Annotated in this window: 37 protein-coding genes, 4 tRNA genes and 6 rRNA genes (1 of these 47 running past the window's edge); 33 read left to right on the forward strand and 14 right to left on the reverse strand. The window is 41.4% G+C overall.

What is annotated here, in order from left to right:
* Positions 1-1,431 carry a chromosomal replication initiation protein DnaA gene (locus CA265_00005; GenBank protein ARS38167.1) on the forward strand — a complete coding sequence of 477 codons (1,431 nt, stop codon included), beginning with the start codon at positions 1-3 and terminating at the stop codon, positions 1,429-1,431.
* Between the two features lie 133 nt (positions 1,432-1,564).
* Here the strand turns inward: CA265_00005 and CA265_00010 are convergent, their stop codons facing one another.
* The 5 genes from CA265_00010 to CA265_00030 form a co-directional block, all read right to left on the reverse strand.
* The gene (locus tag CA265_00010) at positions 1,565-2,113 is read right to left on the reverse strand and encodes a DNA mismatch repair protein MutT (protein ARS38168.1); all 549 of its coding nucleotides are present in this window, start codon (positions 2,111-2,113) and stop codon (positions 1,565-1,567) included.
* Positions 2,114-2,152: 39 nt separating this feature from the next.
* Entirely contained in the window at positions 2,153-2,542 is a 390-nt protein-coding gene (locus CA265_00015) for a hypothetical protein (protein ARS38169.1), read from the reverse strand.
* Between the two features lie 85 nt (positions 2,543-2,627).
* Complete coding sequence (locus CA265_00020; protein ID ARS38170.1) at positions 2,628-3,401, reverse strand: methanol dehydrogenase; 774 nt, start codon at positions 3,399-3,401, stop codon at positions 2,628-2,630.
* Between the two features lie 3 nt (positions 3,402-3,404).
* Positions 3,405-3,848, reverse strand: a complete 444-nt coding sequence (locus CA265_00025; protein ID ARS38171.1) for a hypothetical protein — start codon at positions 3,846-3,848, stop codon at positions 3,405-3,407.
* Positions 3,849-3,930: 82 nt separating this feature from the next.
* Complete coding sequence (locus CA265_00030; protein ARS38172.1) at positions 3,931-4,512, reverse strand: LemA family protein; 582 nt, start codon at positions 4,510-4,512, stop codon at positions 3,931-3,933.
* A gap of 483 nt (positions 4,513-4,995) precedes the next feature.
* Here CA265_00030 and CA265_00035 point away from each other — a divergent pair, with 483 nt between their 5' ends.
* From CA265_00035 to CA265_00045, 3 genes are read left to right on the forward strand one after another with little or no spacing between them, the layout of a single operon-like run.
* Positions 4,996-6,537: an FAD-binding protein gene (locus CA265_00035; protein ARS38173.1), complete on the forward strand. Its 1,542-nt coding sequence runs from the start codon at positions 4,996-4,998 to the stop codon at positions 6,535-6,537.
* Positions 6,538-6,570: 33 nt separating this feature from the next.
* Complete coding sequence (locus CA265_00040) at positions 6,571-7,038, forward strand: hypothetical protein (GenBank protein ARS38174.1); 468 nt, start codon at positions 6,571-6,573, stop codon at positions 7,036-7,038.
* Positions 7,039-7,081: 43 nt separating this feature from the next.
* Entirely contained in the window at positions 7,082-7,441 is a 360-nt protein-coding gene (locus CA265_00045; protein ARS38175.1) for a CoA-binding protein, read from the forward strand.
* On the opposite strand, the gene CA265_00050 is transcribed toward CA265_00045, so the two are convergent.
* Complete coding sequence (locus CA265_00050) at positions 7,438-8,547, reverse strand: hypothetical protein (GenBank protein ID ARS38176.1); 1,110 nt, start codon at positions 8,545-8,547, stop codon at positions 7,438-7,440. The two genes, CA265_00045 and CA265_00050, sit on opposite strands and share 4 nt — an antisense overlap.
* Positions 8,547-9,512 (reverse strand): hypothetical protein, encoded by a 966-nt coding sequence (locus tag CA265_00055; protein ARS38177.1) that lies wholly within the window; start codon positions 9,510-9,512, stop codon positions 8,547-8,549. The genes CA265_00050 and CA265_00055 overlap by 1 nt, the downstream gene beginning before the upstream one ends.
* A 976-nt stretch (positions 9,513-10,488) precedes the next feature.
* Here CA265_00055 and CA265_00060 point away from each other — a divergent pair.
* The 11 genes from CA265_00060 to rrf (CA265_00110) all read left to right on the forward strand — a co-directional run bounded on the left by CA265_00060 (position 10,489) and on the right by rrf (CA265_00110) (position 23,835).
* Positions 10,489-12,009, forward strand: a 16S ribosomal RNA gene (locus tag CA265_00060).
* A gap of 255 nt (positions 12,010-12,264) precedes the next feature.
* Positions 12,265-12,339: transfer RNA gene (locus CA265_00065), tRNA-Ile, on the forward strand.
* 17 nt (positions 12,340-12,356) lie between these two features.
* Positions 12,357-12,433, forward strand: a tRNA-Ala gene (locus CA265_00070).
* A gap of 421 nt (positions 12,434-12,854) precedes the next feature.
* Positions 12,855-15,734 (forward strand): 23S ribosomal RNA (locus CA265_00075).
* 131 nt (positions 15,735-15,865) lie between these two features.
* Positions 15,866-15,977: ribosomal RNA gene (gene rrf / locus CA265_00080) — 5S ribosomal RNA — on the forward strand.
* The 16S, 23S and 5S rRNA genes sit together here with 2 tRNA genes alongside, the layout of an rRNA operon.
* 660 nt (positions 15,978-16,637) lie before the next feature.
* Positions 16,638-17,504 (forward strand): hypothetical protein, encoded by an 867-nt coding sequence (locus CA265_00085; GenBank protein ARS38178.1) that lies wholly within the window; start codon positions 16,638-16,640, stop codon positions 17,502-17,504.
* 906 nt (positions 17,505-18,410) lie between these two features.
* Positions 18,411-19,931 (forward strand): 16S ribosomal RNA (locus CA265_00090).
* A gap of 255 nt (positions 19,932-20,186) precedes the next feature.
* Positions 20,187-20,261 (forward strand) — tRNA-Ile (locus CA265_00095).
* Between the two features lie 17 nt (positions 20,262-20,278).
* Positions 20,279-20,355: transfer RNA gene (locus CA265_00100), tRNA-Ala, on the forward strand.
* 357 nt (positions 20,356-20,712) lie between these two features.
* Positions 20,713-23,592: ribosomal RNA gene (locus tag CA265_00105) — 23S ribosomal RNA — on the forward strand.
* 131 nt (positions 23,593-23,723) lie between these two features.
* Positions 23,724-23,835: ribosomal RNA gene (rrf, locus tag CA265_00110) — 5S ribosomal RNA — on the forward strand.
* Between the two features lie 187 nt (positions 23,836-24,022).
* Here the strand turns inward: rrf (CA265_00110) and CA265_00115 are convergent.
* Entirely contained in the window at positions 24,023-24,244 is a 222-nt protein-coding gene (locus tag CA265_00115) for a hypothetical protein (protein ID ARS38179.1), read from the reverse strand.
* Between the two features lie 134 nt (positions 24,245-24,378).
* Here CA265_00115 and CA265_00120 point away from each other — a divergent pair, with 134 nt between their 5' ends.
* Positions 24,379-26,148: a peptidase S8 gene (locus tag CA265_00120; GenBank protein ID ARS38180.1), complete on the forward strand. Its 1,770-nt coding sequence runs from the start codon at positions 24,379-24,381 to the stop codon at positions 26,146-26,148.
* A 24-nt stretch (positions 26,149-26,172) separates the two neighbouring features.
* Here CA265_00120 and CA265_00125 read toward each other — a convergent pair whose 3' ends face one another.
* The 4 genes from CA265_00125 to CA265_00140 form a co-directional block, all read right to left on the reverse strand.
* The gene (locus CA265_00125; protein ID ARS38181.1) at positions 26,173-26,955 is read right to left on the reverse strand and encodes a polysaccharide deacetylase; all 783 of its coding nucleotides are present in this window, start codon (positions 26,953-26,955) and stop codon (positions 26,173-26,175) included.
* Entirely contained in the window at positions 26,956-27,888 is a 933-nt protein-coding gene (locus CA265_00130) for a glycosyltransferase (GenBank protein ID ARS38182.1), read from the reverse strand. It abuts the gene before it with no gap.
* Positions 27,885-29,069 (reverse strand): hypothetical protein, encoded by a 1,185-nt coding sequence (locus tag CA265_00135; protein ID ARS38183.1) that lies wholly within the window; start codon positions 29,067-29,069, stop codon positions 27,885-27,887. Before CA265_00135 ends, CA265_00130 begins: the two co-directional genes overlap by 4 nt.
* 118 nt (positions 29,070-29,187) lie before the next feature.
* A complete protein-coding gene (locus CA265_00140; protein ARS38184.1) occupies positions 29,188-30,489 on the reverse strand; it encodes a hypothetical protein in 1,302 nt (433 codons plus the stop codon).
* A gap of 176 nt (positions 30,490-30,665) precedes the next feature.
* On the opposite strand from CA265_00140, the gene CA265_00145 reads away from it, so the two are divergent.
* From CA265_00145 to CA265_00185, 9 genes are all read left to right on the forward strand, one after another.
* Positions 30,666-33,734, forward strand: a complete 3,069-nt coding sequence (locus CA265_00145) for a SusC/RagA family TonB-linked outer membrane protein (GenBank protein ARS38185.1) — start codon at positions 30,666-30,668, stop codon at positions 33,732-33,734.
* A gap of 10 nt (positions 33,735-33,744) precedes the next feature.
* Entirely contained in the window at positions 33,745-35,481 is a 1,737-nt protein-coding gene (locus CA265_00150; GenBank protein ARS38186.1) for a RagB/SusD family nutrient uptake outer membrane protein, read from the forward strand.
* 41 nt (positions 35,482-35,522) lie between these two features.
* Complete coding sequence (locus CA265_00155) at positions 35,523-37,931, forward strand: hypothetical protein (protein ARS38187.1); 2,409 nt, start codon at positions 35,523-35,525, stop codon at positions 37,929-37,931.
* Positions 37,932-38,641: 710 nt separating this feature from the next.
* On the forward strand, positions 38,642-39,238 hold the full coding sequence (locus tag CA265_00160; protein ARS38188.1) for a hypothetical protein: 597 nt from the start codon (positions 38,642-38,644) through the stop codon (positions 39,236-39,238).
* 157 nt (positions 39,239-39,395) lie between these two features.
* The gene (locus CA265_00165; GenBank protein ARS38189.1) at positions 39,396-40,388 is read left to right on the forward strand and encodes a hypothetical protein; all 993 of its coding nucleotides are present in this window, start codon (positions 39,396-39,398) and stop codon (positions 40,386-40,388) included.
* Positions 40,389-40,569: 181 nt separating this feature from the next.
* Entirely contained in the window at positions 40,570-43,953 is a 3,384-nt protein-coding gene (locus CA265_00170) for a SusC/RagA family TonB-linked outer membrane protein (protein ARS38190.1), read from the forward strand.
* Between the two features lie 11 nt (positions 43,954-43,964).
* The gene (locus CA265_00175) at positions 43,965-45,341 is read left to right on the forward strand and encodes a hypothetical protein (protein ARS38191.1); all 1,377 of its coding nucleotides are present in this window, start codon (positions 43,965-43,967) and stop codon (positions 45,339-45,341) included.
* A gap of 39 nt (positions 45,342-45,380) precedes the next feature.
* A complete protein-coding gene (locus CA265_00180) occupies positions 45,381-46,502 on the forward strand; it encodes a hypothetical protein (GenBank protein ID ARS38192.1) in 1,122 nt (373 codons plus the stop codon).
* A 4-nt stretch (positions 46,503-46,506) separates the two neighbouring features.
* On the forward strand, positions 46,507-47,994 hold the full coding sequence (locus tag CA265_00185; GenBank protein ID ARS38193.1) for a hypothetical protein: 1,488 nt from the start codon (positions 46,507-46,509) through the stop codon (positions 47,992-47,994).
* A gap of 92 nt (positions 47,995-48,086) precedes the next feature.
* Here CA265_00185 and CA265_00190 read toward each other — a convergent pair whose 3' ends face one another.
* Positions 48,087-48,680, reverse strand: a complete 594-nt coding sequence (locus CA265_00190; protein ID ARS38194.1) for a hypothetical protein — start codon at positions 48,678-48,680, stop codon at positions 48,087-48,089.
* Between the two features lie 141 nt (positions 48,681-48,821).
* Complete coding sequence (locus CA265_00195) at positions 48,822-49,157, reverse strand: hypothetical protein (protein ID ARS38195.1); 336 nt, start codon at positions 49,155-49,157, stop codon at positions 48,822-48,824.
* 123 nt (positions 49,158-49,280) lie between these two features.
* On the opposite strand from CA265_00195, the gene CA265_00200 reads away from it, so the two are divergent.
* From CA265_00200 to CA265_00235, 8 genes are all read left to right on the forward strand, one after another.
* A complete protein-coding gene (locus CA265_00200; GenBank protein ID ARS38196.1) occupies positions 49,281-49,886 on the forward strand; it encodes an N-acetyltransferase in 606 nt (201 codons plus the stop codon).
* Between the two features lie 19 nt (positions 49,887-49,905).
* Positions 49,906-51,006, forward strand: a complete 1,101-nt coding sequence (locus tag CA265_00205; GenBank protein ID ARS38197.1) for an acetylornithine deacetylase — start codon at positions 49,906-49,908, stop codon at positions 51,004-51,006.
* 640 nt (positions 51,007-51,646) lie between these two features.
* Positions 51,647-51,724, forward strand: a complete 78-nt coding sequence (locus CA265_00210; protein ID ARS42828.1) for a potassium-transporting ATPase subunit F — start codon at positions 51,647-51,649, stop codon at positions 51,722-51,724.
* A gap of 39 nt (positions 51,725-51,763) precedes the next feature.
* A complete protein-coding gene (locus CA265_00215) occupies positions 51,764-53,476 on the forward strand; it encodes a potassium-transporting ATPase subunit KdpA (protein ARS38198.1) in 1,713 nt (570 codons plus the stop codon).
* 88 nt (positions 53,477-53,564) lie between these two features.
* Positions 53,565-55,592: a potassium-transporting ATPase subunit B gene (locus tag CA265_00220; protein ID ARS38199.1), complete on the forward strand. Its 2,028-nt coding sequence runs from the start codon at positions 53,565-53,567 to the stop codon at positions 55,590-55,592.
* An 84-nt stretch (positions 55,593-55,676) separates the two neighbouring features.
* On the forward strand, positions 55,677-56,237 hold the full coding sequence (locus tag CA265_00225) for a potassium-transporting ATPase subunit C (protein ARS38200.1): 561 nt from the start codon (positions 55,677-55,679) through the stop codon (positions 56,235-56,237).
* 160 nt (positions 56,238-56,397) lie between these two features.
* Entirely contained in the window at positions 56,398-57,468 is a 1,071-nt protein-coding gene (locus tag CA265_00230) for a hypothetical protein (protein ID ARS38201.1), read from the forward strand.
* Positions 57,469-57,618: 150 nt separating this feature from the next.
* Positions 57,619-57,671 carry the beginning of a hypothetical protein gene (locus CA265_00235; protein ID ARS38202.1) on the forward strand. The gene runs 196 nt beyond the window's last position, so only the first 53 of its 249 coding nucleotides appear in the window; its start codon is at positions 57,619-57,621; the stop codon falls past the right edge of the window.

Below are 57,671 nucleotides of genomic sequence, written 5' to 3' on the forward strand. Positions count from 1 at the left end.
ATGGAAAAAACTTGTACAGAAGTATGGAAGAACTGTCTTCAAATTATTAAGGATAACATTCCGAGTCAAAGTTTCAAAACTTGGTTCGAGCCAATAACAGCCCTTAAATTGGAAGGTAAGGTTTTAACTATACAGGTGCCAAGTTTGTTCTTTTACGAATGGCTTGAAGAACATTATGTAGGCTTGCTCCGCAAGACTGTAAAGAAACAACTTGGAGAGGATGGCAGGTTGGAATATAACATCGTTGTAGATAAATCATCAAACAGCGGTAATCCTTATACTACCAATATGCCCTCAAATGGAAATGGAGCGGAGGCAAAGGTACAATCGATGCCGATTCCGGTTTCCATTAATAAGGATATTAAAAACCCATTTATTATCCCTGGATTAAAAAAATTAAATGTTGATCCACAATTAAACTCTAACTATACTTTCGAAAATTATATTGAGGGAGATTGCAACCGCTTGGCGCGTTCTGCAGGTTACGCTGTAGCTGCTAAACCAGGTGGTACATCTTTTAACCCTCTGATGATTTACGGTGGCGTAGGTTTGGGTAAAACACACCTGGCGCAGGCAATCGGTAACGAGATTAAACGCAGCATGCCAGATAAACTGGTGATCTATGTAAGCTGTGAGAAATTCTGCCAGCAGTTTGTAGATTCATTAAAAAACAACACCATTAACGATTTCGTTAATTTTTATCAGGCAATGGATGTAATCATTATGGATGATGTACATAACTTTGCCGGTAAAGAAAAAACACAGGATATTTTCTTCCACATTTTTAATCACCTGCACCAATCGGGCAAACAGGTCATCTTAACATCTGATAAAGCACCGAAAGATTTAGCTGGTTTGGAAGAGCGTTTGTTAAGCCGTTTTAAATGGGGGTTATCAGCAGATCTACAGATTCCTGATCTGGAAACCCGTATTGCTATTTTAAGAAAGAAAATGTATGCTGATGGTATTGAGTTACCAGGCGAGGTGGTAGAATATGTGGCACACAACATTGATAACAATGTACGTGAATTAGAAGGTGCTATGGTATCTCTTTTGGCACAGGCTACTTTGAATAAAAAAGAAATCGATTTAGCCCTTGCTAAGCAGATGTTGAAGAACTTCATTAAAAATACTTCTAAAGAAATTTCAATGGAATATATCCAGAAATTGGTTTGCGAGTATTTCGAGGTTCCTGTAGATATGGTTAAATCGCAAACACGTAAACGCGAAATTGTTCAGGCACGTCAGATTTCGATGTACCTTTCTAAAAGTCATACTAAATCATCGTTAAAAACGATTGGCGCTTTCTTCGGCGGTCGCGATCACAGTACCGTAATTTATGCTTGCCAAACCGTAGAAGATTTAATCGATACCGATAAAAAGTTTAAAGCTTACGTACACGATATCCAAAAGAAATTAAAAATGAGCTAAACCAGGTTCAGGAACAGAAAGGTAGAAGGGTTTAAATAAAATCTTTCGTTCCTGATCAAAAGTTAATGCATTAAACAATAAAGGCCAGATATTTTATCTGGCCTTTATTGTTTCTGTTTTTCTGTAAAATAAATTAAAGTTTCTCTAATTCTGCTAAGCCATATAATAAAGCCGCAACATGAAGTGCCTGGGCTATTTTATTATCCTTAATCAGTTGTTTTAGCTCATCAATGGTATACTCTTCAACATTTAATATTTCATGTTCATCTAAATGCTGTTCATGCGTTTTAATACCACCTGTCAGGAAATAGGTAAAGGTCCTGTTATCAGATGTTGCAGGATTGGGATAAAGCTCAGCTATAAGTTTGCAGGTTTTAAAACTGTAACCGGTTTCCTCTAAAAGTTCACGTTTAACAGCAAACTCAGGTGCTTCATCGCCATCAATTACACCGCCCGGAACTTCAAGTGAAACAATATCGGCTGCATGGCGGTACTGGCGTACCATGATTATTTTTCCTTCTTCAGTTAATGCAATCGCATTTACCCAGTTTGGATACTCTAAAACATAATAATCGTCTTTTATAATACCTCCGGGAAGTTTAACTTCGTCTACCCTCAAGGTAGCCCACTTCTCTCGTACTAAATATTTAGAGGCTATTTTCTGCCACTTTTCTATAATCATTGATGTATGTTGTTTTGTTTAGCGCCATGCAATAGGCGTTTAGCGCAAGTATTGTTGTATCGTTTTCTGACGGTGCAGGTTGACCAAATGTACAATCTTATGCCGATCTGACAGGTAATTATAAACTAAATTCAGCTTTGGGGCAATCATTTGGTTCCGATCCTGACTTATGCCCATTTCATAATATAGAAATTCGCTCAGTGAGTCGAGTTTTTCCGGAGGAAGGTTGCCCCCAGTCAACCAGTTTTCAAAAACAGCCAGCTCTTCACTTTCCAGAATTTCTTTTGGCAATTGAAAACCGCTTTCCATGGTTTCGTCAAAAAGCTGATTGGCTTCGGCCAACTTACCCTCTAATTTTAATCCCATAATACGGGCTAAAACCTGCGCAAGTTTCTGTATTTCTGCTGTGATTAAATCTCTTCTGTACATTATTGTTGTAATGTTTTAATCTGTTGGAAAGTGGTAACGTTCAAACGGAGTAGATTCTAACTTAATGACCAATGAACCAATGAATTTACCAGCTTCCGCTGCTACCACCACCACCAAAGCTTCCTCCGCCAAAACCACCGAATCCGCCACCGCCTCCGCCTGAAGAGCCGCCTCCCCAGCCACCGCTGCTTCGTCCACCGCCACCGCTTCCAAAAAGCATAGCCCAGAACAAAGCATTGGATGCACCCCGGCCACCAATTACTTCGCTGCCACCGCCACCACCTTTACGCATAATAATGATGATCACGATGACGATAATGATAATAATGATGATACTGCCTGAGCCACCTTTCTTTGAAGAAGCTTTTGGACTATCATTTTTATATTCGCCCCTGGTGTATTTTATAATCGAAGTAGTCGCTTCATCCAGGCCGGCATAATAATTTCCTGCTCTAAAATTGGGTTTAATGTCGTTGTCAATGATACGTTTGGCATAAATATCGGGTAATGCACCTTCTAAACCATAACCTGTTTGGATAGAGATTTTTCGATCGCCAACGGCCACAACGATCATAATGCCGTTGTTTTTGCCACTTTGGCCAACTCCCCATTTTCTGCCAAGTTCTACAGCGTATTCGTTAATATCATAATCACCGACTGATTTTAGTATCGCTACGGCAATCTGTGTGGAAGACGAATCATTAAAAGCTACTAATTTAGTTTCCAGTTGCTGCTTCTGATCGGATGATAATACATTAGCGTAATCATTAACCAGTGTGTTCGGTTTTTCTGGAAAATCCTGTGCAAAGGCAAAAGTGAATAATAAACTCAGTAACGAGAAAAGGAATATTTTCTTCATCGTTTATTTGTGTTCTAGGTTATCCATAAAAACAATATCATTTGGCAATTCATTAATATCGCCTTTTTGAGGTGGGAAGAACAAGGCTAGCTTTTCTCCGGCCAACGCTACACCTGCAATAATGCCATCGGCTAAATTGCCTTTTGCAAAGTGTGCAGTCATCGCTATTTTAGCTGTTTCCCAAAAATTTTCAGGTACTACCTGGTTGATGCCTACATCGCCAATAATGGCAAATTTATGATCGGCATGTGCCAGATAAATCAGCACCCCATTTCTTTTAGCTGTTTTGTCCATATCCAGCTTGGTGAAATACTCGATAGCTTTCTCGTATGGATCGCCTGCGCAATGTTTGTCAATAGCTATCCTAATTTCTCCGGAAGTTGCTCTTTCTGAATCGGAAATCGCGTTTGCTATTTTTTCTTGTTCAATATCTGAAAATAACGACATATGCTTATTATGTATGAAGTAAAAAGGGTAATAAATGCTTTTTAATAAACATTCACTACCCTTATATATTGTGTGGAGAATATTAAAATTCTACTTTAGGGGCGTCTTTTGCAGTAGCATCGGCCTCAAAATATCCTTTAGCTTTAAAGCCGAACATGCCAGCAGTTAAATTGGTTGGGAACGATCTGATTTTACCATTATACTCCTGTACCGCATCATTAAAATCTTTACGGGCAACGGTAATCCTGTTTTCGGTACTTTCTAACTGTGCCGATAAATCACTGAATTGCTGTGTAGCCCTTAGTTCAGGATAGTTTTCGGTAATCGATAATAGTTTGCCTAAAGCCTGGCTCAATTGTCCTTGAGCTGCCTGGTATTTCTGAATGTTTTCTGGTGTCAGTTCATCCGCTTTAACCGTCATCTGTGTTGCTTTTGCACGTGCTTCGGTTACAGCAGTTAAAGTACCCTGCTCAAATTTAGCCGCGCCTTTTACCGTAGCTACCAGGTTCGGAATTAAATCTGCTCTTCTTTGATACTGGGTTTGCACAGTTCCCCATTTCGATTTAACGTTTTCATCAAGTTTAACCATGCTATTATATCCGCATGAACTTAAAGTGCTCACTGCAATAACTGCAGCTAAAATTCCAAATATTAATCTTTTCATTTTTATGGTTTTTGTCTTTTTAATAGAATTGATTTATGGTCAATTTACGAATTAGATATCAAATTGCATGCCTTTGTTACACTTTCAATAATTATCTGCCAGGTTGGCAAGCTTAGGGTAATGTTTAAACTGATGTTTTTGTTTTGAAGCGCAAGGACATTCGCTTTTTTTAATGTTTGCTCCCGCTCTTTGCTTTACTTCGTGTCCGCTCCGATCGGGGGCTAAAAACTTTGGGCTGTGGCACGGAAAGCCTGCATAGTAGCAACAAAGCCGCCATCTAAACCCGAACGAATGGATCGCGACGTAAAGTCGGGAGGAGGTAGAGCGGGAAGAAAGTGGCTTATGGAATACTGCGGTGGCTTTCCAAAAAAACATAAAAGCATTACTTTAGTCTGCTGATAATTTTTAGTCATATTTTGAAATCATCAAATATGCTATCAGTTGCCTATCTTTGTACCGTTCGGGATAAAAACCTGACATGATATGCAAAAAGACATCGAAATTACGTTGCTCCCGCACGAGGTAGAGCAAACAGAGTTGATTAAGCAGAAGCTGGCTGAAGCCTTAAAATTGCCTGGATCAAGAATTAAAGGTTATGAAATCCTGAAACGATCGATAGATGCCCGCTCCCGAAAAGTGATATTCCGACTTCAGGTAAAAGTTTTTGTCGATGAGGAAGCCATTCCCGAAGTATACACCATTAACTATAAAAATGTAAGCGATGCCAAACCCGTAATTATAATCGGCGCTGGTCCGGCCGGGTTATTTGCAGCTTTACAGTGTATCGAAAATGGATTAAAACCCATTATGATCGAACGTGGCAAAGATGTAAAGCAACGCCGCAGAGATTTAGCTGCCATAAATAAGCAGGGATTAGTGAATACCGAATCTAATTATTGTTATGGCGAGGGTGGCGCAGGAACCTATTCGGATGGTAAACTGTATACCCGATCGAATAAACGGGGTGATATTAATAAAGTACTTCAGGTTTTTGTAAACCATGGCGCAGAAGCTGATATTGCTACCGATGCCCGTCCACATATTGGCACGAATAAACTTCCACATATTATCACTGCTATCAAAGATACCATCCTGAATGCCGGGGGCGAGGTGATGTTCGATAGCCGGATGACTGATATTTTAATTGAATTCGGAAAAGTAAAAGGAATTGAGATCAATTTTGAAGAAAAGTTGTTCGCTGATGATATTATCCTGGCAACAGGTCATTCTGCGAGAGATGTGTACGAATTGTTGAACAGTAAAAATATCCTGATTGAGGCCAAACCATTTGCTTTAGGTGTGCGGATTGAGCATCCTCAGGAAATTATTGATTCTGCCCAGTACCATTGTGATATCCGGTCCGAATTCTTACCGCCTGCTTATTATAGTTTAGTTGAGCAGGTTGGTAGCCGTGGGGTGTTTTCTTTTTGCATGTGTCCGGGGGGGATTATTGCACCTTGTTCCACCGGCGAAAATGAAATTGTGGTAAATGGCTGGTCGCCATCTAAAAGGAATAATCCTTATGCCAATTCAGGCACCGTAGTACAGGTTACCTTAAATGATGTTCAGGGCTACGATCCGCTTAGGATGTTGCACTTCCAATCTGAAATTGAAAAAATGGCTTTTGAGGCTGGTGGTGGCAACTTAGTAGCGCCTGCACAAAGAATGGTGGATTTTGTGAACAATAAACTATCGATCGATTTACCGAAGAATTCTTATCTGCCGGGAACCAAAAGTTCGATGCTCGATAATATTTTACCCGATTTCGTATCAGATAGTTTACGCGCTGCATTGCCTTTGTTTGGGAAAAAGATTAGAGGTTATTATACAAATGAAGCTATTTTGGTGGGGGTAGAGAGCAGAACGTCTTCTCCGGTCAGAATTCCGAGAGATAAAGAAACTTACCAGCATCCTCAGGTAAAGGGTTTGTATCCTTGCGCAGAAGGCGCAGGTTACGCGGGTGGGATTGTATCGGCAGCCATAGATGGAATTAACTGTGCAAATGCAATATTAAACGCATCTTAACAAACTTTATATGGCCCCAATTGTTGTTTAGGTATGTTTAATATTACAAACGAAATTAAAAAGGCATTTAATGGCGATGCCTGGCATGGGAACCATGTAATGCAAACGCTGAATAACGTTAACCCCGAAAGTGCCTTTAGTCACTTTGTGCCGGGTGCACATTCTATTGCTGAAATTGCTTTGCACTTAACGGCCTGGACAGAAGAAGTGACTTCAAGACTGAGTGGGAAACCAGCAACAGAACCCGCAATGGGCGATTGGCCAATGCCCGAAAGCAGGACACCTAAGGCTTGGGAGCGTATTATCTTTAATTTTAAAATTGCAAACGAAGAACTCATCCGCCTTTGTGAAACCATAAAAAATAATCAATGGGACGATGAAGTGAAGAGTGAGCGAAATCCGACTTTGGGAACAGGTGTAACCAATGCCGAGCTTTTAAGTGGTTTGGCACAACACCACGCTTACCATTCCGGTCAAATTGCTTTACTTTCTAAATTTTAATATTTATCCGTGTAATCTCTCCATCTGTGTAATCAATTTCAAAATGAAAAAGACACTTATAATCGGCGCATCGCCAAACCCTTCAAGATATGCCTATAAAGCAGCCAATATGCTCAAGCGCTTCAATCACGAAATTGTTAATGTGGGCATAAAAAAAGGAGAGGTTGCAGGCGTAGAAATTGAAGAACCGGGTCTGATCCACACCGATATCGATACCATAACCCTGTATATTGGCCCATCCTTACAGGCTCAATACCACGATTATATCCTGGAAACCAAACCAAAGCGGGTCATTTTCAATCCGGGAACTGAAAATTACGAGCTCGAAAAACTATTGGATCAACACAACATCGAACCAGTTGAGGCCTGTACTTTGGTATTGTTAAGCACAGGACAATATTAAAATCTATAAACTACGCCCCAGTTTACATAATCTGCCTGGGCAAAATGCATATAGGTTTTAGCCTGCAAGCCAATATGAGGTGTAATGTTAAAAGTGGGTCCGAAGGTCCAGTACCAGGTCGCTTTATCCATTAATCTGTTATAATGGATATATTTTCCAATCTGCGCGGCAACAGTAACACGCCATAGGTTGATATCGGCACCAATACTGATCCCTGTACGCCATTTATCATAAGAAGTACCGTAGTTCTGGAAGGTTTCTCCATAATTATTCGGATCAAATACAGAATAATAATATACAGCATCAGCACCTGCTTTAAGCGACATTACATCGTTCAGGTAAAAATTGTAGCCGGCATATAATCCACTTTTGTATAAACTTTTTGTTCTGTTACCAAATACACCCCTTGCGCCTAAACCTGCACTAAGCTCAATAGAATTACGCTGTAAAGTGGTGTAGGTACTTTTTCGTTCAGCAGTTAATGTTTTCGGATTGTTGAGTTTAAGTCCGACGTAAATATTTCCGGTATTCAATCCCCCGTTCGGAACAGTGGCGCCTCCGTTGGATACATGCAAAAAACCGAGACCTACTAATAAATCGGCGTATTTGCTCATCGGCAGCTCCATTCCTAAATCTGCTTTAATGGTTTCGTTAATCGGACTTCCCAGAAATCTGTTTTTGGTATTATTAAAGTAATACTTGTTTGTATAACCCAAACCAACGCCTGGAGTAAAATTAAATTTAGCTTTTCCAATTTTGAATATTTGAAAATCCATCTGAGCCACCAGGCCATATACCTGCCCAAAAGCATTGGCCGAAGTATCTTTTGTGCCTTTCAGTTTGCTCAGGTTTCTAAAAACAAATCCGATGCCATAAGATTTGGCGCCACCAAATCCGATCCACTTATCACTGTTCTGGCTGATGTCCTTAAAATAAGCCGCATCAAATCCTGTAATCTGATCCTGAAACAAGTGTCCCTGATCATTATTTACATGCGTACCAAATATGGGTTTAAGAATAATCGAATGATTTTCCGGGGCAATTTGAGCCTGGACAGATGCTAAGCCTATAATAACGAGAATAAAAAAGAGTAGTTGTTTTTTCATTAGCTTTTACTAAAACGGTAAGCAAGACTATAAAAGGCGTAGCGGTAACCAGTGGCACTGTTTTTAACTTCGTTCGAAGTAAAAGTAGCGGTATAATTTGCGGTCCAGCGCGCAATGGCGAAAGTTAACCCCACCTGCGTGGTAAAAACAATTGGTTTGGGTTTAAAGGTAATTGGCCCTTTATCATTCAAAAATAATCCCCCTTGCAAACTCGAATCGAAAGCAACCGCATGTAAGTGCGGGCTAACGGAAAGGAAAAGTTCGTATTTGCGTTCTGCTTTGTTCATATGGTTATTACTCACCAGGCTATTAAAAGCCGACGAACCATCCATATCGTTAAATCTGCCCAGGCGGAACATTGCGCCAAGATTTGCTTTTGTAATCACGTTACCAACCGCTGCGGAAGTTGTTCCCGTAATATCGAATATTTTATTGTTTGTGCTCAATAAAAGCCTATTGTACTCTACCCCCAGGTTTAATGTTGGTTCGCTGTTTAAGCCATACTCCCATCCTTCAATCTGATTTTGGCCAACCAGTTTATGAAATGCTTTCTGAAACTCTTCACCCAAAGCATCTTTTCCGGTAAGTCCAATCTGTGCAGAAACCTTTAGCATTTGTTTGTTGGTATAAAAACGGCTATAATTTGCTTCGCCATAAAGATATGCTGTAAAAGGGCGGTCGTGTAGGGCAGGGTTTGGTACAAAGCTGTAATACGGATTGTATATTTTTTGACCAAGTTCGAAACCGATAATCTCTTTGCTTCGCCCTGCTTTTAAATGCGCTCCATCCAGGGCATGCCTGTATTTAATAAAAGCACCATTTGTATAATAACGATCACTGGTGATGTCGATATAAGCATCGTTCTCAGAGATAATAACGAGCTCATTTTTATAATTTTGCGCATAACCGATTTCTACTATGCTGATAAACAGCAGAGAAAGGTATAGTTTGAGCATCAACTTCATTTATTTAGATGGTTTAATAAAGCCATAAAAGTATTAATTATTGTTCAAAAATTCGATACGATAGTTGTTCGACTTAATTGCTGCTCATATATTAGGTAAGGTGTTTATTTATAATTCTTTTTTAGTAAAGCAGGTTTAGTGCTACTATCCAGGTTGGTTCCTGCTTTTCATTCCAAGTCCTCGCTGCGCTGTGGGCTTTTCATTTCAATCAGGTTTATTTTGCAGGGGCTGACTGGCTGCAGGGAAAACTTCAGGATTGTTTGGGGGCGGTGCGCCAATAAACACTTGTTTCCTTAAAAAGTTTTAACCATCGGCATATTTTTTCTGTCTGTAAGCCATAGGGTTACGTTAATCCCCGCCCCATTCCATAAAAATGTTTTGTGTGTACGATAAAAAATCCTACTTTTGCATCCCGCTTCGGAGGAAGGGTTTTGATTGAAAGGATGGCATTAGGGCGAGTGGGTCGAGATTTATTTTAAAATAAATATTGTGGGAGAGGAAAAGATTGCTACCTTTGCAGCCCGGTTCGGAAGGACGGAAAGCTGGTTAACACCGGTATATTGAAATAAGGGGAGGGGAAAAAAAGAAGACAGAAAAAATAAAATTTATTTTATTTGGAAGTTTAAGAAAGATCCTTACCTTTGCACTCCCAACGATAAGGAAGGGTAAAAAAATCGGAACGGCGGATGTCGGGAAGATAACAAAACAAGATTGAAACGGGTTGAAACACAGGTTGGACGAATAAGACCGGCCGGAACTGAAACCGAAGATATATAACTGATCGGCCGCGAGGTTTACAGATCAACAAGTTCTTAAAAGAGATGTCAATGTAGCGTAGCGAGGTAATGGAGTACCGATCAAAGTACATGATTACGTAGCTTTATTTTAAAGGTGGTGTCTAACAGACAACATAAAAAAAGAAGACTATTTTTAACAATAGTTAAAACTGGTCAGCATCTTACAACACATTTTACAATGGAGAGTTTGATCCTGGCTCAGGATGAACGCTAGCGGCAGGCCTAATACATGCAAGTCGAACGAGATTATCCAGCTTGCTGGATATGAAAGTGGCGCACGGGTGCGTAACGCGTATGCAACCTACCTTTATCTGGGGGATAGCCCGGAGAAATCCGGATTAATACCGCATAAAATCACAGGATGGCATTATCCAATGATCAAACATTTATGGGATGAAGATGGGCATGCGTGTCATTAGCTAGTTGGCGGGGTAACGGCCCACCAAGGCGACGATGACTAGGGGATCTGAGAGGATGGCCCCCCACACTGGTACTGAGACACGGACCAGACTCCTACGGGAGGCAGCAGTAAGGAATATTGGTCAATGGAGGCAACTCTGAACCAGCCATGCCGCGTGCAGGAAGACTGCCCTATGGGTTGTAAACTGCTTTTATCCGGGAATAAACCTATTTACGTGTAAATAGCTGAATGTACCGGAAGAATAAGGATCGGCTAACTCCGTGCCAGCAGCCGCGGTAATACGGAGGATCCAAGCGTTATCCGGATTTATTGGGTTTAAAGGGTGCGTAGGCGGCCTGTTAAGTCAGGGGTGAAAGACGGTAGCTCAACTATCGCAGTGCCCTTGATACTGATGGGCTTGAATGGACTAGAGGTAGGCGGAATGAGACAAGTAGCGGTGAAATGCATAGATATGTCTCAGAACACCGATTGCGAAGGCAGCTTACTATGGTCTTATTGACGCTGAGGCACGAAAGCGTGGGGATCAAACAGGATTAGATACCCTGGTAGTCCACGCCCTAAACGATGAACACTCGCTGTTGGCGATACACAGTCAGCGGCTAAGCGAAAGCGTTAAGTGTTCCACCTGGGGAGTACGCTCGCAAGAGTGAAACTCAAAGGAATTGACGGGGGCCCGCACAAGCGGAGGAGCATGTGGTTTAATTCGATGATACGCGAGGAACCTTACCCGGGCTTGAAAGTTAGTGAATGATCTAGAGATAGATCAGTGAGCAATCACACGAAACTAGGTGCTGCATGGCTGTCGTCAGCTCGTGCCGTGAGGTGTTGGGTTAAGTCCCGCAACGAGCGCAACCCCTATGTTTAGTTGCCAGCATGTAATGATGGGGACTCTAAACAGACTGCCTGTGCAAACAGAGAGGAAGGAGGGGACGACGTCAAGTCATCATGGCCCTTACGTCCGGGGCTACACACGTGCTACAATGGATGGTACAGAGGGCAGCTAGCCGGCAACGGTATGCGAATCTCACAAAGCCATTCACAGTTCGGATTGGGGTCTGCAACTCGACCCCATGAAGTTGGATTCGCTAGTAATCGCGTATCAGCAATGACGCGGTGAATACGTTCCCGGGCCTTGTACACACCGCCCGTCAAGCCATGGAAGTTGGGGGTACCTAAAGTATGTAACCGCAAGGAGCGTCCTAGGGTAAAACCGATAACTGGGGCTAAGTCGTAACAAGGTAGCCGTACCGGAAGGTGCGGCTGGAATACCTCCTTTCTGGAGTAGCACCGCCTACTCGCCACGCAACATGATATTTCTAAATAAGGTAGAAGGTAATAAGGTAGAAGGCTTAAGGCCACCATGCCATACCATATACTTTAAAAAACACAAGAGAAAAAAAGAAACACCCAGAAGACAACGGTGTGCCATAGCTTAAGTGCAAAGCATAACGGAACCTAAAGATGGGGAAAGCCAAAGGAAAGCAGTAGCGGTAAGATACTATATACTGCATACGATAGCCGACCTTAAATCAACAGTCCCGTAGCTCAGCCTGGTTAGAGCACTACACTGATAATGTAGGGGTCTCCAGTTCAAATCTGGACGGGACTACACATTTACATCCTTTTGGGGGATTAGCTCAGCTGGCTAGAGCGCCTGCCTTGCACGCAGGAGGTCAACGGTTCGACTCCGTTATTCTCCACCATTAAGGTTGAGGGTTAAAAGGTAGAGGGTATAGGGTAAGGCCTATAGCTGAAACAAACCACAACATAGTACAAAGATTACCGGGATCGGTAATATACATTGACATAAAGATTAAGAAGAAACGCCATGGGGCACAGATGTAATAAAAGAAAACATCTGAAACGGTTCGAGACCGCAGTTTTTACTAATAAGGCTGAAACGAGGCTTAGTTAGGGGACAATGAAACCCCCTACCTTTATACCCTCCACCTTCAACCTTAATAAAGTTCTTTGACATATTGGAAGAAGTTAAAAAAGAAGAGCAAACAACAATAGGCGACTGTTGTGTTTGTGCTCACCGGAAGAAGGAGCAATCCAGACAACGGTATGAGACATCATAACAAGAGCAAAAAAGCATACCATACGGCGCAAAAGGCGTATGAGTAGAAGAAAGTAATAAAGAGTACACGGGGGATGCCTTGGCTCTCAGAGGCGATGAAGGACGTGATAAGCTGCGATAAGCTTCGGGTATTTGCAAATAGGAATTGATCCGAAGATTTCCGAATGGGGCAACCCGGCTAGTTGAAGACTAGTCACATATAATGAGCAAACCTGCCGAACTGAAACATCTAAGTAAGCAGAGGAAGAGAAAATAACAATGATTTCCTAAGTAGTGGCGAGCGAAAGGGAAAGAGCCCAAACCTACTTTGTTACGGCAAAGTGGGGGTTGTAGGACTGCGTTGTGGCATTAGCAAACAGAAGTGGAATGGGATGGGAAGCCCAGCGATACACGGTGATAGCCCGGTACACGTATAGAATGCTAGCCTAGCAGTATCCTGAGTACCGCGAGGTCGGAGACGCCTTGTGGGAATCTGCCGGCACCATCCGGTAAGGCTAAATACTCCTGAGAGACCGATAGTGAACCAGTACCGTGAGGGAAAGGTGAAAAGAACCCCGAACAGGGGAGTGAAATAGAACCTGAAACCGTGTACTTACAAGCGGTCGGAGCGTACAAGTTGCGTGACGGCGTGCCTTTTGCATAATGAGCCTACGAGTTACTCCTCTCTGGCAAGGTTAAGTGCTTCAGGCACGGATCCGAAGCGAAAGCGAGTCTGAATAGGGCGTATAGTCAGAGGGGGTAGACGCGAAACCTTGTGATCTACCCATGGACAGGTTGAAGGTGCGGTAACACGTACTGGAGGACCGAACCGATAAACGTTGAAAAGTTTCCGGATGATCTGTGGGTAGGGGTGAAAGGCTAATCAAACTGGGAAATAGCTCGTACTCCCCGAAATGTTTTTAGGAACAGCGTGGATATTAAGTTTCATAGAGGTAGAGCTACTGATTGGGTGCGGGGGAGTCAAATCCTACCAAATCCAGACAAACTCCGAATGCTATGAAATATGATCTGCAGTGAGGCGCGGGGTGCTAAGGTCACGCGCCGAGAGGGAAAGAACCCAGACCATCAGCTAAGGTCCCCAAGTTACAGTTAAGTTGAACTAACGAGGTCCGATTGCACAGACAGCTAGGATGTTGGCTTGGAAGCAGCCATTCATTTAAAGAGTGCGTAACAGCTCACTAGTCGAGCGATCGGGCATGGATAATAAACGGGCATTAAACTGTACACCGAAGCTATGGGATTGAAATATATCGGTAGGGGAGCATTCTAGCGGCAGCGAAGGTACCTGGTAATGGGTGCTGGAGCTTCTAGAAAAGCAAATGTAGGCATAAGTAACGATAAGGCGGGAGAGAAACCCGCCCACCGAAAGGATAAGGTTTCCTGATCAACGCTAATCGGATCAGGGTCAGTCGGGACCTAAGGAGAACCCGAAGGGGAAATTCGATGGACAACTGGTTAATATTCCAGTACTTTTTATAACTGCGATGTGGGGACGGAGTAGTGACACTGCCGCGATCTGACGGAATAGATCGTTAAAGACAGTAGGTATTAGAACGGTAGGCAAATCCGCCGATCTAGCTGAAAGTCGATAGTACCGCAAGCCTTCGGGTGAGTGGATAGTGCAGGTAATCAGACTTCCAAGAAAAACCGCTAAGCTTCAGGTTATAAAAACCCGTACCGCAAACCGACACAGGTATCCGGGAAGAGGATTCTAAGGTGCTCGAGTGAATCATGGCTAAGGAACTCGGCAAAATGGCCCTGTAACTTCGGGAGAAGGGGCGCTGGCAGCAATGTCAGCCGCAGTGAAAAGGCCCAGGCGACTGTTTAACAAAAACACATGGCTTTGCAAAATCGAAAGATGAGGTATAAGGCCTGACACCTGCCCGGTGCTGGAAGGTTAAGAGGGGATGTCATCCGCAAGGAGAAGCATTGAATCGAAGCCCCAGTAAACGGCGGCCGTAACTATAACGGTCCTAAGGTAGCGAAATTCCTTGTCGGGTAAGTTCCGACCTGCACGAATGGTGTAACGATCTGGGCGCTGTCTCAGCCATGAGCTCGGTGAAATTGTGGTCCCGGTGAAGACGCCGGGTACCCGCAACGGGACGGAAAGACCCCATGCACCTTCACTACAATTTAACATTGACATTGGATACAGGATGTGTAGGATAGGTGGGAGGCTTTGAAGCGGCGTCGCTAGGCGTCGTGGAGCCAACGTTGAAATACCACCCTTTCTGTATTCGGTGTCTAATCCCGTACTTACGGGAGACATTGTTTGATGGGTAGTTTGACTGGGGTGGTCGCCTCCAAAAAGGTAACGGAGGCTTTCAAAGGTAAGCTCAGTACGCTTGGTAACCGTACGCGGAGTGCAATAGCATAAGCTTGCTTGACTGTGAGACAGACAAGTCGATCAGGGTCGAAAGACGGATATAGTGATCCGGTGGTTCTGCATGGAAGGGCCATCGCTCAAAGGATAAAAGGTACGCTGGGGATAACAGGCTGATCTCCCCCAAGAGCTCATATCGACGGGGAGGTTTGGCACCTCGATGTCGGCTCGTCACATCCTGGGGCTGGAGAAGGTCCCAAGGGTTCGGCTGTTCGCCGATTAAAGTGGCACGCGAGCTGGGTTCAGAACGTCGCGAGACAGTTCGGTCCCTATCTGTTGTGGGCGTAGGAATTTTGAGTGGGGCTGACCTTAGTACGAGAGGACCGGGTTGGACTAGCCTCTAGTGAATCTGTTGTTCCGCCAGGGGCATTGCAGAGTAGCTACGCTGGGAATAGATAAGCGCTGAAAGCATCTAAGTGCGAAACTAGCCACGAGATGAGAATTCCATATAGGACCGTAGCAGACTACTACGTTGATAGGCTACAGATGTAAAGCTGGCGACAGCACAGTCGAGTAGTACTAATCATCCGAAGCTTTCAAAGCAAACAGACTGTTGTTTGTTCTTCATAATAACTTCTTTCAATCATGTTTAAGGTTTAAGGCGAAAGGCAGATAGGCATAAGGGTAAACCTTATACCCTACAACCCTCCACCTTCTACCTCAATAAAATATTTAGGTGCCTATATCGGTGGTGTCCACCTCTTCCCATTCCGAACAGAGAAGTTAAGCCCACCAGAGCCGATGGTACTGCGGTAACACGTGGGAGAGTAGGTCGGTGCCAAATCTTAAAAGAAACCCTTTAACAGCAATGTTGAAGGGTTTTCTTGGTTTATAAGCTTTTGTAAACCTTTTACTCTCAATTACCATTAAGCAGTTAAGAAAGTTAAGGTCCTGAACGTGCTATTTCTTAATGTCCTAAATGCCTTAATGGTAAAAGAAATTATTACAGGGTTTATTCCACCATTAAGGAGTTAAGGTAGTTTAAGTTTGTTCCCGCAGATTACGCTGATCTCCGCTGAATGTATGCCATCTTCTTTGTTATAGCTCCAGCCCAGCTTGAATAGCCCTGATGGCAGCGAAAATCCCTTTTGGGCGAAGATGGATTGTTGATAAACACAATTTCCAAAAGGATTGCAGCGTACAGCAGGACAGTACCTCACCCACATGGTGTAGAAATTGCGCTCCAAATCATCAAATATTTAATCAGGCTTAATGGGTGCCTAAAGTTAAACTGTGCTTTTAAAAAGGATAGGTTTCTTATCACTATCCCTATAATTACGTATTAACTCTTCAGTATGAAGTACTTCGGTATTGTTTGTATTGATAGATTTAGCAAATAGACCCCTTCTGTAGAATATTGTTTTAGCCTTATCCCTTAAAGATTTAAATATGATTGTCCGAATCTGGAAAGGATTTGATATTTTGCGGCATAATTGATTTAGATATGGCTTCAGGTTTTTTTGCGATTTTGGATGATATAGGTGCTTTAATGGACGATGTAGCGGTGACAGCTAAGGTAGCGGCCAAGAAAACTGCAGGAATCCTGGGAGATGATTTAGCGGTTAATGCAGAAAAATCTACTGGTTTTCTTTCTTCAAGAGAGTTACCTGTACTTTGGGCAATCACCAAGGGGTCATTTGTGAATAAACTTATTATTGTTCCCATTGCGTTATTGCTCAATTTCTTTTTTCCGGTAGCAATTAAAGTGGTCTTGGTATTAGGTGGCTTGTACCTTGCCTATGAAGGGGTAGAAAAAATTGTTGAATATTTTATTCATCGATCAAAACCCTCGCACGTAGAAGCAAAAGAAGTTATCCAGGAGGGCGAGGTAGCAGAAAAAGCAAAGATCAAATCAGCTATTATTACCGATTTTATTTTATCAATAGAAATTGTAATTATTGCTTTAGGAAGTGTGCTCGAAGAAAAGCTGCTTATACAAATTTTGACGGTGTCAGCTGTAGCCTTGTTGGCTACCGTTGGTGTTTATGGTATCGTGGCCATTATTGTAAGGATGGATGATGTTGGATATCGTTTAATGAAGGCCTCGGGCGAAAAAGGTATATTCTCATCCATAGGAAATCTATTGGTTCGTTCCTTACCGGTTATAATAAAAATATTAAGTGTTGTAGGTACGGTCGCATTGATCCTGGTTTCAGGTGGGATTTTTGCGCACAATGTTAGTTTTCTACATCATGTTCTTCATACTTGGCCTTCAATTCTTAGAGAATTTGCTTTTGGATTAGCAGCAGGGCTAGTCGCTGTGCTTGTTTTAACTACGGGTAAAAAACTTTTGGCTATTGTCAGAGCATAAAGGAATTGGTTGTTATTCCATTTTGCAAATATTAATTGGCGAATTGTTTTTTTTAGTAAAGCAGGTTTAGTGCTACTATCCAGGTTGGTTCCTGCTTTTCATTCCAAGTCCTCGCTGCGCTGTGGGCTTTTCATTTCAATCAGGTTTATTTTGCAGGGGCTGACTGGCTGCAAGGAAAACTTCAGGATTGTTTGGGGGCGGTGCGCCGATAAACACTTGTTTCCTTAAAAAGTTTTAACCATCGGCATATTTTTTCTGTCTGTAAGCCATGTGGTTACGCTAATCCCCGCCCCATTCCATAAAAATGTTTTGCGTGTACGATAAAAAATCCTACTTTTGCATCCCGCTTCGGAGGAAGGGTTTTAGATAAGGATGGCATTAGGGCGAGTGAGGCAATATTTATTTTAAAATAAATATTGCGGGAGAAGAAAAGATTGCTACCTTTGCAGCCCGGTTCGGAAGGACGGAAAGCTAAATAACATTAGCGTATTGAAATAAGGGGAGAGGAAAAAAGAAGACAGAAAAAATAAAATTTATTTTATTTGGAAGTTTAAAAAAGATCCTTACCTTTGCACTCCCAACCAAAAGGAAGGGCAAAAAAATCGGAACGGCGGATGTCGGGAAGATAACAAAAAAAGATTGAAACGGATTGAAACACAGGTTGGACGAATAAGACCGGCCGGAACTGAAACCGAAGATATATAACTGATCGGCCGCGAGGTTTACCAGATCAACAAGTTCTTAAAAGAGATGTCAATGTAGCGTAGCGAGGTAATGGAGTACCGATCAAAGTACATGATTACGTAGCTTTATTTTAAAGGTGGTGTCTAACAGACAACATAACAAAAAGAAGACTATTTTTAACAATAGTTAAAACTGGTCAGCATCTTACAACACATTTTACAATGGAGAGTTTGATCCTGGCTCAGGATGAACGCTAGCGGCAGGCCTAATACATGCAAGTCGAACGAGATTATCCAGCTTGCTGGATATGAAAGTGGCGCACGGGTGCGTAACGCGTATGCAACCTACCTTTATCTGGGGGATAGCCCGGAGAAATCCGGATTAATACCGCATAAAATCACAGGATGGCATTATCCAATGATCAAACATTTATGGGATGAAGATGGGCATGCGTGTCATTAGCTAGTTGGCGGGGTAACGGCCCACCAAGGCGACGATGACTAGGGGATCTGAGAGGATGGCCCCCCACACTGGTACTGAGACACGGACCAGACTCCTACGGGAGGCAGCAGTAAGGAATATTGGTCAATGGAGGCAACTCTGAACCAGCCATGCCGCGTGCAGGAAGACTGCCCTATGGGTTGTAAACTGCTTTTATCCGGGAATAAACCTATTTACGTGTAAATAGCTGAATGTACCGGAAGAATAAGGATCGGCTAACTCCGTGCCAGCAGCCGCGGTAATACGGAGGATCCAAGCGTTATCCGGATTTATTGGGTTTAAAGGGTGCGTAGGCGGCCTGTTAAGTCAGGGGTGAAAGACGGTAGCTCAACTATCGCAGTGCCCTTGATACTGATGGGCTTGAATGGACTAGAGGTAGGCGGAATGAGACAAGTAGCGGTGAAATGCATAGATATGTCTCAGAACACCGATTGCGAAGGCAGCTTACTATGGTCTTATTGACGCTGAGGCACGAAAGCGTGGGGATCAAACAGGATTAGATACCCTGGTAGTCCACGCCCTAAACGATGAACACTCGCTGTTGGCGATACACAGTCAGCGGCTAAGCGAAAGCGTTAAGTGTTCCACCTGGGGAGTACGCTCGCAAGAGTGAAACTCAAAGGAATTGACGGGGGCCCGCACAAGCGGAGGAGCATGTGGTTTAATTCGATGATACGCGAGGAACCTTACCCGGGCTTGAAAGTTAGTGAATGATCTAGAGATAGATCAGTGAGCAATCACACGAAACTAGGTGCTGCATGGCTGTCGTCAGCTCGTGCCGTGAGGTGTTGGGTTAAGTCCCGCAACGAGCGCAACCCCTATGTTTAGTTGCCAGCATGTAATGATGGGGACTCTAAACAGACTGCCTGTGCAAACAGAGAGGAAGGAGGGGACGACGTCAAGTCATCATGGCCCTTACGTCCGGGGCTACACACGTGCTACAATGGATGGTACAGAGGGCAGCTAGCCGGCAACGGTATGCGAATCTCACAAAGCCATTCACAGTTCGGATTGGGGTCTGCAACTCGACCCCATGAAGTTGGATTCGCTAGTAATCGCGTATCAGCAATGACGCGGTGAATACGTTCCCGGGCCTTGTACACACCGCCCGTCAAGCCATGGAAGTTGGGGGTACCTAAAGTATGTAACCGCAAGGAGCGTCCTAGGGTAAAACCGATAACTGGGGCTAAGTCGTAACAAGGTAGCCGTACCGGAAGGTGCGGCTGGAATACCTCCTTTCTGGAGTAGCACCGCCTACTCGCCACGCAACATGATATTTCTAAATAAGGTAGAAGGTAATAAGGTAGAAGGCTTAAGGCCACCATGCCATACCATATACTTTAAAAAACACAAGAGAAAAAAAGAAACACCCAGAAGACAACGGTGTGCCATAGCTTAAGTGCAAAGCATAACGGAACCTAAAGATGGGGAAAGCCAAAGGAAAGCAGTAGCGGTAAGATACTATATACTGCATACGATAGCCGACCTTAAATCAACAGTCCCGTAGCTCAGCCTGGTTAGAGCACTACACTGATAATGTAGGGGTCTCCAGTTCAAATCTGGACGGGACTACACGTTTACATCCTTTTGGGGGATTAGCTCAGCTGGCTAGAGCGCCTGCCTTGCACGCAGGAGGTCAACGGTTCGACTCCGTTATTCTCCACCACATAATACAAAGGTTACCGGGATCGGTAATATACATTGACATAAAGATTAAGAAGAAACGCCATGGGGCACAGATGTAATAAAGAAAACATCTGAAACGGTTCGAGACCGCAGTTTTTACTAATAAGGCTGAAACGAGGCTTAGTTAGGGGACAATGAAACCCCCTACCTTTATACCCTCCACCTTCAACCTTAGTAAAGTTCTTTGACATATTGGAAGAAGTTAAAAAAGAAGAGCAAACAACAATAGGCGACTGTTGTGTTTGTGCTCACCGGAAGAAGGAGCAATCCAGACAACGGTATGAGACATCATAACAAGAGCAAAAAAGCATACCATACGGCGCAAAAGGCGTATGAGTAGAAGAAAGTAATAAAGAGTACACGGGGGATGCCTTGGCTCTCAGAGGCGATGAAGGACGTGATAAGCTGCGATAAGCTTCGGGTATTTGCAAATAGGAATTGATCCGAAGATTTCCGAATGGGGCAACCCGGCTAGTTGAAGACTAGTCACATATAATGAGCAAACCTGCCGAACTGAAACATCTAAGTAAGCAGAGGAAGAGAAAATAACAATGATTTCCTAAGTAGTGGCGAGCGAAAGGGAAAGAGCCCAAACCTACTTTGTTACGGCAAAGTGGGGGTTGTAGGACTGCGTTGTGGCATTAGCAAACAGAAGTGGAATGGGATGGGAAGCCCAGCGATACACGGTGATAGCCCGGTACACGTATAGAATGCTAGCCTAGCAGTATCCTGAGTACCGCGAGGTCGGAGACGCCTTGTGGGAATCTGCCGGCACCATCCGGTAAGGCTAAATACTCCTGAGAGACCGATAGTGAACCAGTACCGTGAGGGAAAGGTGAAAAGAACCCCGAACAGGGGAGTGAAATAGAACCTGAAACCGTGTACTTACAAGCGGTCGGAGCGTACAAGTTGCGTGACGGCGTGCCTTTTGCATAATGAGCCTACGAGTTACTCCTCTCTGGCAAGGTTAAGTGCTTCAGGCACGGATCCGAAGCGAAAGCGAGTCTGAATAGGGCGTATAGTCAGAGGGGGTAGACGCGAAACCTTGTGATCTACCCATGGACAGGTTGAAGGTGCGGTAACACGTACTGGAGGACCGAACCGATAAACGTTGAAAAGTTTCCGGATGATCTGTGGGTAGGGGTGAAAGGCTAATCAAACTGGGAAATAGCTCGTACTCCCCGAAATGTTTTTAGGAACAGCGTGGATATTAAGTTTCATAGAGGTAGAGCTACTGATTGGGTGCGGGGGAGTCAAATCCTACCAAATCCAGACAAACTCCGAATGCTATGAAATATGATCTGCAGTGAGGCGCGGGGTGCTAAGGTCACGCGCCGAGAGGGAAAGAACCCAGACCATCAGCTAAGGTCCCCAAGTTACAGTTAAGTTGAACTAACGAGGTCCGATTGCACAGACAGCTAGGATGTTGGCTTGGAAGCAGCCATTCATTTAAAGAGTGCGTAACAGCTCACTAGTCGAGCGATCGGGCATGGATAATAAACGGGCATTAAACTGTACACCGAAGCTATGGGATTGAAATATATCGGTAGGGGAGCATTCTAGCGGCAGCGAAGGTACCTGGTAATGGGTGCTGGAGCTTCTAGAAAAGCAAATGTAGGCATAAGTAACGATAAGGCGGGAGAGAAACCCGCCCACCGAAAGGATAAGGTTTCCTGATCAACGCTAATCGGATCAGGGTCAGTCGGGACCTAAGGAGAACCCGAAGGGGAAATTCGATGGACAACTGGTTAATATTCCAGTACTTTTTATAACTGCGATGTGGGGACGGAGTAGTGACACTGCCGCGATCTGACGGAATAGATCGTTAAAGACAGTAGGTATTAGAACGGTAGGCAAATCCGCCGATCTAGCTGAAAGTCGATAGTACCGCAAGCCTTCGGGTGAGTGGATAGTGCAGGTAATCAGACTTCCAAGAAAAACCGCTAAGCTTCAGGTTATAAAAACCCGTACCGCAAACCGACACAGGTATCCGGGAAGAGGATTCTAAGGTGCTCGAGTGAATCATGGCTAAGGAACTCGGCAAAATGGCCCTGTAACTTCGGGAGAAGGGGCGCTGGCAGCAATGTCAGCCGCAGTGAAAAGGCCCAGGCGACTGTTTAACAAAAACACATGGCTTTGCAAAATCGAAAGATGAGGTATAAGGCCTGACACCTGCCCGGTGCTGGAAGGTTAAGAGGGGATGTCATCCGCAAGGAGAAGCATTGAATCGAAGCCCCAGTAAACGGCGGCCGTAACTATAACGGTCCTAAGGTAGCGAAATTCCTTGTCGGGTAAGTTCCGACCTGCACGAATGGTGTAACGATCTGGGCGCTGTCTCAGCCATGAGCTCGGTGAAATTGTGGTCCCGGTGAAGACGCCGGGTACCCGCAACGGGACGGAAAGACCCCATGCACCTTCACTACAATTTAACATTGACATTGGATACAGGATGTGTAGGATAGGTGGGAGGCTTTGAAGCGGCGTCGCTAGGCGTCGTGGAGCCAACGTTGAAATACCACCCTTTCTGTATTCGGTGTCTAATCCCGTACTTACGGGAGACATTGTTTGATGGGTAGTTTGACTGGGGTGGTCGCCTCCAAAAAGGTAACGGAGGCTTTCAAAGGTAAGCTCAGTACGCTTGGTAACCGTACGCGGAGTGCAATAGCATAAGCTTGCTTGACTGTGAGACAGACAAGTCGATCAGGGTCGAAAGACGGATATAGTGATCCGGTGGTTCTGCATGGAAGGGCCATCGCTCAAAGGATAAAAGGTACGCTGGGGATAACAGGCTGATCTCCCCCAAGAGCTCATATCGACGGGGAGGTTTGGCACCTCGATGTCGGCTCGTCACATCCTGGGGCTGGAGAAGGTCCCAAGGGTTCGGCTGTTCGCCGATTAAAGTGGCACGCGAGCTGGGTTCAGAACGTCGCGAGACAGTTCGGTCCCTATCTGTTGTGGGCGTAGGAATTTTGAGTGGGGCTGACCTTAGTACGAGAGGACCGGGTTGGACTAGCCTCTAGTGAATCTGTTGTTCCGCCAGGGGCATTGCAGAGTAGCTACGCTGGGAATAGATAAGCGCTGAAAGCATCTAAGTGCGAAACTAGCCACGAGATGAGAATTCCATATAGGACCGTAGCAGACTACTACGTTGATAGGCTACAGATGTAAAGCTGGCGACAGCACAGTCGAGTAGTACTAATCATCCGAAGCTTTCAAAGCAAACAGACTGTTGTTTGTTCTTCATAATAACTTCTTTCAATCATGTTTAAGGTTTAAGGCGAAAGGCAGATAGGCATAAGGGTAAACCTTATACCCTACAACCCTCCACCTTCTACCTCAATAAAATATTTAGGTGCCTATATCGGTGGTGTCCACCTCTTCCCATTCCGAACAGAGAAGTTAAGCCCACCAGAGCCGATGGTACTGCGGTAACACGTGGGAGAGTAGGTCGGTGCCAAATCTTAAAAGAAACCCTTTAACAGCAATGTTGAAGGGTTTTCTTGGTTTATAAGCTTTTGTAAACCTTTTACTCTCAATTACCATTAAGCAGTTAAGAAAGTTAAGGTCCTGAACGTGCTATTTCTTAATGTCCTAAATGCCTTAATGGTAAAAGAAATTATTACAGGGTTTATTCCACCATTAAGGAGTTAAGGTAGTTTAAGTTTGTTCCCGCAGATTACGCTGATCTCCGCTGAATGTATGCCATCTTCTTTGTTATAGCTCCATCCCAGGTTGAATAGCCCTGATGGCAGCGAAAATCCCTTTTGGGCAGCGGTAGATTGTTTATCATAAGGGATTTCCAAAAGGATTGCAGCGCACAGCAGGACAGGACCCGGCCTACATGGTGCAGGAATTGCGCTCCAGATCATCAGAAAATTAATGATCTGATTATGCTGAACGATAGCTATTCAAAAATGATTATTCTACGCATGTTAAAAAATGTAAAATCTTTCAGCCTCAAGGTAATAAAACCGTATTATTGTAGTATTACGTACATATTATGATGATGAATGTGAACCTGAAGAAATTAACCTTTCTTGCTTTTATTTTATGTATAAACTTTGGCGTTTTTGCTCAAAGTAAAAATGTACAACTCCCTGCCAATTGGTTTAATTTAGATTTATTAGAAAACGGATATTTTGGTATCAGTACGGAGAAAGCTTATCGCGAGCTTTTAAAAGATAAAAAACCTAAGCAAAATATTATTGTAGCAGTAATTGATGGTGGGGTAGATACCAATCACCCTGACTTACAATCTGTTTTATGGACGAATAAAAAAGAAATCCCGGGAAATGGAATAGACGATGATGGTAATGGCTATATCGATGATATCCATGGCTGGAATTTTATTGGTTCTAAGAAAGGCAATCTAGAGTTTGACAATTTAGAATTGGTGCGCCTGTTAAGGATTTATACTCCAAAATATCAATCAACAACCAATTTAACTCCTTTAGACAGTGCCCAAAAAGAAGAATTTAAACTGTATAAGAAAATGGTTGGCGATTTCGGTAAGAAATACGAAGATGCCAGCAATACTTTTTCTGTTCTGATTGCCATCAACAAGGTTTTAGATTCTGTGGCGAAAATCAATAAAAAAGAAATCCCGACCATGGAGGATATTGATCAATATAAACCTGATGATGAAACGGAAGAGCAGGTAAAAACAATCATCAGAAAGGGTGCTAAGGAAGATGGTAGTTTTGAGAAATTTTATAAGAGCATAAAGGAAGGTTACAAGCAATACGATGCAATGCTGAAGTATAACTTAAACCCCAAATATGATAGGCGTGCAGAACTGGTGGGCGATGATTACAGTAATTCTTACCAAAAAGATTATGGAAACAATGATGTAAAAGGCCCTGATCCTTTTCACGGTACACACGTATCCGGAATTATTGGAGCAGATCGTACAAATTCCACAGGTATTTTGGGCGTAGCCAATCATGTAAGTATCATGGCCATCAGGGTGGTACCCACAGGAGATGAACGTGATAAGGATGTGGCCAACGGCATCAGGTACGCGGTTGATAATGGTGCTAAAGTAATCAACATGAGTTTTGGTAAAAGCTACAAGTGGGATAAAAAAGCAGTAGACTCGGCAGTAAAATACGCGGAACTAAAAGGGGTATTACTGGTACACGCAGCCGGAAACGATAACCAAAATAACGATCTGGAAGAGAATTACCCTAATAAGTTTTTTGACAGTAAAGAGGCTGAAGCTTATAAAGAAGCGAATAAAAAACCCAGCAAACCAGACTTTACTCCACCCAGACCCATGACACAAAATAATGGCATGGGTATGAGGCCATCTTATGACCGATCTGCATTAGTAAAACCTGTACCCATCGACTCCGCAAAATTTAAGCTGCCTCATGCCAGTAACTGGATCGAAGTAGGTGCAAGTGCCTATAAAGATGATGACAATCTGAAAGCCGATTTTTCTAATTATGGCAAATATAATGTAGATGTTTTTGCCCCTGGATTTTTAATTAACTCAACCATTCCTGATAACAAATATGAGGAGGCTGATGGAACGAGTATGGCCTCGCCTGTTGTGGCTGGCTTAGCAGCACTAATTTTAAGCTACTACCCGGAATTAAAACCAGCACAGGTAAGAGCAATAATCATGAAATCTGTTTCGAAGGTAGCGCACAAAGTAAAATACAAAAATGAAAGGGGGGAGAATGTTAGAACGCTTTTCAGCGAAATATGTGTAAGCGGAGGTATTGTTAATGCCTATAATGCCCTAAAATTAGCTGAAACGTATAAATAGTTATCAGTTTACAGTTTACAGTTTTCAGTTTGCAGAAATTGTACGGATAAACTCCTGAAAAGTGCCAAAGGGATATTTTTTAGCCTTCATCCACGAAATAAGATCTTCCATGCGTTTTACCATTTTTGTACCTGTATTTTTTCTGACGTAACCTGGAAAACCAAAGCGATCAAAATCTTCTAAATCGGTAAATTCCCAGGGGTGAAAATAAATATTAAGGTATTTATCTTTTTTATAAGTCCAGCTGGCTAGTGTTTTATAAAGAGTTAAAGGCAGATTGTGAAACGACAACCAAAACAGCGGGAACCTAATTAATGGGCTTACCGACGCCGGAATTTGTAACACATTGTTTTTAATGAAGTGTGTTCTGGAAATGTTCAAATTGTTGTACCGCCCAGGCAAATAGGTTGGATTAATGGACGTGTTATAAGCATACCCGGCTTTTTCAATTTCCCTTTCGTCAACTGGCATCATCCTGGCCATGCGGTAACCGGTAATTTCTCTGCCCGAAAGTTCTTCGAGCTTTAATTTGGATTGCAGTAAATGTTCGGGTTTAAAATCTGAATGATAATAACCGTGTGAGGCAAGTTCGTGTCCTGTTTCGGTAATCCGTTTAATCAGATCGGGAATATTTTCGGCAAAGGTAACGGTACAGAAAAAAGTGGCTTTAACTTCGTATTTTTCCAAAATATCTAAAATGGCGATTGTACCCGCTCTCGAAATGGCAATCTGATCTTCAAAAGAAATTTCTTTTCCATATTCAAAAGGCATATCAAACTCTTCGATATCAAAACTTAACAATACCATTTATTTTTGCTGAATATTGGTTGAACGGATAATATAATTAGGGCGGTTTTTTGATTGCATAAACATTTTACCTACATAAATACCTATAATGCCCAGGATAATGAGCTGGAGCCCTCCAAAAAAGACAATGGTCATAATTACTGATGCCCAGCCTGAAACCTCTACGTGATTGACAAAAGCGTAAATAATGTAGGGAATATACAGTACAGAGGCAAACGACAGAATGAAACCCAGATAAACGGCCGAATACAATGGTTTTATGCTGAAAGAGGTAACACCATGCAGTGCCAGCCTCAACATCTTTTTGAAGGTATATTTACTATTTCCCGAAAAACGTGCGGCCGGATTATACCGAATAGCAAACTGCTTAAAACCAAGCCATTTGACCAAACCACGTAAAAATGGCTCGTTTTCATGAAAATTTCTAAAAACACTCACCACTTTTTGATCAAGTAAGCGGAAATCGGCTGCGCCTGGTTCCAGGTCAATATCCGATAACCAGTTTAAGGTTTTATAGAATAAGTTTGAGGAGCTTCTTTTTCCTTTAGATAGATTTTTATCTTCTTCTCTGATGGTGTATACCACTTCGAAACCTTCCTGCCATTTCTGTAACATTTCCGGAATCAACTCGGGAGGATGCTGCATATCGCAGTCCATAGAAATTACACAATCGCCAAAAGCATGGTCCATGCCCGCTTTAACCGCCAACTGGTGACCAAAGTTTTTCGAAAACTCGAGGAAAAATATATTATTTGCTGTTGAGGCATAATCCTTTATTTTTTCGAGGGTATGATCGGCACTTCCATCATCCACCAGGATAATTTCATAATCATAATTGATGGTCGAAAAAACTTTTTTAATACTTTCGGCTATTACAAAAATATTATCGGCTTCGTTGTAAGCAGGGATTACTATAGAAACTAGTTTATTCATTTATCGGCAATCAGATAAGACTCAAAATCTTCTTTCATCATTTGATAAATTATGGTTAACCAAATGATCACGCAAGGTAGGGCTTTAAGCGAATATAGACGAATAAATTCTTTAACCGGCCTTGGAAAAATATCGGTTGGCGAGAGGCTGGTTAAGATAAAAGCAAAAATAAATAAGGCTATTATCCATCCTTTTTTAGGATTTTGCTGCACCATAAACCAAACGGCAACACCTGCAAAAGCAATAATATAGGTTGGCGATTCAGAACCACTGCTAAATATAACCGTAAAAATAAGTGTAGAGGCCAGTAACATTAACCTAAAGCCAATATGTTTATATTGTTTAATCCGTAAATAAGGTAAACCAAACAGGATGAGGCCAACCAGTAAAAACGGCGCGTTCGGAATGCTGATATCTCCTGTTGCCCTTCTTACAATTCCCATCAGAGAAATATCCTGAAAAGAAGTTAATGATGCATTTAGGTCGTTTTTATGAGCAAGGGAATGATACCAGTCTCGATAGGATTGAATTACAAATGCGGGAGACGAAATCACCATGGGCAAAGCGAACAATACCGTAAAAGCAATGAGGCAGCCTATGATAAATTTTAACTTATTTTTAGTGAAGAAGAAAAATGCCAGTCCAACAATCCCGTAAAGTTTTACCAATGTGCCGATGGCAATAAAAAAAGCCGATTGTACTTCTTTCTTTTTAATCAGGTAAGAGAAACTGAGCAATATTAATCCCGTCAGTGCAATGTTAAACTGAAAACTGAAGAGTGCAGTTAAGGCCTCATGTGCACATATCCAGGCAATAATAGTCCTTTTGTTTAACGAAATTGGAAGACTGTAAATTCCCCAGAGCAATATTGATACATTGGCCATATTCCAAAGGATACAGCCAAAACCATCAGGTAATAGGGCAAATGGAGCAATAAAAATCGAAAATACAGGGCCGTAATGGTTGCTATCTAGGTATTCGGGATAATTATGATATAAATTTTGAAGATCTGTGGTATGCCAGTAAACATACTTGAATATCAGGTAATTGTTATAAGCGTGGTGATGATACTGCTTAAATCCAGCAACTATTGCTAACAGCAGATAGATGACAATAACACATTCCTTTTTTAAGAGAAATGACCAAAGTTTAGTAAGATTAGCGTTTTTTAAACTGTTCATTTTGCCGCAATATAACCATTTTATGAGTTTGCAGAATCATCTATTCTTTTAAAAGCTTTGGTTTAGCGATTGAATTACGACCGGGGACAATACAATTATACCTGTACTTGTGAATTGATTAAAACCTTTCATTGGTTTTCAGGTCGTAAAGACTTAAGTTTTTAAAAGAACCAATGCCTGCAAACATGATTTTAAAACCCATTAATTTTCCAACAGCATGGTTATATTGAGTTTTAAAGATCTCTTTATTATTGATAATAAGTGACACATGTTGATTCCTGATGCGGAGTTTAACCTTGCCACCTCCGGTAAGATCATATCCAAGCTGTCTTAAATCATCCTTTTCTCCCCTTCTCGCCATTTCCGAAAATTTATATGAGCTCCAAGCCGTACATTCGGGTTTCATTATACTCAGGTTATGACTGTCTCTATCACCAAAAACTGCAATATCAACTTGCGAGCAGCGTACTCCGGCCCGTTCTGCTGAAGTGATAATATCTGCATTGAATTCGAAATTATCAGCACTGATATTTGTGGGTCTCACATTACTATATGATACAAAAAAGGTTTTGTTAGTATCAACACCTGCCGTTGATAGTTCTTTAGCGGTTATCTGATAGTCACTTTCATGAGCAATTTTCTTTAAAATCGGGTATACCCTTGTCGTATCGTACAACATGGTGGCAATAACATCCCATCCTTTGCTTTGAAGATATACATAGGCCGTATCTATCGGTGTATTTTTGTGGTATAGTACCGGGAAATATCTTCCGGGTGTTTCATAATAATGGTTTACTGCTGCATTTGTAGTTGCTGATCTTTTGGTTTTGCCATCTCCAAAGTCGATGAAAAAAGTAGATGAATCGTCAGGCAGATTACCTTTAACAGCCAACTTAAAGATTGCAGAATGCGGACTTTTTCCTTCAGGATTTAAACAGTTCAGCTTTACATTAGTTAGCTCATCATTGTTATGAATAAAGTAGAAAAAGCCGATAGTGGATATGGTAATAATCAGTAACAACACCAGGTATATGTGGTTTTTCTTTTTACCAGGTACTTCTTTTGGTTGAGCATCAGGAGTTGTAGAATTAAGGGTCGATACATCCTTTTCACTTACAGGATGCAACAGTTCAAATTCGTACCAATCCCGGTAACCAATAAATTGAGCCAAAGCATCCCTTGTGGCTTTTTGTGGATAATAGCGCACAGGCGTTTTAAGTTTTCCAAATATGCGTTTAAGGGTGTTTTCACTTAAATGAACCTTTGTTTTCCGGTGAAGCAGGCTACTCAATCTGATGTAATCACTGTTCTTCCAGTCCGAAATGTTTTTTTCGCCAACTTCTTGCGCTACTTTTTTACAGCAAATATCCAGCTGCTTAAAAAAAACAGAATTTTCGGCTTGTACAAACTCATTGTTCATTTGGGGTAATTGTCTGGTTTTTAGCTTGTTGTGCTGTCAATAATATTGGTAAACATTTGTATAGACGGTTAATGTTTTGTGATATAAATCATTGCCTAAGTTTATAAAAGCAAATCACAGGTTCAGAACCATTTGCTGCAAAACAAACTATTTTTTTATAAAACTAACCAAATTTAATGAAAAAAAAACTACTCTTATTTGTGTTGTTTTTGTGTACCTGTTATGCATTAAAAGCACAAACCAGGTCGGTTACCGGGAAGGTGATTGATGCAGGTACCAAAGAAAGCCTTACAGGTGTAACTGTAAGTATACCGGGTACAAAAACAGGTACAACCACTGATGCAAACGGGCAATTTAGCTTAAACGTTCCGACTGGTACCAATAAACTGTTGGTTAGCTATATCGGATATCAGGAACAAACTGTTTCAATTACAGGAACGAATATGACCATTAGTTTAGCTACCGATATCAAAAACTTAAATGATGTAGTAGTTGTAGGTTATGGTACGCAGAAGAAAAAAGATTTAACAGGTGCAATAGCAACGGTTAGCGGACAAGACATTACAAACCGTCAAACTTTGCAAGTATCAGAGGCTTTGCAGGGGGCAGTTCCTGGTGTAAGTGTTACGCGGAACAATTCGGCACCCGGCGCTGGCGCTACGGTACAAATCAGAGGGGTAACTACGCTTAATACCAACGGTCCTTTAGTGGTTGTTGATGGAATACCTGTGAGCAGTATGGATTTGGTTAACCCAAATGATATTGAATCATTGAGTGTACTAAAGGATGCAGCTTCAGCCGCAATATACGGTTCCAGGGGTGCTGCAGGTGTAATTTTAATTACGACTAAGCGTGGTGCCACGGGGGCTTCGAGTATAGATTACAATTTTGAGTATGCTTTGCAAAAACCAACAGCCCTGCCTGAATATGTAAATTCACCAAAATACATGCGCTACTTTAACGAACAGGCCGTTAATGATGGTGCCGCAACAGGTCCATATGCACAGGATGCGATCGACAATTTCGATAAAAACAGATCAGCCACTCCGGATAAATTTCCTTTTGCTGATACTGATTGGCAGGACTTAATTATGACCAATAAGTATGCACCAAGAAAGCAACATGATTTGGTATTTACCTCTGGAACAGAAAAGTTAAAAACAAAAGTTTCGCTGGGTTATCAGGATGTAGGGGCATTTTATGACAACTATAATTACGAACGCTATCAATTTAGGGTAAACAACGACATTAAAATCAGTAATAAATTTAGTGCAACTGCAGATTTAGCCTTTCGGCGTTTAAATAACCTTTCTCCAGTTACTAATCCTTTTAGTGGGCAAACGCCCATTTACGAAGCCAGGGTGATGCCTCCGGTATATGCCGCTTATTATACAAATGGCGCTTATGCCCTTGCCAAAGACGGAAGAAACCCCTTAGCACAGTTAAATGAAGGGGGCACAACGACCTCAAAATCTAACCAGCTTCAAGCAAGATTAGCCTTAAACTTTAAACCGATAGATCATTTAACATTGACTGCGATTGTTGCGCCAACCTTCGACTTTAACAAGAGTAAGGCATTTTCAAAGAAAATCGCTTATACCAATCCCGATGGTAGCCCGAGTGCGGCAAGCAATACATCACTTACCACTTTAGATGAAGATAGAGATGAAATTTATCAAATTACCGGACAGTTTTTAGCTAATTACACCAAAACTTTTAACAACAAGCATAATTTTAGCGCTCTTGCAGGTTACGAAAGCATTTATTCTAATGCTGAATCACTTAGCGCAAGCAGAGATGGCTTCCCTTTGTTAGATTTTCCCTATTTAACAGTCGGTTCAACTGCATTACGTGATAATGCTGGCGGTGCAACCGAGGAAAGTTTACATTCGGTATTTGGCCGTGTGGGTTATGATTTTATGGGCAAGTATCTTTTTCAGGCTAATTTAAGGTTAGATCAGTCTTCAAGGTTTGCCCCAGGTTTTAGAAGTGCAACCTATCCCTCCTTCTCAGCAGGCTGGGTGCTTTCAGAAGAAAACTTTATAAAAGAAGCAAAATGGATTAATTTCTTAAAACTGCGGGCATCATACGGCGAGGTTGGAAACCAACGCATAATTGATCGAAATAACAATGATGTCCAAGTCTATTATCCCTACCAGGCCAATATCGATCTTCGAAATGTTTTATTCTACCAAAACGGTGTGTTAGTTCCGTTAAGTTCTGGAAGCCAGACAGTTTATGCAGTAAATGATATTAGATGGGAAACAACCCGTTCGACAGATGTGGGGTTAGATGCTACGTTTTTAAACAATAGATTAAACGTTACTGCTGATTATTTCAAAAAAAGCACTAAAGATATTTTATTGCAGTTGGACATTCCATTAAACATGGGCTACGATAAGCCACAACAAAATGCGGGCATACTCGATGTAAGCGGTTGGGAATTGGGCCTAAACTGGAAAGATAAAATTAACGATTTTACTTATAGCGCCAGTTTTAATATTTCTGATGCTAAAAGTAATATAAAAAACATGAGTGGTACACGCCAGGAAAGCGGCAGTACTTTAGTTAACATGGAGGGAAGCCAGTTTAACGAATGGTATGGTTATTTGAGTACCGGTATATACCAAACTGCCCCGATAGCAGGTACCGCAAAAACCAGTGCTGCTGTAACTGCTGGCGATATTGGCTATCAAGATATAGATGGCAATGGAATAATTAACGCTAACGATAGAGTGTTATTGGGCGGATCGTTGCCTCGTTACCAATACGGTGGTAATATAAATTTAGGTTATAAAGGCTTTGATTTTGGTATTACTTTCCAGGGAGTTGGCAAAAAATTGAGCCGATTGAACAATGATATCGTTCGGCCTTTCCAGGAACAGTTTGGTAATTTTCCAACCTATCTAGAAGGCAATTTTTGGAGTAAAAGCAATACGACTGAGCAAAACCTGGCGGCAACTTTGCCCAGGTTAACCAATACTAATGCCACGAATAACTACGCTTCATCAGATTTTTGGTTGTTCGATGGTTCTTATTTCAGGTTAAAAAATATTACGCTTGGTTATACTTTCGATAAATATAATGTTTTTCAAAAATTAGGGCTTAAATCAGTGCGCTTGTATATTTCTGCTAACGATTTCTTAACCAGTAGTAAATATCCTAAATATGCCGATCCTGAATCAGGCAATGCAAGTTATCCTATCGTTACTACATTTTTAAGTGGTATAAGTGTTAAATTTTAATCTATACAAAATGAATAAGACCATTATATATACATTTTTGGCTATAGGCTTTGTTACGGCATCGTCATGCAAAAAACTTGATTTATCAGATCCATCTAGCCCGGCTACGGGTAGCTTTTATACGAACCAAAATGAACTGGAACTGGCGGTGAATGATTTATATCGGATAGATTTTTGGACCTCAGCTAAGACAGCTACCGGTACATGGGAAGAATTTTTCTCCGATAATTGTTTTTATAGAGGAGGATCAGGCGGTAATCCTGTTATAGCAGGTAGCCTGGCTTCTGATAATGCCAATGTACAAACCTACTATTTAAACTGTTATAAAGCCATTGCGAGGGTAAATACCTTTTTGGAAAATAAAGACCGGGCAGCAGCAAATACGCCTGCGGCCATTATCACCAGATTGGAAGCAGAAATGCGATTGATCAGGGCATATCAATATACCAAATTAATAACCCACTTTGGCGATGTGCCTTTAAATACCAAAACGCTAACCATAGAAGAGGCCAAAAATGTAAATAAAACCAGTAAAGCTGATATTTATACTTTTTTAAAAGGAGAATATGAGTTTGCCGCACAAAATCTCCCTCAAACTTATGGTACTGCCGTAAAAAGATTAACCAAAGGTGCTGCATTAGCCTTAGAGGCTCGTACTGCTTTATACATGGCTGATTGGGAAACGGCCAGAACAGCATCATTAGCAGTTATGAATTTAACAGGAGTTGGAGCTTATACTTTGAATGCTTCTTATGATAACCTTTTCCAATTAGCTGGGGAACAGAGTGCAGAAATTATATTCAGCATACCCAGAGATCAAACACAACAGGTATTTAGTGTGCCGGATGATATTTTAACACGTAACGCTGGCGGTTTTGGTGCTACTTTGCCAACCCGCGAATTAGTAGATGCGTTCGAATGTACAGATGGGAAACCAATTGATGAGTCTCCTTTGTACAATCCACTAGATCCTTTCACAAACCGCGATCCACGATTAATTGCTACGATAGTTCCATTTTATAATAATTCCCCTTCAACAGTAGTGCCGCGGACGAGTTATTGGTTAGGCTATAATTATAACCCACACCCCGATTCTGCACAGGTATGGAGCAATAAGTTAGGTCGCAAAGTAACTAATAATGATACGCGCGCTGTGGCACCTTTTGCAAGTTTCACCGGTTTTGTATTTAAAAAAGGTGTAGCTCAAAACTGGTCTGACACACATAAAGAAGATAATGATGCCATCATCATTCGTTTTGCAGAAATACTACTTACTTATGCGGAGGCAAAAATTGAATTGGGACAGGCTGATGCTACAGTACTTGATGCCATTAACAAGGTTAGGGCCAGGGCTTATGGTGTACCTGTTAGCCAAACAGCCTCTTACCCGGCGATTACTACTTTAGATTTAACACAACTAAAAAATGTGCTAAGAAGAGAGCGTAGGGTTGAGTTTGCTTTTGAAGGCCTGCGTTACATGGATCTGATTAGATGGAAATTAGCAGAAAAAGCACTCACACGTCCTGTTATTGGCTTACCAGATCCGGTAAACCAAAACAGAGCGAAATGGCCTTTCCCGGGCGTTACACCAATAGATGACGATGGTATTGCCGATTATAGTGGTTTTGGCGCAGATGTTAAAGTTTTATTCCAACGCAACTTTGATAAATCGAAACAATACCTATGGCCATTACCAGCTGTTGAGGTAAGGGCGAATCCAAAATTAACACAAAACCCGAATTACTAACAGATCACAGCCGGAAGTAAACCCTTTCGGCTGCTTTAACCATGCACATGAAAAAAAACCTGATATTAAAATGTAGCACTTTAATAAGTGCTGCCATCTTCACGGCCCATTTGGCACATGCACAACAAAAACCTTTACAGGTGAGTGGGATTTACCCGCATTTAGCCACATTTAACGAAAACTGGGAGAAGCAAAACTGGTTAAAACAGGGAGCAACCAAAAGTTATGGCGACGGGGGCGAAAACGGCATTGGTGCCATTACGCCCTGGGCTGGTAAACTTTGGATGGTAACCTACTCGCCACACATGCCCAAAGGAAGTTCTGATAAGTTGTACAGTATCGACAATAACCTTAATGTGACCATCCATCCGGAAAGCATTGGCGGCACACCAGCAAACCGGATGATCCACAAAGAATCGAACCAGTTAATTACCAGTAACTATTTTATCGATGATAAGGGAAAAGTGAGGGTTATTCCATTCTCGGTGATGCCGGGCAGGATGACCGCAACCACACGCCACCTGAGTGATCCGGCCAATATGGTTTATTTTTACGATATGGAAGGGATGTTGTACGAAACCAATGTACACACATTGGCCGTAAAAAAACTATTTAACAAACCCGTTCCAGGTTGGCATGGTAAAGGCGCTTATACTGCGCAGAAACAACTGGTGGTTGCCAACAATGGAGAGGAAGCCGTTTTTAAGCTTACAAAAGACATGCTTGAAGCCGGAGACTTACCAAAAAATGAGGAGGAAAAGGGCGTATTGGCTAGCTGGGATGGCAAAACATGGAAAATTATCGAACGCAGACAGTTTACTGATGTTACAGGTCCGGGTGGTATTTATGGCTCGCCATCGGATAAAAGCCCTTTGTGGAGCATTGGCTGGGATAAACGTTCCGTGATGCTGAAATTATTAGATGGAGGGCAATGGTATACTTATCGTTTACCCAAAGCTGCCCACACTTACGATCATAGAGGAGGCTGGTATACCGAGTGGCCGCGCATTCGTGAGGTTGGCAACGGTAAAATGCTGATGGATATGCACGGTATGATGTACGATTTTCCTAAAACATTTTCACGGGCAAACAGTGGTGGTATTCAAGCGGTAAACAGTCATTTGCGCTATATTCCCGATTTTTGCAGCTGGAATAATCAGATTGTAATCGCTACTGATGAAACAACTGTGCTGGAAAACCCCATGGCCGGTAGGTCCCAGTCTAATCTGTGGTTCGGGCAATGGAGCGATCTTAAGAACTGGGGTGGTGCAACAGGTTGGGGTGGCCCCTGGGATAATGACCAGGTGAAGGCAAATACACCTTCTGATGCTTTTTTGATCAGTGGTTTTAATAAAAAGGTATTGCACCTTTCTCAAAAATCAAATCAGGCCGTTAGTTTCACCATCCAGATCGATAAAGCAGGCAATAACAAATGGGAAGATTATAAAACCATAACGCTTGCAGCCAATGCCTACCAGTATTTTATCTTTCCTGCTGATTTTAAGGCAACGTGGGTTCGTTTTAAGGCAAACAAAGATTGTAATGCTTCCGCGTTTTTTCATTTTACAGGTAAAATGCACGAAAGTAAAGACAATATGTTTAATAGTTTAGCCGGGATAAGCGAAAAAACGCCGGTTAATGAGAGCCTGATCCGTCCTTCGGGTTACAATAAAAACCTTCAGGTTTTAAACATCTCAAATGGCAAAAAACAATATCAGGAAGTGAACGAGAAATTGTCGTTTTTAAACACTACTGACGATAGTACCGCACAAATGGAGAAACTTCTGGCCCTTAAAAAAAGTTATGAGGTTGATGAGGCATCGATTATCATCAAAGATAAAACCGGAACTTTCCGTTTGCCAAAAGGATCTGATGACTATGAACTTTTCCCTTATCGGGATAAACGGGAAGTGGAATCAGAGCGATTTATGTTAAACGTGCAAGGTACTTTTTATGAGGTGGGCCGCGAATCGGGCTTTAATGCCATTCGTCCGGTTACCACACACCATAAAAAAATAACAGACTTTTGTACCTGGAGAGGTTTATTGGTATTGAGTGGAACCAAGAAAGGTGCACAGGCAGACGGACATTATTTTGGCGACCAGGATAATGGCCTATGGTATGGAGGAATTGATGATTTATGGAAAATGGGCAAGCCAACAGGTAAAGGAGGCGTATGGAAAAATACCACTGTTCAAGCAAATGATCCTTCATTACCTTATTTAATGACTGGCTATGACCAGAAAAAAGTAAGCATTACCGCCGATAAAGAGGTGAAAATTACACTTGAAGTTGATTTCGATTTAACAGGCTTTTACCCTTATAAAACCTTTACGCTAAAAGCCGGAGAAACCATTAATTATACATTCCCTGATGGTTTTAGTGCACACTGGATAAGGGCAACTGCAAATAAAGACTGCCAATCGACGGTAACGTTTACTTATTGGTAATAAAGATTAGAATTGCAGTATATATCAAGTGTTTTTATTATTCTGATTATTAGGGTTTTATGTGTACATATTTTTGGATAGGTACTGGATAAGCTTAAATTATGAATTATGATGGAGAGCACTTATAATTGCACACCAATTGGATATTAGGGATATCTAGTGAGCGTCGTTTAGGGATGATAGCGCAATCAATACAAGGGCGTTCTAGCCCTTGTACTTGATTTAATTTGATCGCTTTTTCGATAATGATAAATTCTTCTCTTTCATTTAACCCTTACTTGATTTGCAATTAATATACCTGATGTACTTTTGAACTATAAATATTTGGTTAGTATTTATAAGGTTTAGTTGATTAATAAAAGCCACGATGTGTTCATTGTGGCTTTTTTACGTTTTAACCGCCATCATTTTTAATTCTTATTACTTCACGCAATTAAAACAGCTTTCCTGTTTCCTGATTGGTTGAATTTTGGTTGCATTTGAGCAATGATGTAAATAAATCCTGTTTTATTTAATTTAAAGTGCTGTATTTAGGGTTTTATTGTCAAATTGCATCCTGATTGGTATAAATAATCAGATTTTTTTGTAGTCTTACCGAAATTATAGCTTCAAATAGAAGATGTAACTGAAACCATTGCAGGTTACCTTTTTGCAAGCCAAAAATGCTTCATCAACCTGGAAAACCTGCTTTGAAAATATTATATTAGTATATGCAAATTAAGGAATTGGGAGAGGAACGAGATTTAATGCTCAAAATAGCTGTTGGCGATCAACAGGCCTTTCGCTTGATCTTTGATGCTTATAAAAATAAAGTTTTTTCATACGCCAACCGGTACCTGAAATCTAAAGAAAGAGCTGAAGAGGTCGTTCAGGAAACCTTCCTTAAAATCTGGTTAAAGAGAGAAAGTCTGGGCACAATTGAAAACTTTGGTGGATACATTCGAAGAATAGCTGTTAATCTTACTTTAGACTCCCTTCGGGCTATTGCCGCTGAAAATAAAACAACAGACTTGCAAAAAGTGGTTTGGATGGAACAGGACACCGGAACCGAAGATACCATTATGCGAAAAGATGCGGAAAGTTATGTTGATCAATTACTGGATAAACTACCCAAACAGCAAGGACTGGTTTACCGGATGTGCCATATTGAAGGTATGAAACAAAAAGAAGTTGCAGAAATACTCCATATTGCGCCCGCTACTGTTAAGGTTCATTTAAGAGAAGCCCTAAAAACATTACGAACCATGGTAGATAAAAATAATACCATACCACTTATATCTTTCGTTTTTATCGGATTGCTAAAATAATGTAATCCATTCCTGTTTTATATCGCTTTTCTTTTAAATGTGGTTGGAGTTTTAAAATATTTTAAAAAAAAATATTTTTTGACTACCCCTTTTTATGCTTTTCAAACGTCAACCTTTAAAACGAACATAATAATATCTTTTCTATATCGCCATTTGTATGAAAAATGAAGAAATAAGTGAACTTCTGGAGAAGTATGCTCAAAATACTATCTCAGAAGAAGAAAAGAGCGTTTTATTTAATCATCTTAACGCCTCAAACAATGTTGAATTTGAAAAACGCTTCATGGAAAAAGATTGGGATTTATTCCAATCGAACGAAACTATAGCAGAAAGTAAGGCCAATACAATTTTTAATGAAATTGTTGGTGAGGAAGAAAAAAAGTCATTTAAATTAAATTTTGCCTGGATAGGTTGGGCTGCTGTATTATTGATTGCCGGTTTTTCTACTTTTTATTTTTTAAAGCCTTCAACGCAAAAAATAACGGCTAAAGCTAATGTAGCAGTACTTAATGTGGTGGCAGAAACGGAGCATAAAAAAATTGTATTACCAGATGGGAGTACCGTGATATTAAACAATGGGGCAGTGTTGCTGTATCCCAAACATTTTGATGGAAATACCAGAGAGGTTACCCTAAAAGGTGAAGGCTATTTTGATATCGTTCATGATCAGGCTAAGCCATTTATTGTTTATGCGGGAAAAGTGAAAACAACCGTTTTAGGTACTGCTTTTAATATTAAAGCTATTGAGGGGCAGAAAGTTGTGATCACGGTAACCCGTGGAAAAGTAAGTGTACAGGATCATCAAACACTATTAGGGGTACTTACGCCTAATCAACAGCTCACCTTTGATGAGAAAAGAAAAATGCCAAGTTTGACCAAAGTGATCTCGCAAGAGGTTGTAGACTGGCAGGCAAAAGATATTTTCTTTGAAGACATCACGATGAAGGATGCTATTGAAGTATTGGCTAAACGCTTCGGAACCAAAATTACTTTTGTAGATGATCATGGTAAAAACTGTCGCTTTACCACAACTTTTCAGAAAGGAGAAAGTTTAGAGGAGATTTTGCAGGTAATAACTTCTTTTAATAATGCAACATACGCAACCAAGGCCAATGAGATTTTTATTTCGGGTAAGGATTGCAATAATTAAATAATCAATATCAACTAAAACCAAACAAACCAAACTACATGAAAGAACTCTACTATTTCCACATTTGATGAAAAAATCTCCCTGTCCTTGCGAGACAGAGAGATAAAATTTGCACTGTTCCAGCTGGAATTGGAACAGGATGTATTAAACAATTTAGGCATCATTTAAAACATTTAAAATTATGAAATTTTCTGCACAATCAGCAGAGGGCGGGAATCCCTGTAAGAAATTTTTCGCTTCTAAAAAATCACGATATCTAATTCGTCAGATTATGCGTTTAAGCTTTGTACTAGCTATAATAACCTTTACCACCTCTTCATTAATCTTTGCTTCTTATACCAAAGGTCAATCGATCGCCAATACAGAAGTTATACTTGGATTAAATCATGAGAGTGTATTTTCTGCTATTGAAAAAATTCAAAAGCAAACACCTTTTATCTTTATTTATAGAAATACCGATCTTAAAGAATTAAAGGAAATCAATATCCCGGTTCAAAAACGTACCGTTCAGGAACTGCTTGATGTGCTGTTTAACTCCAAACGTTTTAAAATAACCCAGTTAAATAACAGGATTTTAATTTCATCGATAAAACCGGAAGTTAAAGCTCTGCCGGTTGATATCCGGATTTCAGGTATTGTAGTAGATGAGGATGGCGTTCCCATTCCCGGTGTATCAATAATACTGAAACAAAACAATAAGGCAAGTACAGCGACTGACAGAAACGGCCAGTTTGGAATTAATCTTCCCGATGAAGGAACCAAAGTGCTTCTTTTTACCTGTATCGGCTATCAGAATACAGAACAGGTGATTGGCGCAGAAAATTCGTACAAGATTGTAATGAAACCTTCGGTAGGTAGCCTGAATGAGGTGCAGATTATTGGTTACGGTACAACAACCAGAAAAACGAGTACAGGATCTATTGCTTCTATTACGGCAAAAGAGCTTGAAAAACAACCTGTTGGTAATCCATTAGCTGCACTATCTGGCAGAATGTCGGGCGTATTGATTGCGCAGAATAATGGTGTTCCGGGTGGAGCCGTTCAGGTGCAGATCAGGGGCCAGAATTCGCTTAGCTCTGGAGGGATTCCCTTGTATGTGATTGATGGTGTCCCGTTTACCAATTTTAATGGAGGCTCGCCTGCAACAGATAACTTAAATGCTTTTGGAACGTCGGGGGCCAGTGGAGGTGTAAGTCCTTTTAGTATGATCAACCCTTCTGATATTGAGCGTATCGATATTTTGAAAGATGCTGATGCGACTTCAATTTATGGATCAAGAGGTGCAAATGGCGTAGTTTTAATTACGACTAAAAAAGGAAAATCGGGAAAAGTAAAAGTTGGTGTAAATTTTAGTTCAGGTTTTACTGAGCTCAACCGCTTTATACCTACGTTAGATTTGCAGCAATACCTGGCGTTAAGAAAAGAAGCTTTTAAAAACGATGGTGTTACCCCTACGGCTACCAATGCGCCAGATTTAACCGTTTGGGACCAGAACAATTCTACCGATTTTCAAAAACTGCTCATTGGAAACCGGGGCCACATTACCGATGTTCAAGGATCAATGTCGGGTGGTAACGAGCAAACCCGTTTTTTCTTTAACTCGGCATACCGCAGAGAAAGTACCGTTTTTTTAGGCGACAATAGCGATAAAAGATTCTCGTCGAGACTAAACTTAGATCATAGCTCTCTAAATAAGAAATTCAATGCTTCATTTTCGGTGAGCTATAGTAACGATAATACCAACATACCAACCTCTGATGTATCATCGGTATATAATCTGCCGCCAAATCTGCCACTTTATGATGCCGCGGGTAAATTATTCTGGGCTACTGGTTTTACAAATCCTTTGGCCAGTTTATTAAGAAGATATAACGGGGTAACGAATAATTTAATCGCCAATGCCAATCTTAAATATACCATTTTTCCAGGTTTAACGGCTAAAACTAATTTTGGTTATACCAATACCAGGCTCGAGCAGGTTGCCACTACACCTGCATCATCTCAAAATCCGGCCAACAACCCAACAAGTTCTGCCAATTTTACCAACCTTAACGCCCAGAACTGGATTGTGGAACCCACTTTAGATTATGTAAAAAACATTGGGGAGGGCACATTAACCGCGCTTATCGGAACAAGTTTTCAGCAAAATACCTCAAATGGGCTTTATCTTTCCGGAACCAACTATAGTAACGAGGCGCTATTGGGCACATTAGGAGCTGCAGGTACCACTACGGTATTGTACAACAATATTATTAAGTATAAATATGATGCTGTTTTTGCCAAACTAAATTACGAATGGAAAGAAAAATACCTTTTCAATGCTACATTTAGAAGAGATGGTTCTTCAAGATTTGGTCCGGTTAACCGTTTTGGTAATTTCGGAGCAGTTGGTGCAGGCTGGGTATTCTCTCAGGAAGATTTTGTAAAAGATAACCTACCCTTTCTTAGCTTCGGTAAATTGAGGGGAAGTTACGGAACAACAGGTAACGATCAGATTTCTAACTTTATTTATCTGCCTTTATACTCGAGCACTACAGCTTATCTGGGAAATGCGGCTACGAGTATAGCAACACTTCCAAATGAAGATATTAAATGGGAAACGACTAAAAAATTAGAATTTGCCATTGATTTGGGTTTCCTAAAGGATCGTATTTCATTTACGGCCAATTATTACAGAAACCGATCATCAGATCAGATTACATTTAATGCCTTGCCAACACAAAGCGGATACAACAGTTATACCACCAACCTTCCGGCGTCTATTCAGAATAAAGGTTTAGAATTGGAGCTTAACTCAACAAATATCGTATCAAGCAATTTTTCGTGGAAAACTTCGGCAAACATTACCTTCACCGATAACAAATTATTAGATTTTCCAAGTCTTGATAAGTCGTTTTATGCTTCAACTTATGTAGTTGGTGAATCCATTAATCTGATCCGTCTTTACCATTACCTGGGTGTAAATCCAGCCAATGGAACCGCCATGTTTGAAGATAGAGATGGGGATGGAAGTATTACGACAAATGATCGTTACGTAGCTGATTTGGGTACGCCATTCTTTGGAGGATTTAACAACACGTTTACTTACAAAAATTTCGAGCTGGGTATATTTTTTCAGTTTAACCACCGTTTTGGCGTAACCAAGATTTTAAATACCAGGCCAGGTGCATTGGTAAACCAGAATAATTATTGGGCCGGCAGGTGGTCGCCTACCAACACCAGCAGTGATATTCCAGGTGCTTCTGCTACGCCAGGTACAGCCATTTATGCCTCATACAACAATTATACATCGTCTGATGCGGTTTACGGAGATGCTTCTTATTTAAAACTCAGATCGGTTAATTTATCGTATTCGTTACCAGCCGAATGGCTTAAGCATATCAAGATGTCTGGTTGCAGTGTGTTTGTTCAGGGACAGAACCTCTATACCTGGTCGAAAAACAAATATATTCTTGATACCGAAACCACCGTTCAAGGCGGACCTTCAGGCTTAGGTACCGGTACAATTGGTCAGGTTTTGCCTCCGTTAAGAACAATTGTTTTTGGTATTAACTGTTCATTTTAACTGATAAAATCATGAAAAAAATATATAAAAATTTCTTTTATAAAATGTTAATGATCGGAACAGTTTTAACTGTTTCATCCTGTAAAAAATTCGTAGAATTGGGTGCTCCGCCGACACAAATTTTATTTGAGGATGCATTTAAAACAGATGCATCTGCACAGAGTACCATATTGGGCTTATATTCTTCCGGTACATCGGCAACAGGTATTATTTTAAATTCAACTATACTTTCAGGCCTGTCTGCAGATGATCTTCAGTATAATTCTACTGATGCTGTTCTGCAGGAATTTGCAAATAATGCATTAACCAACACGAATAGTACGGTAGCCAACTTTTGGGCATCGTATTATGGTTTTGTTAAAAATTGCAATAATGCAATTAGTGGCCTAACCGCTTCAACAAGTTTAACCCCGGGTGTTAAAAACCAGTTATTGGGCGAAGCAAAATTTATGCGAGCCCTTGCCTATTTTTATCTGGTAAACTTATATGGCGATGTACCCTTACCGTTAAAGGATGATTATTCAGCTTTCGAAAATGCAACCTTACCCAGAACAGCCTCAGCTCAGGTTTATGCACAGATTGTGAAAGATTTAACCGATGCACAAAGTTTATTGCCTCCTGCCTATACCGGAACATTTAGGGCGCGAATTAATAAGTATGCCGCAACCACTCTTTTGGCACGTGTTTACCTTTATCAAAAAGATTATGTTAATGCAGAGGCTCAGGCTACTCAGGTAATTAGTGCCGGTGTTTATAGCTTACCAACGCCTGATGCTGCCTTTGTAAATAATAGCAATGAAATTATCTGGCAAGTTGCAAATACAACAGGTGTTTCGATTTATGGTGGCGTTTATGTGACAACAGCAACAGTAGTTCCGGCATTTTCACTGGCAGATGCAACATATCAAAGTTTTGAATCCATTACTGATTTACGAAGAACTGCCTGGGCTACACCAAAAACCATTTCAGGAAAAACCTACTATGGCATCAGCAAGTATAAATTCGGAACAGGCAGTGGCAACGAGTATAATGTTGCTTTAAGGTTTGCGGAGCTTTATTTAATCCGTGCAGAGGCCCGCGCACAGCAAAACAATCTTTCAGGAGCAAAAACTGATATCGATATGGTGAGAACCAGAGCAGGATTAGCAGGTGTAAGTGCGGCTTTAGATCAGTCACAAATGTTAACGGCTATTGAACAGGAACGAAAAGTAGAGCTTTTTGGCGAGTGGGGACATCGCTGGTTAGATTTAAAAAGAACTGGTCGTGCAAATGCAGTAATTAGCTCATTAAAACCAACCTGGAAATCAACTTCCATTTTATTTCCAATTCCGCAGACACAGATTCTTGTTAATCCTTCGTTAACACAAAATCCAGGTTATCAAAATTAATTATCGGGAGCCGGTTTGGCTCCCATAACGATATCAATCATGAAAAAGACAATGAAATTAATAGCAACAGCTGCCTTAGTTATCTTGGTTGCAACTGCTTTTAGTCCACAAAGAGGATATAAGTTAACGGGTAAGATAAAAGGGATAGATAAAGGATTAATTTATCTTTTGCACAATATTGGAGATCAGGAAATTAAAGATTCTGCTGTTATTACCAATGGGGGTTTTGCCTTTAGTGGTACAGTACCGGAGGTTAAAATGTATACCTTAAAACTTAAGGGAGGGAAGCAACAAAAAAACTTCTTTTTAGAAAATAAAAGCATTTCAATAGTTGGCGACAAGGATTCGTTGTTTATGGCCAAAGTAACCGGTTCGCCTGAAACTGATATTTATTTTGGTTTTTATAATGGTCCATGGAAATCGATAACATCAAAAGCTGGTGATATTTACCGCCGTTTGGATAGTGCAAATCAAAAAGGTAAAGTAACCTTAAGTCCGGAACAGCGAAAATCATTTGATGATGAATTTAAAGCACTGGATGTACTTAATCAAAATGCAGTAAGAACTTATGTAAAGGCACACGCCTCTTCAGTAGCAGTTGCTGCAATTGTGGAAGACCGCTTTATTAATTATCCATATCCGGAACAGGCAGCAGCCATGTATGCGTTATTTGATCCGGCAGTTAAGGCTTCATATTATGGAAAAGCCATTGAAGCCAGTTTAGCATTAACCAATAAAACTGCTCCGGGAAAACTGGCTCCCGATTTTGTAATGAATGATGTGGATGGAAAACCACTTAAACTTTCGGCACTGCGCGGGAAATATGTTTTAGTCGATTTTTGGGCTAGCTGGTGCGGCCCCTGCCGTAAAGAAAATCCGAATGTGGTGGCAGCCTACAAAAAATACCATGATAAAGGCTTCGAAATTTTAGGGGTATCGTTACATAGCAAAAAAGAAGCCTGGCTGAAAGCAATTAATGATGACGGTTTAACCTGGAAACATGTTTCTGAACTTAAAGGCTGGTCGAATACTGCTGCAGCATTATATGGCGTAAAATCGGTTCCCGCTAGCTTTTTATTGGATAAGGATGGAAAAGTGCTTGCAAAAGATTTACGTGGAGAAGAATTGAACAATACATTATCAAACCTATTTAAAGATTAATCACATGAGCACATTAAATATGAATAAAAAAATGTTAGGATTACTTTCTCTCATCATTTTAGGAAGTATGAGTGGTTTAAAAGCGCAGACCAAAGCTGTTGATACAACCAGGATATATCTAGACAAACTGGTGGCCTCGAAAGAACCTGCCGATAAAGCACTGCTGGCAGCCAAATTGCAAAAGCTAGCCGCTGCGGATCAGGAAAAAGATGTTGACCTGGCCATTAACTACTATTACCGTTTGAAAAATGTAAAAGCTTCCGATTCGCTGGTTCAGGTGGAGTTGCAAAAATTCCCTAAAGGCGCAAGGGCGAGGGGACAGGAAGCCAGCAAAATTTATGATGAGAAGACGGCAGTGGATAAAGAAAATGCCTATAAAATCTGGATTAAAAAATTTCCGGTTTCAGGTTCTGGAGAAGAATTGATTGTGTACGATTATGCGGTATCGGCTATCGCTTCTGAATATGCAAAAGAGAAAAATGCAGCAAAGGCCATTGAATACATCAGTAAACTTCAGGTAGACTTTTGGAAAGGAAATGGATATGGTGGTATCGCTGAAACCTTTTACAAAACCGGCGATTTAAAAAATGCAGCGGTATACTATAAAAAAGCGATGGAAAGTGCCAAAGTTTATTATGATGGTAAATTGCCTGACGAAAACTCATCGAAATTTGCCGCATCGGGTTACCCAGGTTTAACCATGACCTATGCAGGTATTCTTTATGAGCAAAAAAAGTATAACGAAGCGCTGGTATATGCTGATCTGGCTGCTAAAAATCCAAAAACAGTTTCTCCGAGATCGAATTTCCAATACGCCAAAATATTAATGGCCTTAAATAAAAACCAGGAGGCCTATGCTAAATTGGAAGAGGCTGTAAAATCGGGCAAAGCCAATGATGAAATGAGTAACACCTTTAAAACACTTTACATCAAGGTAAAGGGCAGTGATGCTGGTTTTGATGCCTATGCCGCTGAAATCAGGAAAGGGATTCTGGCCAATCTACAGCAAAAGCTAAATAAGGAAATTATCAATAAACCTGCCGTAGATTTTACTTTAACCGATATTAAAGGAAATAAAGTTACCCTCAGCAGTTTAAAGGGTAAGGTGGTCATCCTTGATTTTTGGGCTACCTGGTGTGGGCCATGTAAGGCTTCTTTTCCTGCCATGCAAATGGCTGTTAATAAATATAAGGAAGATCCAAACGTGAAATTTTTATTTATTCATACCTGGGAAAAAACAGCCACACCCACTCAGGATGCCAGCGATTATATTAACGCGCAAAAATATAGTTTCGAGGTGCTAATGGATATCAAAGATCCTGATTCGAAAGTGAACAAGGTGGTTACCGATTATAAAGTGTCGGGAATTCCTTCCAAATTCGTGATTGATCCTGCGGGAAACATCAGATTTAACCTTATGGGTTTTGATGGTAGCAATGAAGCTGCAGTAGACGAAATTTCGATGATGATTGATATGATAAAAAAAGGTTAAACCTTTAATTTACCTGATTTTTAACCCTGTACAAACAACTGTACGGGGTTTCTTTTTTTGAAGGATTTTGATTCCAATTTAAATTATTGGATTTAACCATTTTCTATGGATACCTGAATGTCGCGCTTTTCGGTTTTATGCAGCGCTTTGCTTCTGATCCTGCTTAAGGTTTCCAATCTCATTCCTAAATAGCTTGCCAGATAACGAAGCGGTATTTTGTTTAAGTCTACTTTTCTGCTCTCTGCCAGCTTTTGGTACCGCCGCAATGCATTGGGTATTCTGGCCAGTATCGATCTTTCAGATGCCGCATAATAGTGTACCGCCAGCAATTTCCTTCCTATAATATTGGCTTCTTCGAAATGGGCATATGCATAATCGATTAATGTATAGGGAATGCGGGTCAGTTCACAATCTTCCAGGGCCTGTAAATATTCTACAGAGTGCTTAGCTTGTAAATCAGGATGGCGGATAGCCCCTACAATATTATTCCCAAAGCAAAACCAGGTGGTAATATCTTTAGTACCATCTTTTACAAAACCGCGAACAATACCACTATTTACAAAGTAAAGTGCTGCATTACTATCAACAGGAGAAACAATGTGTTTATTCTTCCTAATGCTTACCAATGTGCAATGTTTTTCGTACTGGGCAATAAGGCCGCCAGAAAGCTTATGGTATTGTTCCATATACTGGATAAGTGGCCGTACAAAAGAACTGGTGCTAGAATTGAGCATAATGTTATAAACTTTAGGTTCAGAGAGGGATCTTTTTAAGATAAATAACCACTTGCTATTTCATAATATACAAAATAATCTGAAAACTTGCATTTAAATAAGTAATAATACATGAAGATTGGTTGCGGTAAGCCCATGTATCATTTTTTCGATTTTAAATTCTACCAGGTCGCCGATATTAATATTTTCATTAAGGGTTGCTAGACAAAATGCGATTTCCTGTTCATTTTCATCTCGTATAAATCCAAGGCCAACCGATTGATCGATTTGTATTATCGTGCCTTTCCTCATGGTATGTCTGTTTAATTTTAATGGACATACGTTTAATGCAGCAACAAAGTTTTTTAGTATGATTAATGCGCCGGATGGCAAAATGGGGCGATAGATTGCCATAATGAAATTAATCCTTCCATTTTGGTAAGGTACCAATCCTATGTGGTCCCCGAAGAAAAAAAATAATGGCCCCTATGATTGTTTAAACTGCTATTTAGGTATTCATACTGGTTTGGGGCATTTCCTTTGTGATTGGCCTGGCATGAAATTTAAATCATAATGGATAACCACATCATTTTTGTGCGCATTGCCGATCAGGACGATGCACATTACGCAGAAGAAATTATACAGGAAACAGAACAATCTGCCATTGCAAGGGGTTCAGGCATTGCCAAAAGAACCTTAGCATCGGTAATTGAGAAAATGGCTGCCGGCAAGGCGGTTATTGCCTTAACCAATACAGGCGAGTGGGTAGGTTTTTCCTACCTCGAAACCTGGGAAGATGAACGCTTCGTTTCCAACTCAGGACTTATTGTTGCACCGAAATTCCGAAATTCAGGGGTAGCCAGGTCCATCAAAAACAGAATCTTCAAAATGTCGAGAAGATTGTATCCTCATTCAAAAATCTTTAGCATTACCTCTGGCCCTGCAATTATGCGGATGAATGCCAAACTTGGTTTTCTTCCGGTAAGTTTTGCCGAGATCACCCATGATGAGCATTTCTGGGAAGGTTGCAAAAGCTGTGTGAACTACGACATTTTAACACGCAAGAAAAAATGCAATTGTCTCTGTACCGCGATGCTTTTCGATCCTGAATACTTTTCTGATGCACAGCCCGTAGTTTATCAGCATGCTGAGATCTACCAGGAAATCACTTATTCTTAAAACGACTAAACACATTGTTATGAATACGATCAGTAAAATAAAACTTACCGAAGGTCCTGATCTTAACCACCTCTATCAGGAATCACTCGAACTCCTTTCCTCATTAATCTCTATTCCTTCCATCAGTGGCGATGAAATGCTGACCGCCGATCAGATCGAAACTTTTTTAAACCTTCAGGGCATTAATACTTTTAGGAAACACAACAACATCTGGTGTTACAATAAATATATGGACGCTTCAAAGCCAACCATTCTGTTAAACTCTCACCACGATACCGTTAGGCCTAATGAACAATATACCAGAGATCCTTTCAGTCCGATTATAGAGGAAGAAAAAATATACGGGTTGGGTAGTAACGATGCCGGAGGACCGCTGGTTGCTTTAACCGCCACCTTCCTGTACTTCTTTGAACGAAAAGACCTTTCGTTTAACCTTTGTCTGGCGGCAACTGCCGAAGAAGAAACCTCAGGAGAATTGGGTATCCGCAGCATATTACCTGATCTAAAAGAAATATCTTTTGCCATTGTAGGCGAACCTACAGGCATGCACATGGCCATTGCCGAAAAAGGCTCGATGGTAATCGACTGCGTTTCGAAAGGTCGCTCAGGTCATGCAGCAAGGGAAGAAGGTGATAATGCCATTTACCATGCGCTTAAAGATATCGACTGGTTTAAAAGTTATCTGTTTCCCATCATGGATGATCAACCGCAGCCTGTGAAAATGACGGTAACTGAGATCAGGGCGGGTATCCAACACAATATTGTTCCGGCCGAGTGCAGCTTTACGGTAGATATCCGTTTCGATCATAACTATAACGAAAGAGAAATCGTAAATACCATTATTAACCATACCTCATGCCATTTTACGGTGCGGCCAAATGTATTAAAACCATCATTTATCGATATGTTACATCCGGTGGTAGTAAGCGGACTGTCACTAGGCAGGAAAACTTACCTTTCGCCAACAAGCTCAGATCAGGGCTGGCTGGATATGCCATCGGTTAAAATGGGGCCAGGTAATTCTGCACGTTCTCATACCGCCGATGAATTTATCGGTATTGAAGAAATAGAAGAGGGGATTGATATTTACATTAGTTTGCTTGAAGGGCTGAAGCTGTGATTGTCATCCTGAACGGATCTAGTCTACTAGTCTTAGCGTCGCGCTAAGACTAACTTTTTTGCTACCCCCCTCTCTAAAAGGATCGTCATCTCGACTGAAACGCAGTAAAATGGAGAGATCTAATCTTGCATAAAAGACCCTGAAACAAGTTCAGGGTGACGACTCGCCCTATTTAGTCTTAGCGTCTTTACTAGTCTTAGCGTCGCGCTAAGACTTTTGTTTTTTTGCCACGGAGATTCAGAAAATATGGATTACATGTTGAGGTCTTAGCGAGACGCTAAGACCAGGGTTTAGCAATCTTACAACGATTGCTATTTTCAAACTCTTAAAGATTGCTTCCCCGAAAGGTCGGGACGGGCTGTCGTTCCTCCTCGCAATGACGAATTCAGTTTTCCCACAATGAAAAAAACCTTTCCAAAATGGAAGGGTTTTTTAATGCCTGATTTTTCTATAATAATATCTTATGTATGTAATTAATTGTAAATCAATTGATTGACTGTATTTTCTCTTTTATGGTACAAGAGTTGGCTAAGGGTATACAAAATCATTACAATCATGACAATACTAATTTTTTTAATCCTCATCCTGCTCTGCTGGGCTACTTACAAATCAATCGACTGGTTCGAAAAAATCTAACATTATGATCGCATTATTCATTATCGCCATCGCCGTATTTATCTATATGATCTACGTGCTGATCAAACCCGAAAAATTTTAATCCTGTCTCCTTTAGGGAGCGCAATTAACAAATCAAAAAATGAACACTGAATTAACAGGCATTATTGCCACATTCCTGCTCACCCTGGTCATCGCAATACCATTGGGTAAATACCTGGCTAAGGTTTTTGCAGGAGAAAAAGTCTGGACAGATTTTTTAAGACCATTGGAAACGGGTATTTACAAGCTTTCCGGAATTAACATTAAAGAACAGATGAACTGGAAACAGCAGTTAAAAGCACTGCTTACCATTAATATACTATGGTTGTTTTACGGCTTTTTTGTACTCATCTTCCAGGATAAACTTCCATTCAATCCGGATGGAAATCCCGGGATGACTCCGGATCTGGCCTTTAACACGATTATCAGTTTTGTTGCGAACTGTAACCTTCAGCACTACTCAGGCGAGAGTGGCGTAAGTTACCTCACCCAGCAATACGTACTGATGTTTCTTCAGTTTGTAAGTGCGGCAACCGGTATCGCCGCTGCGGTAGTCCTTTTTAAAGCCTTTAGAGATAAAACAACTACCGAACTGGGCAACTTCTGGGAATTCTTTGTCAAATCAATCACCCGTTTATTATTGCCATTATCACTTGTAGTTGCCTTAATTTTAACTTTTAACGGCACACCTGCAAGTTATGAGGGTAAAGATCAGTTTATTTCGCTGCAAGGCGATACTGTTCATGTTTCGAGAGGACCAGCAGCTCAAATGATTGCCATTAAACATTTAGGTACAAATGGTGGTGGTTATTTTGGGGCTAATTCAGCACATCCTTTTGAAAACCCAAGCTACTTAACCAACATGGTGGAAATGATGGCGCAAACGATTATCCCTTTAGCGATGATCATCGCCTTTGGTTATTTTATCCGCAGGAAAAAACTAGCCTGGACCATTTTTGGCGTAATGACCATTGGTTTGTTCATGCTGCTTTTACCCACTTTAAGTTCAGAATTGGGCGGAAATCCGGCCCTGGCCAAAATGGGTATCTCGCAAACTACCGGCGCAATGGAAGGTAAAGAAGTACGTTTCGGACCTGCAGCCACCGCCTATTGGAGTACACTTACCACGGTAATCTCTACCGGATCGGTAAACGGAATGCACGACAGTACGATGCCTTTAACAGGGTTATGGCAATTATTGGCCATGATGATCAACTCCTTTTACGGCGGTTGTGGTGTAGGTTTATTGAATTACTTTATTTATCTGATAGTTGCTGTATTTATTTCAGGCTTGATGGTGGGCAGAACGCCGGAGTTTCTTGGACATAAGGTTGAAGCCCGGGAGATCAAAATTGCAGCCATTATTACGCTGTTGAGTCCGTTTTTAATCCTCGCCGGAACTGCAATTGCCAGTTACATTTTTACCAGTCATGGCGACGCCGCCTGGGCGGTACAGCCAAAAAACTGGCTCAATAATCCTGGTTTTCACGGTTTCTCTGAGATGTTGTATGAAATGACTTCATCTAATGCCAACAACGGATCGGGGTTTGAAGGATTGGGCGATAACAATATTTTCTGGAACTTATCTACCGGTATTGTGATTTTCCTTGGTCGTTTCCTGCCGATTATCGGACCTGTTGCGATTGCTGGATTATTAGGCGCTAAAAAATTCATTCCTGAATCTGCAGGTACACTTAAAACAGATACTAAGACCTTTGCCCTAATGACTTTCGCGGTAATCATCGTGTTAAATGCACTTTCTTATTTCCCTGCTCTGGCTTTAGGCCCCTTGGCAGAATATTTTACTCACTAAGATGGGAAAGGTAAGAGGGATGATGGAAAATGAGTATTAAGCCCTCCATCATCCTTCACACATCTTCCATTACACATAAATAAATAATATGAAACCCAATAATAAATTGTTCGAACCTGCCCTGGTGCAGACCGCGCTAAAACAATCTTTCATCAAACTCGATCCACGGGTAATGGTTCGCAACCCGGTTATGTTTACCGTTGAGATTGGAACACTGGTTATGGCATATGTTACAGTGTATTCTTTCAACCATAACGGACAAGGATCGCCATTATATAATTTCTTCATCTTTTTAGTTTTATTGCTTACCGTGCTGTTTGCAAATTTTGCCGAAGCCATTGCTGAGGCAAGAGGTAAGGCACAGGCCGATAGTCTCCGTAAAACAAGAGAGGAAACACCAGCAAAAGTGCTTTTGGCCAACGGAACTATCGAAATCCGTTCGTCCAACCAGTTAAAAAAAGGCGATGTGTTTATTTGCGAAGCAGGAGACACCATCCCAACTGATGGAGAGATCATCGAAGGTATTGCTACTATCGACGAATCGGCCATTACCGGGGAATCTGCCCCTGTAATCCGTGAATCTGGAGGTGATAAATCATCGGTAACCGGTGGAACAAAAGTTTTATCTGATGAGATCAAGGTTCAGGTGAGCACTGCTCCCGGCGATAGTTTTTTAGATAAGATGATTGCTTTGGTTGAAGGTGCATCGCGTCAGAAAACACCAAACGAGATCGCCTTAACCATTTTGCTGGCCAGTTTTACGCTGGTATTCATTATTGTTTGCGTAACCTTAAAACCATTTGCCGATTATGCCAATACACCAATTACCATTGCGGCACTGATCTCTCTTTTCGTTTGTTTAATTCCAACCACTATTGGTGGATTACTATCAGCGATTGGTATCGCCGGAATGGACAGGGCATTGAGAGCTAACGTAATCACCAAATCGGGTAAAGCCGTAGAAACTGCAGGCGATATTGATGTACTGCTTTTAGATAAAACCGGAACCATTACGATTGGTAACCGTAAAGCCACTAATTTTTATCCAACTGCTGGCGTAAACATTAAAGCTTTTACCGATGCCTGCTTACTGAGCTCATTAGCCGATGAAACCCCTGAGGGGAAATCAATCATCGAGTTAGCCGCTGAGCAGGGCATTAAATCTACCGGAACACCACAGGGATCTACTTTCATCAAATTTACCGCCGAAACCCGCTCAAGCGGTTTAGATACGGCCGACGGAAGAAGGATTAGAAAAGGTGCTTTCGATTCGATCAGGAATATTGTCGAGAAAGCTGGGAATATTTTCCCTTCCGATATCGAAAACCATGTAAAGGCCATTGCTACCAATGGAGGAACACCACTTGTGGTATCTGAAAATGAGAAAGCCCTTGGCGTAATCGAATTGCAGGATATCATTAAACCTGGAATTAGCGAGCGTTTCGAACGCCTCAGGAAAATGGGTGTAAAAACCGTAATGGTTACCGGTGATAATCCTTTAACGGCTAAATATATTGCGGAGAAAGCAGGTGTGGACGATTTTATCGCTGAGGCCAAACCAGAGGATAAAATGAACTACATCAAGGATGAACAGGCGCTGGGCAAGCTGGTTGCCATGATGGGGGATGGTACTAACGATGCGCCCGCCTTGGCCCAAGCCGATGTTGGTGTAGCCATGAACAGTGGAACACAGGCTGCAAAAGAGGCCGGTAATATGGTCGATTTAGATAACGACCCTACTAAACTCATCGAGATTGTAGAAATCGGTAAACAACTGCTCATTACACGAGGTACGCTGACTACTTTTTCCATTGCGAATGATGTAGCTAAGTATTTTGCCATCGTTCCGGCTTTATTTATCGCTTCAATTCCTGCCTTGCAAAGCCTGAATATTATGGGACTGCATTCACCAGAATCGGCCATCATGTCGGCCGTGATTTTTAATGCCATCATTATTCCGATCCTGATCCCGCTGGCCCTGAAAGGTGTGGCTTATAAACCGATCGGTGCAACCGCTTTATTACGCAGGAATCTATTCATATATGGCATTGGTGGGGTAGTTGCTCCATTTATAGGCATTAAAATAATCGATTTATTGGTTGGCTTATTTGTGTAAAGAATCCTGTCACGTTGAGTTTGTCGAAACACAATAACAAAAGTACTTCGACAGGCTCTGGATGACAATAAAAATAAAAATAAAATGAAAAAGTATATCATTCAATCCATCCGCTTAACCCTTGTACTGTTGGTACTGTTATGCGTAGTATATCCCATCAGTGTGGCCTTTATCGGTAAAATGTCTAAAGGAAACGGTGGAGGAGAAAAAATCACCAAAAATGGTAAAACAGTTGGTTATGCGCTGCTGGGTCAATCTTTTACCAAACCAGAATATTTCTGGGGAAGGCCATCAGCAGTGGCTTACAATGCAGCAGGTTCTGCAGGTTCTAACAAAGGCCCGTCTAATCCTGATTATTTAAAAGAGGTGCAGTCGCGTATCGATACTTTATTGAAATACAATCCGGGCATCAAAAAATCAGATATCCCTGCCGATATGGTTACTGCATCAGGAAGCGGGCTTGATCCAAATATTTCTGAACAGGGTGCTGCCCTGCAGGTGGCAAGAGTGGCTAAGGCAAGGAAAATAGAGGAGAAAAAAGTAAAAGAACTAATTGCCATGAATACCCTAAAACCCTTTATGGGCATGTTCGGTCCATCATCGGTAAATGTGTTGAAACTAAACCTTGCCCTTGATGAACTTTAATTAGTGGTTTAGCGAGAAAACGTCATCTCGACCGTAGTGGAGAGATCTTTGAAAATTCATTTAATGAGATCTCTCCATTCCGTTGCACTTCAGTCGAGATGACGATCACGCCAGGCTTTACCCAATAAAAACAATCAGATAAAATAAATAGAAAATACAGATGAAAAAATTATTATTACTAGCCGCTGCAGTTACCACTACATTCTTCGCGAAAGCACAGGAAGAACCTAAAATTAAAGTAAGCGGTTACCTTGAGGCCTATTACGGATATGATTTTAACAAACCTGCCGATCATAACCGCCCGGGTTTTATTTATTCGCACAACCGTGCGAACGAGGTAAATTTAAATCTTGGTTTTATTAAAGCGGCCTACGATAGTGGAAATATCCGCGCCAATTTAGCGGTAATGGCCGGAAGCTATGCCAATGCAAACCTTGCTGCGGAGCCAGGCGTATTAAAAAATATTTTTGAAGCCAATGCAGGCCTGAAATTATCGAAATCGGAAAACCTTTGGATTGATGCCGGAATCTTTTCTTCACACATCGGTTTTGAAGGTGCAGTTTCAAAAGACTGCTGGGTACTCACCAGAAATATCTCTTCAGAGAACACCCCTTATTACGAATCGGGTGCGAAAATTAGCTATGGAACTAAAGATGGCAAATTTACAGCAACAGCACTTTACCTCAACGGGTGGCAGCGCATTACCCGCCAGAATGGAAATGATAAACCTGCAGGCGGACTTCAGCTGAGCTGGAAACCAACAGATAAGATCACCGTAAACTACAGCAATTATCTTGGAACGGAAGGCATTGATTCGGTTAGGGTAAACAGATTTTACCACAATGTTTATGGTATCTTCCAGCTTACCGATAAATTTGGCGTAACTGTTGGATTTGATTACGGAACGCAGCAAAAACAAAAAGGAAGTGATGATAAAAACGAGGTGATCTCACCTGTTGCAATCCTGCAATATAAATTTGCTCCGAAATGGGCTGTTGCCGGAAGATTCGAATATTATGAAGATAAAAATGGAATCTTTGTCGCTACCGGAACGCCCAATGGCTTCAAGACAAAAGGCTATTCGTTAAACCTTGATTATGCACCAATATCAAATGCGGTGATCAGGATAGAAGGAAAAGCCTACGATAGCAAGGACAAAATCTTTGCAAGGGATGCAGCAGCGGTAAATGCCAATGCCACCCTTACGGCCAGTATCGCCGTATCGTTTTAGGAAGAGTCAGTTCGTCATTTCGAGCGGAGCACCGCGTAGTCGAGAACCACGAAGTGCTCAGCAAAGCTAAATCTAATGCAGATCTCTCCATTCAGCTGCGCTTCAGTCGAGATGACGACTGATATTTTAAATACTCTTAATATTAAAACAATGCATCCATACATAGAAATCCTGTTCAGCATTTTTTTGGCTATACTGGGCAC

This window comes from Sphingobacteriaceae bacterium GW460-11-11-14-LB5 (assembly GCA_002151545.1).
GTDB lineage: Bacteria > Bacteroidota > Bacteroidia > Sphingobacteriales > Sphingobacteriaceae > Pedobacter.

Coding starts and splice junctions, on each gene's coding strand:
- CA265_00005 (ARS38167.1), top strand. CDS start 1: ATGGAAAAAACTTGTACAGAAGTATGGAAGAACTGTCTTCAAATTATT.
- CA265_00010 (ARS38168.1), bottom strand. CDS start 2,113: ATGATTATAGAAAAGTGGCAGAAAATAGCCTCTAAATATTTAGTACGA.
- CA265_00015 (ARS38169.1), bottom strand. CDS start 2,542: ATGTACAGAAGAGATTTAATCACAGCAGAAATACAGAAACTTGCGCAG.
- CA265_00020 (ARS38170.1), bottom strand. CDS start 3,401: ATGAAGAAAATATTCCTTTTCTCGTTACTGAGTTTATTATTCACTTTT.
- CA265_00025 (ARS38171.1), bottom strand. CDS start 3,848: ATGTCGTTATTTTCAGATATTGAACAAGAAAAAATAGCAAACGCGATT.
- CA265_00030 (ARS38172.1), bottom strand. CDS start 4,512: ATGAAAAGATTAATATTTGGAATTTTAGCTGCAGTTATTGCAGTGAGC.
- CA265_00035 (ARS38173.1), top strand. CDS start 4,996: ATGCAAAAAGACATCGAAATTACGTTGCTCCCGCACGAGGTAGAGCAA.
- CA265_00040 (ARS38174.1), top strand. CDS start 6,571: ATGTTTAATATTACAAACGAAATTAAAAAGGCATTTAATGGCGATGCC.
- CA265_00045 (ARS38175.1), top strand. CDS start 7,082: ATGAAAAAGACACTTATAATCGGCGCATCGCCAAACCCTTCAAGATAT.
- CA265_00050 (ARS38176.1), bottom strand. CDS start 8,547: ATGAAAAAACAACTACTCTTTTTTATTCTCGTTATTATAGGCTTAGCA.
- CA265_00055 (ARS38177.1), bottom strand. CDS start 9,512: ATGAAGTTGATGCTCAAACTATACCTTTCTCTGCTGTTTATCAGCATA.
- CA265_00085 (ARS38178.1), top strand. CDS start 16,638: ATGGCTTCAGGTTTTTTTGCGATTTTGGATGATATAGGTGCTTTAATG.
- CA265_00115 (ARS38179.1), bottom strand. CDS start 24,244: ATGATCTGGAGCGCAATTCCTGCACCATGTAGGCCGGGTCCTGTCCTG.
- CA265_00120 (ARS38180.1), top strand. CDS start 24,379: ATGATGAATGTGAACCTGAAGAAATTAACCTTTCTTGCTTTTATTTTA.
- CA265_00125 (ARS38181.1), bottom strand. CDS start 26,955: ATGGTATTGTTAAGTTTTGATATCGAAGAGTTTGATATGCCTTTTGAA.
- CA265_00130 (ARS38182.1), bottom strand. CDS start 27,888: ATGAATAAACTAGTTTCTATAGTAATCCCTGCTTACAACGAAGCCGAT.
- CA265_00135 (ARS38183.1), bottom strand. CDS start 29,069: ATGAACAGTTTAAAAAACGCTAATCTTACTAAACTTTGGTCATTTCTC.
- CA265_00140 (ARS38184.1), bottom strand. CDS start 30,489: ATGAACAATGAGTTTGTACAAGCCGAAAATTCTGTTTTTTTTAAGCAG.
- CA265_00145 (ARS38185.1), top strand. CDS start 30,666: ATGAAAAAAAAACTACTCTTATTTGTGTTGTTTTTGTGTACCTGTTAT.
- CA265_00150 (ARS38186.1), top strand. CDS start 33,745: ATGAATAAGACCATTATATATACATTTTTGGCTATAGGCTTTGTTACG.
- CA265_00155 (ARS38187.1), top strand. CDS start 35,523: ATGCACATGAAAAAAAACCTGATATTAAAATGTAGCACTTTAATAAGT.
- CA265_00160 (ARS38188.1), top strand. CDS start 38,642: ATGCAAATTAAGGAATTGGGAGAGGAACGAGATTTAATGCTCAAAATA.
- CA265_00165 (ARS38189.1), top strand. CDS start 39,396: ATGAAAAATGAAGAAATAAGTGAACTTCTGGAGAAGTATGCTCAAAAT.
- CA265_00170 (ARS38190.1), top strand. CDS start 40,570: ATGAAATTTTCTGCACAATCAGCAGAGGGCGGGAATCCCTGTAAGAAA.
- CA265_00175 (ARS38191.1), top strand. CDS start 43,965: ATGAAAAAAATATATAAAAATTTCTTTTATAAAATGTTAATGATCGGA.
- CA265_00180 (ARS38192.1), top strand. CDS start 45,381: ATGAAAAAGACAATGAAATTAATAGCAACAGCTGCCTTAGTTATCTTG.
- CA265_00185 (ARS38193.1), top strand. CDS start 46,507: ATGAGCACATTAAATATGAATAAAAAAATGTTAGGATTACTTTCTCTC.
- CA265_00190 (ARS38194.1), bottom strand. CDS start 48,680: ATGGAACAATACCATAAGCTTTCTGGCGGCCTTATTGCCCAGTACGAA.
- CA265_00200 (ARS38196.1), top strand. CDS start 49,281: ATGGATAACCACATCATTTTTGTGCGCATTGCCGATCAGGACGATGCA.
- CA265_00205 (ARS38197.1), top strand. CDS start 49,906: ATGAATACGATCAGTAAAATAAAACTTACCGAAGGTCCTGATCTTAAC.
- CA265_00210 (ARS42828.1), top strand. CDS start 51,647: ATGATCGCATTATTCATTATCGCCATCGCCGTATTTATCTATATGATC.
- CA265_00215 (ARS38198.1), top strand. CDS start 51,764: ATGAACACTGAATTAACAGGCATTATTGCCACATTCCTGCTCACCCTG.
- CA265_00220 (ARS38199.1), top strand. CDS start 53,565: ATGAAACCCAATAATAAATTGTTCGAACCTGCCCTGGTGCAGACCGCG.
- CA265_00225 (ARS38200.1), top strand. CDS start 55,677: ATGAAAAAGTATATCATTCAATCCATCCGCTTAACCCTTGTACTGTTG.
- CA265_00230 (ARS38201.1), top strand. CDS start 56,398: ATGAAAAAATTATTATTACTAGCCGCTGCAGTTACCACTACATTCTTC.